63 protein-coding genes (1 of these 63 cut by a window edge) are annotated in these 57,671 nt (G+C 30.2%); 45 read left to right on the plus strand and 18 right to left on the minus strand.

Annotation, left to right across the window (positions count from 1 at the left end):
* The 4 genes from JYG23_RS13600 to JYG23_RS13615 form a co-directional block, all read left to right on the plus strand.
* Positions 1 to 430, plus strand: the 3' portion of a protein-coding gene (locus JYG23_RS13600; RefSeq protein WP_207236217.1) for a class I SAM-dependent methyltransferase. It extends 323 nt beyond the left edge of the window; the window shows 430 of its 753 coding nt (coding positions 324-753); its start codon lies off the left edge, out of view; the stop codon is at positions 428 to 430.
* Between the two features lie 247 nt (positions 431 to 677).
* Positions 678 to 2,597 carry an OPT/YSL family transporter gene (locus JYG23_RS13605; protein WP_207236218.1) on the plus strand — a complete coding sequence of 640 codons (1,920 nt, stop codon included), beginning with the start codon at positions 678 to 680 and terminating at the stop codon, positions 2,595 to 2,597.
* The gene (locus tag JYG23_RS13610; RefSeq protein ID WP_207236219.1) at positions 2,587 to 2,937 is read left to right on the plus strand and encodes a PqqD family peptide modification chaperone; all 351 of its coding nucleotides are present in this window, start codon (positions 2,587 to 2,589) and stop codon (positions 2,935 to 2,937) included. The genes JYG23_RS13605 and JYG23_RS13610 overlap by 11 nt, the downstream gene beginning before the upstream one ends.
* Positions 2,938 to 3,291: 354 nt before the next feature.
* On the plus strand, positions 3,292 to 3,765 hold the full coding sequence (locus JYG23_RS13615; RefSeq protein ID WP_207236220.1) for a hypothetical protein: 474 nt from the start codon (positions 3,292 to 3,294) through the stop codon (positions 3,763 to 3,765).
* A 167-nt stretch (positions 3,766 to 3,932) separates the two neighbouring features.
* Here JYG23_RS13615 and JYG23_RS13620 read toward each other — a convergent pair whose 3' ends face one another.
* Complete coding sequence (locus JYG23_RS13620; RefSeq protein ID WP_207236221.1) at positions 3,933 to 4,757, minus strand: DUF2812 domain-containing protein; 825 nt, start codon at positions 4,755 to 4,757, stop codon at positions 3,933 to 3,935.
* On the minus strand, positions 4,747 to 5,058 hold the full coding sequence (locus JYG23_RS13625; RefSeq protein ID WP_207236222.1) for a PadR family transcriptional regulator: 312 nt from the start codon (positions 5,056 to 5,058) through the stop codon (positions 4,747 to 4,749). The genes JYG23_RS13620 and JYG23_RS13625 overlap by 11 nt, the downstream gene beginning before the upstream one ends.
* 262 nt (positions 5,059 to 5,320) lie before the next feature.
* On the opposite strand from JYG23_RS13625, the gene JYG23_RS13630 reads away from it, so the two are divergent.
* Complete coding sequence (locus JYG23_RS13630) at positions 5,321 to 5,764, plus strand: GNAT family N-acetyltransferase (RefSeq protein ID WP_207236223.1); 444 nt, start codon at positions 5,321 to 5,323, stop codon at positions 5,762 to 5,764.
* A gap of 3 nt (positions 5,765 to 5,767) precedes the next feature.
* Here the strand turns inward: JYG23_RS13630 and JYG23_RS13635 are convergent, their stop codons facing one another.
* Positions 5,768 to 6,265 carry an N-acetyltransferase gene (locus tag JYG23_RS13635; protein WP_207236224.1) on the minus strand — a complete coding sequence of 166 codons (498 nt, stop codon included), beginning with the start codon at positions 6,263 to 6,265 and terminating at the stop codon, positions 5,768 to 5,770.
* A 268-nt stretch (positions 6,266 to 6,533) separates the two neighbouring features.
* Here JYG23_RS13635 and JYG23_RS13640 point away from each other — a divergent pair, with 268 nt between their 5' ends.
* The 3 genes from JYG23_RS13640 (at position 6,534) to JYG23_RS13650 (ending at position 9,649) form a co-directional block, all read left to right on the plus strand.
* A complete protein-coding gene (locus tag JYG23_RS13640; protein ID WP_207236225.1) occupies positions 6,534 to 6,896 on the plus strand; it encodes a BlaI/MecI/CopY family transcriptional regulator in 363 nt (120 codons plus the stop codon).
* Between the two features lie 3 nt (positions 6,897 to 6,899).
* Complete coding sequence (locus JYG23_RS13645; RefSeq protein ID WP_207236226.1) at positions 6,900 to 8,642, plus strand: M56 family metallopeptidase; 1,743 nt, start codon at positions 6,900 to 6,902, stop codon at positions 8,640 to 8,642.
* Positions 8,643 to 8,809: 167 nt separating this feature from the next.
* Positions 8,810 to 9,649, plus strand: coding sequence for a class I SAM-dependent methyltransferase (locus JYG23_RS13650; protein ID WP_207236227.1), 840 nt, complete (start codon positions 8,810 to 8,812; stop codon positions 9,647 to 9,649).
* 110 nt (positions 9,650 to 9,759) lie between these two features.
* On the opposite strand, the gene JYG23_RS13655 is transcribed toward JYG23_RS13650, so the two are convergent.
* From JYG23_RS13655 to JYG23_RS13665, 3 genes are all read right to left on the minus strand, one after another.
* Positions 9,760 to 10,686 (minus strand): CPBP family intramembrane glutamic endopeptidase, encoded by a 927-nt coding sequence (locus JYG23_RS13655; protein ID WP_207236228.1) that lies wholly within the window; start codon positions 10,684 to 10,686, stop codon positions 9,760 to 9,762.
* Between the two features lie 16 nt (positions 10,687 to 10,702).
* Positions 10,703 to 11,080, minus strand: coding sequence for a helix-turn-helix domain-containing protein (locus JYG23_RS13660; RefSeq protein ID WP_207236229.1), 378 nt, complete (start codon positions 11,078 to 11,080; stop codon positions 10,703 to 10,705).
* Between the two features lie 232 nt (positions 11,081 to 11,312).
* Positions 11,313 to 11,885 (minus strand): DDE-type integrase/transposase/recombinase, encoded by a 573-nt coding sequence (locus tag JYG23_RS13665; RefSeq protein ID WP_207236230.1) that lies wholly within the window; start codon positions 11,883 to 11,885, stop codon positions 11,313 to 11,315.
* Positions 11,886 to 12,258: 373 nt separating this feature from the next.
* Here JYG23_RS13665 and JYG23_RS13670 point away from each other — a divergent pair, with 373 nt between their 5' ends.
* The 15 genes from JYG23_RS13670 to JYG23_RS13740 all read left to right on the plus strand — a co-directional run bounded on the left by JYG23_RS13670 (position 12,259) and on the right by JYG23_RS13740 (position 29,323).
* A complete protein-coding gene (locus JYG23_RS13670; protein WP_207236231.1) occupies positions 12,259 to 12,837 on the plus strand; it encodes a hypothetical protein in 579 nt (192 codons plus the stop codon).
* 369 nt (positions 12,838 to 13,206) lie between these two features.
* A complete protein-coding gene (locus JYG23_RS13675; RefSeq protein ID WP_207236232.1) occupies positions 13,207 to 13,773 on the plus strand; it encodes a 2-phosphoglycerate kinase in 567 nt (188 codons plus the stop codon).
* Between the two features lie 145 nt (positions 13,774 to 13,918).
* The gene (locus JYG23_RS13680) at positions 13,919 to 14,500 is read left to right on the plus strand and encodes a DUF4489 domain-containing protein (protein WP_207236233.1); all 582 of its coding nucleotides are present in this window, start codon (positions 13,919 to 13,921) and stop codon (positions 14,498 to 14,500) included.
* Between the two features lie 967 nt (positions 14,501 to 15,467).
* On the plus strand, positions 15,468 to 16,163 hold the full coding sequence (locus tag JYG23_RS13685; protein WP_207236234.1) for a response regulator transcription factor: 696 nt from the start codon (positions 15,468 to 15,470) through the stop codon (positions 16,161 to 16,163).
* On the plus strand, positions 16,153 to 17,316 hold the full coding sequence (locus JYG23_RS13690) for a HAMP domain-containing sensor histidine kinase (protein ID WP_207236235.1): 1,164 nt from the start codon (positions 16,153 to 16,155) through the stop codon (positions 17,314 to 17,316). The genes JYG23_RS13685 and JYG23_RS13690 overlap by 11 nt, the downstream gene beginning before the upstream one ends.
* Before the next feature lie 76 nt (positions 17,317 to 17,392).
* Entirely contained in the window at positions 17,393 to 18,151 is a 759-nt protein-coding gene (locus JYG23_RS13695; protein ID WP_207236236.1) for an ABC transporter ATP-binding protein, read from the plus strand.
* Between the two features lie 8 nt (positions 18,152 to 18,159).
* A complete protein-coding gene (locus JYG23_RS13700; protein ID WP_207236237.1) occupies positions 18,160 to 20,526 on the plus strand; it encodes an ABC transporter permease in 2,367 nt (788 codons plus the stop codon).
* 208 nt (positions 20,527 to 20,734) lie between these two features.
* The gene (locus JYG23_RS13705) at positions 20,735 to 21,046 is read left to right on the plus strand and encodes a hypothetical protein (protein WP_207236238.1); all 312 of its coding nucleotides are present in this window, start codon (positions 20,735 to 20,737) and stop codon (positions 21,044 to 21,046) included.
* Between the two features lie 234 nt (positions 21,047 to 21,280).
* Complete coding sequence (locus tag JYG23_RS13710) at positions 21,281 to 21,874, plus strand: GNAT family N-acetyltransferase (RefSeq protein WP_207236239.1); 594 nt, start codon at positions 21,281 to 21,283, stop codon at positions 21,872 to 21,874.
* A 429-nt stretch (positions 21,875 to 22,303) separates the two neighbouring features.
* Positions 22,304 to 23,779: a YdiU family protein gene (locus tag JYG23_RS13715; protein ID WP_207236240.1), complete on the plus strand. Its 1,476-nt coding sequence runs from the start codon at positions 22,304 to 22,306 to the stop codon at positions 23,777 to 23,779.
* Positions 23,780 to 23,978: 199 nt separating this feature from the next.
* On the plus strand, positions 23,979 to 25,265 hold the full coding sequence (locus JYG23_RS13720; RefSeq protein WP_207236241.1) for a benzoate/H(+) symporter BenE family transporter: 1,287 nt from the start codon (positions 23,979 to 23,981) through the stop codon (positions 25,263 to 25,265).
* A gap of 54 nt (positions 25,266 to 25,319) precedes the next feature.
* The gene (locus tag JYG23_RS13725; RefSeq protein ID WP_207236242.1) at positions 25,320 to 26,678 is read left to right on the plus strand and encodes an FAD-dependent oxidoreductase; all 1,359 of its coding nucleotides are present in this window, start codon (positions 25,320 to 25,322) and stop codon (positions 26,676 to 26,678) included.
* Between the two features lie 197 nt (positions 26,679 to 26,875).
* Complete coding sequence (locus tag JYG23_RS13730; protein ID WP_207236243.1) at positions 26,876 to 27,568, plus strand: GntR family transcriptional regulator; 693 nt, start codon at positions 26,876 to 26,878, stop codon at positions 27,566 to 27,568.
* 24 nt (positions 27,569 to 27,592) lie between these two features.
* Entirely contained in the window at positions 27,593 to 28,411 is an 819-nt protein-coding gene (locus tag JYG23_RS13735; RefSeq protein ID WP_207236244.1) for an EFR1 family ferrodoxin, read from the plus strand.
* Between the two features lie 93 nt (positions 28,412 to 28,504).
* Positions 28,505 to 29,323, plus strand: a complete 819-nt coding sequence (locus JYG23_RS13740) for an EFR1 family ferrodoxin (RefSeq protein ID WP_207236245.1) — start codon at positions 28,505 to 28,507, stop codon at positions 29,321 to 29,323.
* Positions 29,324 to 29,419: 96 nt separating this feature from the next.
* On the opposite strand, the gene JYG23_RS13745 is transcribed toward JYG23_RS13740, so the two are convergent.
* From JYG23_RS13745 to JYG23_RS14950, 5 genes are all read right to left on the minus strand, one after another.
* Complete coding sequence (locus JYG23_RS13745; RefSeq protein ID WP_207236246.1) at positions 29,420 to 29,827, minus strand: hypothetical protein; 408 nt, start codon at positions 29,825 to 29,827, stop codon at positions 29,420 to 29,422.
* Positions 29,828 to 29,882: 55 nt separating this feature from the next.
* A complete protein-coding gene (locus tag JYG23_RS13750) occupies positions 29,883 to 30,560 on the minus strand; it encodes a hypothetical protein (protein ID WP_207236247.1) in 678 nt (225 codons plus the stop codon).
* Positions 30,561 to 30,638: 78 nt separating this feature from the next.
* Complete coding sequence (locus JYG23_RS13755; RefSeq protein ID WP_242631587.1) at positions 30,639 to 31,229, minus strand: TetR/AcrR family transcriptional regulator; 591 nt, start codon at positions 31,227 to 31,229, stop codon at positions 30,639 to 30,641.
* Between the two features lie 53 nt (positions 31,230 to 31,282).
* A complete protein-coding gene (locus JYG23_RS13760) occupies positions 31,283 to 31,864 on the minus strand; it encodes a hypothetical protein (RefSeq protein WP_207236248.1) in 582 nt (193 codons plus the stop codon).
* Between the two features lie 314 nt (positions 31,865 to 32,178).
* Positions 32,179 to 32,307, minus strand: a complete 129-nt coding sequence (locus JYG23_RS14950) for a class I SAM-dependent methyltransferase (protein ID WP_242631588.1) — start codon at positions 32,305 to 32,307, stop codon at positions 32,179 to 32,181.
* A gap of 199 nt (positions 32,308 to 32,506) precedes the next feature.
* Here JYG23_RS14950 and JYG23_RS13765 point away from each other — a divergent pair, with 199 nt between their 5' ends.
* Positions 32,507 to 34,237 (plus strand): methyl-accepting chemotaxis protein, encoded by a 1,731-nt coding sequence (locus tag JYG23_RS13765; RefSeq protein WP_207236249.1) that lies wholly within the window; start codon positions 32,507 to 32,509, stop codon positions 34,235 to 34,237.
* Between the two features lie 242 nt (positions 34,238 to 34,479).
* Here JYG23_RS13765 and JYG23_RS13770 read toward each other — a convergent pair whose 3' ends face one another.
* Together JYG23_RS13770 and JYG23_RS13775 are read right to left on the minus strand one after the other, a co-directional pair.
* Positions 34,480 to 35,130, minus strand: a complete 651-nt coding sequence (locus JYG23_RS13770; RefSeq protein WP_207236250.1) for a class I SAM-dependent methyltransferase — start codon at positions 35,128 to 35,130, stop codon at positions 34,480 to 34,482.
* Positions 35,131 to 35,317: 187 nt separating this feature from the next.
* A complete protein-coding gene (locus tag JYG23_RS13775) occupies positions 35,318 to 35,593 on the minus strand; it encodes a CD3324 family protein (RefSeq protein ID WP_207236251.1) in 276 nt (91 codons plus the stop codon).
* 244 nt (positions 35,594 to 35,837) lie between these two features.
* Between JYG23_RS13775 and JYG23_RS13780 the strand changes: the two genes are divergently transcribed.
* The 13 genes from JYG23_RS13780 to JYG23_RS13840 all read left to right on the plus strand — a co-directional run bounded on the left by JYG23_RS13780 (position 35,838) and on the right by JYG23_RS13840 (position 46,951).
* The gene (locus JYG23_RS13780; protein WP_207236252.1) at positions 35,838 to 36,167 is read left to right on the plus strand and encodes an ABC transporter ATP-binding protein; all 330 of its coding nucleotides are present in this window, start codon (positions 35,838 to 35,840) and stop codon (positions 36,165 to 36,167) included.
* A gap of 182 nt (positions 36,168 to 36,349) precedes the next feature.
* Positions 36,350 to 37,603 carry a coproporphyrinogen-III oxidase family protein gene (locus JYG23_RS13785; protein WP_207236253.1) on the plus strand — a complete coding sequence of 418 codons (1,254 nt, stop codon included), beginning with the start codon at positions 36,350 to 36,352 and terminating at the stop codon, positions 37,601 to 37,603.
* A gap of 109 nt (positions 37,604 to 37,712) precedes the next feature.
* Complete coding sequence (locus JYG23_RS13790) at positions 37,713 to 37,859, plus strand: STIV orfB116 family protein (RefSeq protein WP_207236254.1); 147 nt, start codon at positions 37,713 to 37,715, stop codon at positions 37,857 to 37,859.
* A gap of 14 nt (positions 37,860 to 37,873) precedes the next feature.
* Complete coding sequence (locus tag JYG23_RS13795) at positions 37,874 to 38,065, plus strand: YwbE family protein (protein WP_207236255.1); 192 nt, start codon at positions 37,874 to 37,876, stop codon at positions 38,063 to 38,065.
* Positions 38,066 to 38,326: 261 nt separating this feature from the next.
* Positions 38,327 to 38,896, plus strand: a complete 570-nt coding sequence (locus tag JYG23_RS13800; protein WP_207236256.1) for a DJ-1/PfpI family protein — start codon at positions 38,327 to 38,329, stop codon at positions 38,894 to 38,896.
* Between the two features lie 219 nt (positions 38,897 to 39,115).
* Positions 39,116 to 39,370 carry a TfoX/Sxy family protein gene (locus tag JYG23_RS13805; RefSeq protein ID WP_207236257.1) on the plus strand — a complete coding sequence of 85 codons (255 nt, stop codon included), beginning with the start codon at positions 39,116 to 39,118 and terminating at the stop codon, positions 39,368 to 39,370.
* Between the two features lie 154 nt (positions 39,371 to 39,524).
* On the plus strand, positions 39,525 to 40,085 hold the full coding sequence (locus tag JYG23_RS13810; RefSeq protein WP_207236258.1) for a PadR family transcriptional regulator: 561 nt from the start codon (positions 39,525 to 39,527) through the stop codon (positions 40,083 to 40,085).
* 1 nt (position 40,086) lies between these two features.
* Positions 40,087 to 41,493 (plus strand): flavodoxin family protein, encoded by a 1,407-nt coding sequence (locus JYG23_RS13815; RefSeq protein ID WP_207236259.1) that lies wholly within the window; start codon positions 40,087 to 40,089, stop codon positions 41,491 to 41,493.
* 333 nt (positions 41,494 to 41,826) lie between these two features.
* Positions 41,827 to 42,465, plus strand: coding sequence for an ABC transporter ATP-binding protein (locus JYG23_RS13820; RefSeq protein WP_242631589.1), 639 nt, complete (start codon positions 41,827 to 41,829; stop codon positions 42,463 to 42,465).
* Entirely contained in the window at positions 42,453 to 43,022 is a 570-nt protein-coding gene (locus JYG23_RS13825) for an FtsX-like permease family protein (RefSeq protein ID WP_207236261.1), read from the plus strand. The genes JYG23_RS13820 and JYG23_RS13825 overlap by 13 nt, the downstream gene beginning before the upstream one ends.
* A gap of 579 nt (positions 43,023 to 43,601) precedes the next feature.
* Complete coding sequence (locus JYG23_RS13830; protein WP_207236262.1) at positions 43,602 to 45,347, plus strand: methyl-accepting chemotaxis protein; 1,746 nt, start codon at positions 43,602 to 43,604, stop codon at positions 45,345 to 45,347.
* 207 nt (positions 45,348 to 45,554) lie between these two features.
* Complete coding sequence (locus tag JYG23_RS13835; protein WP_207236263.1) at positions 45,555 to 46,208, plus strand: pentapeptide repeat-containing protein; 654 nt, start codon at positions 45,555 to 45,557, stop codon at positions 46,206 to 46,208.
* Between the two features lie 98 nt (positions 46,209 to 46,306).
* On the plus strand, positions 46,307 to 46,951 hold the full coding sequence (locus JYG23_RS13840) for a hypothetical protein (RefSeq protein ID WP_207236264.1): 645 nt from the start codon (positions 46,307 to 46,309) through the stop codon (positions 46,949 to 46,951).
* A gap of 82 nt (positions 46,952 to 47,033) precedes the next feature.
* On the opposite strand, the gene JYG23_RS13845 is transcribed toward JYG23_RS13840, so the two are convergent.
* The gene (locus JYG23_RS13845) at positions 47,034 to 47,222 is read right to left on the minus strand and encodes a DUF5320 domain-containing protein (RefSeq protein WP_207236265.1); all 189 of its coding nucleotides are present in this window, start codon (positions 47,220 to 47,222) and stop codon (positions 47,034 to 47,036) included.
* Positions 47,223 to 47,479: 257 nt separating this feature from the next.
* Between JYG23_RS13845 and JYG23_RS13850 the strand changes: the two genes are divergently transcribed.
* Both JYG23_RS13850 and JYG23_RS13855 read left to right on the plus strand, forming a co-directional pair.
* The gene (locus JYG23_RS13850) at positions 47,480 to 48,148 is read left to right on the plus strand and encodes a cytochrome c biogenesis CcdA family protein (protein WP_207236266.1); all 669 of its coding nucleotides are present in this window, start codon (positions 47,480 to 47,482) and stop codon (positions 48,146 to 48,148) included.
* A 9-nt stretch (positions 48,149 to 48,157) separates the two neighbouring features.
* Positions 48,158 to 48,757 carry a TlpA disulfide reductase family protein gene (locus tag JYG23_RS13855; RefSeq protein ID WP_207236267.1) on the plus strand — a complete coding sequence of 200 codons (600 nt, stop codon included), beginning with the start codon at positions 48,158 to 48,160 and terminating at the stop codon, positions 48,755 to 48,757.
* A gap of 30 nt (positions 48,758 to 48,787) precedes the next feature.
* Here JYG23_RS13855 and trxA read toward each other — a convergent pair whose 3' ends face one another.
* The gene (gene trxA, locus JYG23_RS13860) at positions 48,788 to 49,096 is read right to left on the minus strand and encodes a thioredoxin (protein ID WP_207236268.1); all 309 of its coding nucleotides are present in this window, start codon (positions 49,094 to 49,096) and stop codon (positions 48,788 to 48,790) included.
* A 224-nt stretch (positions 49,097 to 49,320) separates the two neighbouring features.
* Between trxA and JYG23_RS13865 the strand changes: the two genes are divergently transcribed.
* From JYG23_RS13865 to JYG23_RS13885, 5 genes are all read left to right on the plus strand, one after another.
* Complete coding sequence (locus JYG23_RS13865) at positions 49,321 to 50,571, plus strand: DUF5666 domain-containing protein (RefSeq protein WP_207236269.1); 1,251 nt, start codon at positions 49,321 to 49,323, stop codon at positions 50,569 to 50,571.
* A 149-nt stretch (positions 50,572 to 50,720) separates the two neighbouring features.
* Positions 50,721 to 50,864: a hypothetical protein gene (locus JYG23_RS13870; protein ID WP_207236270.1), complete on the plus strand. Its 144-nt coding sequence runs from the start codon at positions 50,721 to 50,723 to the stop codon at positions 50,862 to 50,864.
* Positions 50,865 to 51,040: 176 nt separating this feature from the next.
* Entirely contained in the window at positions 51,041 to 51,664 is a 624-nt protein-coding gene (locus JYG23_RS13875) for a cyclase family protein (protein WP_371818605.1), read from the plus strand.
* Between the two features lie 127 nt (positions 51,665 to 51,791).
* Entirely contained in the window at positions 51,792 to 52,166 is a 375-nt protein-coding gene (locus tag JYG23_RS13880; RefSeq protein ID WP_207236271.1) for a hypothetical protein, read from the plus strand.
* Between the two features lie 14 nt (positions 52,167 to 52,180).
* Positions 52,181 to 53,797 carry a M28 family metallopeptidase gene (locus JYG23_RS13885; protein WP_207236272.1) on the plus strand — a complete coding sequence of 539 codons (1,617 nt, stop codon included), beginning with the start codon at positions 52,181 to 52,183 and terminating at the stop codon, positions 53,795 to 53,797.
* Positions 53,798 to 53,933: 136 nt separating this feature from the next.
* Here the strand turns inward: JYG23_RS13885 and JYG23_RS13890 are convergent, their stop codons facing one another.
* Together JYG23_RS13890 and JYG23_RS13895 are read right to left on the minus strand one after the other, a co-directional pair.
* Positions 53,934 to 54,734 carry an ABC transporter permease subunit gene (locus tag JYG23_RS13890; protein ID WP_207236273.1) on the minus strand — a complete coding sequence of 267 codons (801 nt, stop codon included), beginning with the start codon at positions 54,732 to 54,734 and terminating at the stop codon, positions 53,934 to 53,936.
* Positions 54,734 to 55,621: an ABC transporter ATP-binding protein gene (locus JYG23_RS13895; RefSeq protein WP_207236274.1), complete on the minus strand. Its 888-nt coding sequence runs from the start codon at positions 55,619 to 55,621 to the stop codon at positions 54,734 to 54,736. Before JYG23_RS13895 ends, JYG23_RS13890 begins: the two co-directional genes overlap by 1 nt.
* A 275-nt stretch (positions 55,622 to 55,896) precedes the next feature.
* On the opposite strand from JYG23_RS13895, the gene asnA reads away from it, so the two are divergent.
* The gene (asnA, locus tag JYG23_RS13900) at positions 55,897 to 56,904 is read left to right on the plus strand and encodes an aspartate--ammonia ligase (protein WP_207238042.1); all 1,008 of its coding nucleotides are present in this window, start codon (positions 55,897 to 55,899) and stop codon (positions 56,902 to 56,904) included.
* A gap of 21 nt (positions 56,905 to 56,925) precedes the next feature.
* Here asnA and uppS read toward each other — a convergent pair whose 3' ends face one another.
* Positions 56,926 to 57,570 carry a polyprenyl diphosphate synthase gene (gene uppS / locus JYG23_RS13905; RefSeq protein ID WP_207236275.1) on the minus strand — a complete coding sequence of 215 codons (645 nt, stop codon included), beginning with the start codon at positions 57,568 to 57,570 and terminating at the stop codon, positions 56,926 to 56,928.
* Positions 57,571 to 57,671 lie beyond the last annotated feature (101 nt).

Here is a 57,671-nt window from a genome sequence, read left to right on the forward strand (position 1 = left end):
TGGTAATGCTTTACCATATGTATCAAATGAAGAAGTAGCATTAACTCTAAAAAACATGGACAAACTTGTAAATACAGGTGGATATATTTATTTGGATGTAAGAAATTGGGATAAAATTTTAAAGAACCGTCCACGTTTCTATTTTTATAAGCCTAAATATATTGACGATACAAGAATGGATGTCATTCAATTTTGGGACTACAATTCTAATGGGAGTATTACTTTTAATATTGTATATTCCTTCGAGAAGGAACAAAAAGTTTATAAACGTGAGATATTTGAAGAAACCTATAATCCTATTAAGAAAAATTTCATTATAACCACTTTAAATGAAATGGGATATAGAATTGTTGCTAATAAAAACTTTCCTGCACAGCTTCCAACGCCTGTTGAGGATTATGATTGGTATTGTATTCTTGCACAAAAATAAGCATACCCTTTAGAAAACAGCTGAAAGCATCAAGATATAAAAATCTTGGTGCTTTTTTATATAGTAAAATTTAATATTGAAATAGAAATGTTTTAGTATTTTCAAAAGAAAACTTAGGATATGAGATATAAAAAATGCATAAAATCATCAGATTATATCAATAATATATATTAGGTTTGTCTAAACCAATGCTTGTATAACTCTACAAGCGACTAATATTTATAAAATATAAAAGGAGAGATGTCTTTTGGATAATAAATTATCTAAAGCTGCATATGGTAGTGTAGATGGCAAGGACTACGTCCCTTATGTTTCCAGTGGTTCTAAATCGGGTGGAAATGTTGCCGTATTAACAATTGGTATTGTTATGGCTGTGTTATTTGCAGCATCTACTGCCTATTCAGGTATGAAATCAGGACTTACAGTTGCAGCAGGTATACCTGGTTCGATAATAGGTTCAGCATTTATAGCTGTATTTGCTAAACAAAAAGGTATCCTTGGCAAAAACATACTTCAAGGTATGTCAAGTGGTGGAGAATCCGTTGCTAGCGGTATGATCTTTGTTTTACCAGCAGTTTTTTTAATAGGCTCAAAATTTTCTTTTTTAGAAGGCTTTGCAGTTGGTGTAGGTGGAGTTTTATTCGGCATAGGAATAGCCTCTCTTGTTTACAAATACTTAATAGTTGTAGAACACGGTAAGTTAATGTACCCTGAGTCAATGGCTATATCTGAAACTCTTGTTGCTTCACAAGGTGCTGGAGAATCAATGAAGTATATGGGAATTGGATTCGGAGTAGGTGGTGTTATAACTGTTATAACTGGTGCATTTCTAAACGTAGCTAATAACGTTATAAGCTATATAAATGAGTCCTTCTACAAGTGGAAATTTGAAATTGAAGTTAACCCGCTATTATTAGGTATAGGATTTATAGTTGGTTTAGAGGTATCTTTAACTATGTTTGCTGGATCTATATTTGCTAACTTTGGTATTATGCCATTAATTGGTTACTTTTCATCTCTTGCAAAAGAAGGCGAAGCTGTATGGAATAATCCTAATGTTGCTTTGAACGCTATGCAAGTTAATCACATAGCTGGTAGTTATGTAAAATATATTGGTGCTGGTATGATGCTTTCTGGTGGTTTAATAGGTGCTATAAAGCTTATACCTACTATCATATTGTCTGTAAAAGAAACTATTAATGCTAAGTCTACAAATAGTTCTGGGAATTCATCTTCTGCAAATTTAATATTAATTGGTGGTGTAATAGTAGGTTTTATTGCAGCTTTTCTGGTAACCGGTGGTAATATATTAATGGCAATAATTGTTTCTATTTTATCGTTTTTTTTATCATTACTATTTGTTATAGTTTCTGGTCGTTTAACTGGTACTATAGGAACTTCAAACCTGCCTGTATCTGGTATGACTATAGCTTCTTTAGTTATTGTAACATTATTATTCGTTGTAATGGGATGGACAAATCCTGAAAACAACAAATCGTTACTTTTATTTGGGACATTTATTGTTATTGCTATATCTATAGCGGGTGGTTACTGCCAATCACAAAAAGTTACTTTTGTTATAGGTGGGGACAAAAGTGAAATGGATAGATACTTTGTTATAGCGAGTATAATTGGTGTTGCAGTAGTTGTTGGTGTTATATTATTACTCTCTAGCCAACTTGCGATGACAGGAGATAACGTTCCATTTGCACTACCTCAAGCTAACTTGATTTCAACATTAACTGCTGGTATAATGTCAGGTCAATTACCTTGGCATATGATAATTGTTGGTGTTGTTATGGGAGTTGTTTTATTCTTTTTAAATCTTCCTATAATGACAGTTGCTATAGGATTCTATTTACCAATATCTACAACTTCTATAATATTAATAGGTGCATTAGTTCGTTTATTTATTGAAAGAAGTTCTAAAACTGAACAAGAAAAAGAAGTTAAAGTTGGTAATGGTATAAGTTTATCTTCTGGACTTGTAGCTGGTGGTTCTATAATAGGGCTTGTAGGTATTATTCTTCAAGTATTAGGCGTTATAAAAGGAAGTGGTCCAAGTGGATTTACTGCTTCTAATGGAATGGCATTTGTACTACTATTAGTTCTAATAATATCTACTATAATACCGCTACTAAATAGTAAGGTGAACAATGCTAAATAACAACGAAGAGATTTTAAATATAATATATAAAATCTCTGATAAATTAGAATATGAAGTAGATAAAGACAGTATTGTGACTATAATTAAAAAACAAGATTATAAGATACAAAAGTTATTTAGAAAACTTAAATTCAAAATCCCACAATATACAAAAATTTCTATGGACCAATATGGAAGTTACACATTTTTACAAATAGATGGCCAGAAAACTGTAAATGATATTGGAGAAAATTTAGTAGCAAAATATGGTGATGAAGTGTGCCCACTTTATCAAAGATTACTTTTATTTTTGAACCATATAGATGTTAATTGCCACTATATAGAGAAAATAAATTTTTAATTCAAAAGATGGCAGTGTATTGTAGTTGCCATTTTTATTTGTTAGATGAAATAAAATACTCCTTGGCTTAATGTTAAGGGGTATTTTTTGACTCTTTGTCAATAGTTGGAGTGAGAATTAAATAAATTCTTGTTCTAACAAGGTAAAGGGTTATTTAGTACCATAAAAGTGTAAGTGTAGAGCACATAATTAGTGTTTTAACATTTGCGCTTATTTTTTAATGTTTAAATATAAAAGTAAGTAATTTAGGTACACAAAAAAAGCTACATGATAATTGAAGTTAGAATATTTAGTTAAAGCAGAGAAGAAGGTAGAGTAGATTTTAATTTAAATTTTGGGAATTGTAGCATTGGTTTGATTCCTGATTTTGTTGGATACATCTATCTTATTAAGGGATTGGATGAAATGATAAACGAAAGTGAGCTGTTTAACAAGCCCCGACCTTTTGCCGTTGGTATGTGCATCTACACCAGTATTATGTATGTTGGTAGTCTGTTTGGTATCGTAGCACATCTTGGATGGATAGGTGTGATATTGGCTATCGTAAGCACAATTATTTCTCTTTATATTTCTTATATTGTTGTCAGCGGAGTGAGAGATATTGAAACTAAGCGTAACGCAGAACTGAACGGTGAGAAACTACAGTCTACATGGAATTCGATGGCAATTTTTCAGATTGCAACATATATTTCGTTGTTGATTCCCGTGTTGGGAGTTATTTGCGTAATTGTGTCTTTTATTATAGCAATTGTATTTCTAGTTGCATTCAATACCAATAAGAATCTTTATGAAGGTCTACCTCCTTGTAACGACTTTAAGCTTGATTAGAATGATTAATTTTGACAAAACATTTATATATAAAATATAGGTGCTTTTATTGCAATAACTTCTGAACAACTTGTTCAGAAGTTAAACTTGGCAATTCCACTTCAGTTCTCCTTTTCACTAATTCTTTAAGGCTTTTGAATCTTTTATACGTAGCGTTAAAATGTTTTTTATTTCTTCCCTTGTAGAGCTGCAAAAGCAGCGATTACGCATCCCATTACAACCCATGGTGCCGCCGCAACACAAAATTGCATAATAGCATGGTTTAATATGGCGAAAACACTAATTGATGTTATTAGAGCTAAAAGTAAAATGAAAATAATAAAATTCTGCTTTTTATTTTTTCCATTTAGTCTAGTTTTATTTTTTTCCGTAGCTTCCATTGATAAACGATTTACGGTATTGTTTTGGATTCTGTATTTAAATACTAACACTCTGCCTATCATATAAACCATAAATAGTAAAGCAATTAAATATAGAATCAACACAGCTGTGCCCGCAATACCAACAAAAGAATTCATTTTTTCCTTTATCACTGTATCCAATAAATGTGGAAACAAAAGAAGTATAAGTATAAGGCTTATTGATGACCATAAAGTAACTTTAGCCCATACCTTTTCTGCCAACTGTAGTTTAGATTCTAAATCAGTATATAATCGAGAATCTTTTTCTACATATTTTCTCCTAAAGTAGTACCAACCATTTGTGTTTTCATCTCCTACAACTTTTTCCCAACCTGCATCTTCATAAAGCAACAGTTTTTCTTCTAACTCGTCGCTTGAAATAGAATTTCCTAAGTTATCCAATATATAATCCAGTTGATAGGAAATGTTTTCTGGTTTACATTGCTCAAAGTGATAACTGGATTTTAAAAATCCAAATTCAACTCTTACAAATTTCCACCCTTGACTATGCATAGTTGTTAAAAATTCTGCTTCCTTTTCATATTGATCAAATCCAAAATGCTTTTTTACAATTTTACTTCTACTTTCCATCTATAATCTCCTTTCCGTTATGATAAAGTTCACAAATCCTTTGTATCTCGTATTCAAGTAATTCTTTACCAGTATTAGTAATCAGGTAATACTTCCTTTTTTCCTCTTTTTTTGTAATTTCAATCAACTCAGCTTTTTCCAATTTACCAAGTGTTCCATAGATCGTTCCAGCACCAAGGTTAATTCGTCCGTTCGTAATAGTAGAAACGAATTGCATAATTCCATATCCATGTCGTTCTTGCATTAAAGACAGTAAGATATAGTAGGCTGTTTCACTAAGTGGACTAAATGCATTCTTCATGTTTTATCCTCCTTTTTACTTTATATGTAATAACTTCTGTATATCACAGCAATATATATCGCGACGTGATATATGCATTATATCGCAATGCGATATATATGTCAATAATAAATTCCATTTTTTTACGTTGCAAGAATAGCAAGAAGTAAAGTAATACTGGATATGTAATATGCAATGTATTATAATAAATTAGAAGATAGAAATGTGAATGTGGTTCAAGACAAGTTTAGCAGAGAAAATTTATATTTTACGGAGGTAAAAATTGTTTTTTGATACAACAGATTTGAAGAATAAAGAGATCTATTTGAGTTTATATAAAACATCTGATGAAAACATCGAGAAAGGATATGTTCCTGCATATTATTTCAAAATTGTTAGAAGTGTTGATGATATCGAAGTAGGTCAGTGCGATTTGCGCATTGGTCATAATAATAACACAAAATATGGCGGAAATATAGGATATGAAATTCATAAATTTTTCAGGGGAAATTATTACGCTTCAAAAGCCTGTAAGTTGTTATCCCTGTTAGCAAAGAAGCATAAGATGAATGAAGTTATTATTACATGTTCACCGGACAATATTGCATCCCAAAAGACCTGTGAATACTGTGGTGCTGAATTAGTAGGTATTATTGATGTGCCAACTTGGCATGATATGTATAAAAACGGGCAAAAAAAGACCTGCCAATATAGGGTAAGATTATAAGCATCAAGACATGAAATCTTGGTGCTTTTTAGTAGATGTAAAATTATATACCATTATAGGATCATTGCCATCAAGCTCATCTATAAATTTAAATCCGAAATTTTGATATAAGTTTATAGCAACATTATTTTTCTTATTAACACTTAAGCAAATTAAATTGTTGCCAAATTCATTTTGTATAGCGTTTATCAATAATCCTAATGCGATTTTACCATAACCATGCCCTTGAAACTTTTCATCAATCATAAAACGATCTAACCATACGTGATTTTCAATATTTATTCCATACATAGCAAATCCAATTAATATTTTATTATTATAAATACCTACAGGGTGCCAATTTATATCATAAGAATGTATATATACTTCATCCATACATTGCGAAACAGTTTCAATAAAATCAGCTTGAGATTTTCCAACTTTTAATTTTAAAATTTCAGTTAAGTTGTTGTCTGTTACGTCAACAATATTAATATTAAGTTCATTATTTTTTTGACACATATTAAAGCCTCACTTAATTTTTAATTAATTTAATACTATATAAATTTTACTGCTTATACTGCCTAACTTTAAATTTTTAGGGTAAATAAGATTTCATGTATTAATGAAAATAGTATATCACAATGATATACGTTATTCCACTGTCAAGTTATGAACACAGTAGATGAAGAAGTAGGAGGAGTAGAAGAAAAAAATCTCTTGACAATCCAGTCTATAAAATGTAAACTATAGTTAGTCTAAAAAACGTAGACTGAAAGGAGCTAATAAAATGAGAGAATATAAGTTAACAGATGCAGAAAGTAAACTTGCAGATATAATTTGGCAAAAAGAACCTATTTCATCACCTGATTTGGTCAGACTTTGCGATGCAAAACTTGAATGGAAGAAATCAACTACCTATACAATGTTAAAAAAATTAGAAATAAAAGAACTTTTTAAAAATGATAAAGGGGTAGTGAAATCTTTGCTTTCAAAAGAAGATTTTTTTGCAGAGCAAACAGGGCAAATTGTTAAAAATGGATTTGATGGTTCATTTCCTAAATTCTTAGCTGCATTTGCCCGACGTAAAAAACTAAGTAATAAAGAAATTCTGGAAATCCAAAAGCTTATAGATGAGCATAAGGAGGTATAAGACATGAAATATTTATTTTTACAAATTATCCATATGAGTGTTATTTCTTGCTATGTCATTATCTTTGTAATGGCAGTCCGATTGCTGCTCAAAAAGTGTCCAAAGATTTTTTCTTATGCTTTGTGGGCAGTAGTATTGTTTAGGTTGGTATGTCCGTTTTCTTTTGAAAGTATATTTAGTTTAATACCAGTCAATACACAGGCAATAAAGCCAGATATTATTTATTCCCAAGGCTCACAAATTAATACTGGAATTAGTGTAATAGATAATGTTGTAAACCAGCCGTTACCAGTACCAATAGAAACGGGAGTAAGTGTTAATCGTATGAAGATATGGTTTGAAATAGGTGAGATTGTTTGGATAGTAGGAATTATTTTACTTATTTCATATAGCATATTTTCAATTGTTAAGTTATATAAGAAACTTAAATTTGCAAGGCATATTTCAGGAAACATTTATACAATGGAGGGAATTTCTTCACCATTTGTTTTTGGTATCATAACTCCTAAAATTTACCTGCCAATAAATCTTTCAAAGAGGGAACAGGAGTATATCTTGTTGCATGAACAAAAGCACATACAAAGGCTTGACCATATTATAAAACCATTAGCATTTTTAGTTTTGAGTTTACATTGGTTTAATCCTTTAGCTTGGATAGCATTTTTCTTAATGGGTGAAGATATGGAACTATCTTGCGATGAAAGTGTTATCAAACAGTTAGGTAATGGTATTAAGAAGGAATACTCAAGTTCACTACTTTCTTTATCCATTGGAAGAAGAATTGTTGGAGGATGTCCGCTTGCTTTTGGAGATAACAATACAAAAGGAAGGATAAAAAATGTATTAAACTATAAAAAGCCAGGATTTTGGGTAATTGTAATTACAGTAATTGCAGTTGTTATTATTGGGTTGGGACTTATGACAAATCCAAAAGATAAAGAAGTAGATTTATCTTTTTTAAATCCGGATAATTTCGCTAATGCAATTATTCAAAATAGAGATGGATCCGTAAAAATAGCTATTTATGATCAATGGGGACTTACTAAACTTTCTTCAGCAAAGGTTGCAGATTGGATAAACCAAACAGAGTGGAAAGAGAAAAAAGTATCCTCACCATATGAACTTTCTCCAACTTATGCCATACTAAATATTCATTCCAATGATGTTAAAAGTGAAATCCGATTATATGAGAGCGAACCTACTCTTGCAATGGTCGTATATGATGATAGTTGGAGATACTACACGATTAATGAGGGGGCTTATGATAATTTAAAATTTCAGTTAGCAGCAAGTTCATACTTTGAATCATTTGAAATAGGTGATAATTTCTATTTGATAAAAGATAGCGATGGGAAAATGAAGTTAGCAATAGATGTTAATGATATTATTACTAAAAATTTTAATGAGATGATGAGTGAACCACTGACATCCTCTAGTCCTTATGATTATGTTAAAGCGAATCAATCAATATTTAATGAAATTGTCTCTTGCGAAAATAGTGCATTAAGATATTGTTTTGATTTATTTGAACAAGGTGGGCAAACAGATTTAAAAGGTCATTTAATGATGTATGTTTGTCGAGCTATTCAACCTGAAGCAGAAGATGATATAGGTTATAGTACAGGTCAAATGTGGTATGATGCATTCAAACAAAGAGCATTTGAACTTAAAGAAATTTATACAATGGATGAAATTGAGGACAATTATCCAACATATTATTTTTTGCTTAATTTACTTACTGAATGATTTTGATACTGTTATTGAAATTAATGGAAAAATATGATATAATGTATATAAGGACATTGAATGTCTACGGAAGATATACCTACTTGGTATATCTTTATTTTATTTATCAAAGAAAAGCCTATCATTTTAAAGTGGTAGGCTCTTTTAATTTTGAGAGGAGTGTTTAAATGACTTTAGAAATGGTTAAAAGAAATAAAAGGTTAGAAGGGGTATTCAACAGAGTAGCAGCGAATTTTGATAGTGTTGGACCAAAGTATTTTACTTATTTCGGGAAAAAATTAGTTGAGTACGCAAAAGTCAATGAAGGAGCAACTTTACTCGATGTAGCATGTGGTAAAGGGTCTTCATTATTCCCAGCTATTCATAGTGTTGGGAAAAACGGGCAAGTCATAGGAATAGACTTTTCACAAGAAATGGTCAAAGAAACACAGTCACTTATTTGTGAACAGGATTTGTGTAATGCTAAACTTATACAAATGGATGCTGGAAAGTTAGATTTCCTTGACAATAGTTTTGATAATGTCATATGTGGATTATCAACATCGTTTTTTCCCAACTCTTTAAGGGCTATCGATGAAATGTATAGAGTATTGAAAGGTGGAGGTAGGCTTGGATTAAGTACATGGAAAAAGAGGGAGAAGAAAGGAGTGATAAATAAAGTTTATACCAAACTCTTTCTTCAAAATGAGCACAGAAACTTAAGTAATATTGCTTATAGACCAGATTTCGGATCAGTTGATGGAATTGAAAAAATTTTAAAGAATGTAGGATTAAAAAATATTGAGATATTTGTTGAAGAGAAAACTTTTTATTATAAGGATGAAGAAGAGTGGTGGCAAGAGCAATGGACAAATGCTACTCGTGGGTTATTTGAACATATAGAAAGTATTGGTACAGAAGCTCTTAACAAATTTAAAGAGGAAGCCTTTATTGAAATTATGAAATATAAGGATGAACGTGGCATACGATTTGATGCAGAGGTTTTATTTAGTTTTGGACATAAATAAAGCAAAAAAATTGTACACTTTTTAAAAGGGATGCTTGACTGTTATAATACAGCTAGGCATCCCTTTTATTATTAAGGTTAGTATGATGTTGAATTAAGCAAGGTGAATTATTAGTATGTAATTTTTTCAATATGAAGTTTTTTATATTTTACAATTAATAAACATGTAAATATAAGTAAAACAAAAGTTGTTATAACACTTGCTTCAATTCCGTATGAACCCCCATTAAGAATATTATTACTACCTGTGCTAAAATCAAATATTGCTGTTGGCTTTTCACCAGATCCGCTTAAATTCAATCCAAATATGTTAAACAAAAAGAAATTCCAAAAAGTGTGCATACCACAAGCTATCCATATGTTTTTTCCATTTATAATGAGTAGCGAAAATATGGTTGAAACTAAAAGTAAATTGATTATTCCTATTAAGCTAAAAATAAAATCCCCATTAAAAAGTGTAGAAAAATGAGGTGCTGCAAATGCTAATGAACTAACTAAAATTGCAATTGGAATTGAAACTTTTTTTGAAAGCGATGTCATCAGAAATCCTCTGCCTAATGTCTCTTCCATTGCTCCCTGAATAATAAACCCACCTAAAAATGCAAAAATAATTGGGAAATCAATATTTTGCAAAATACCGTTATATGTTATGTTTCCTGTTAGCATTATTAAACCAATAGATATAGATAACAACACAACGCCAATTAACATGCCTTCTAAGTACCCCGAAATTTTGTTATTAAATCCCATTGATCTTATCGAACGCTTTTCAATTAGTTTGCAATAAAGCATAGCAATTATCATAAATATTACATAGCCATAATATTTCATCAATGTCATTGTTTGAATATCTAACATTTCACCACGCAATACATTGTATCCCATAATTAAATGAAAAATAATAGCTAAACCTTCTGCTAAAATCATGGATACAAAAAAAATAAGTATAAATGCCAATATTTTCTTGATTACAAATAAAATAGTTGGTACATTTTCTTTTGCGTTAAACGGACTAATCATTTTTAATATTTCTTTCATTTTAATCTCCTCAGAATTATAATGATGGAAAACCGTTTGTTGCAAAATATATTATCATTACGATTATATCAACAAGCAATATTATACCAAATATTATGCCGACAACTTTTAATGCAAGAAAAATAATATCACGAGTGGTTTTTTTTGCTTTTGTAACTTTAATTTCAAATGTATCTTTTTCTTCTTTTGGCTCAGGCTTTTGACCTTTAATTAGTTCATCAATTGATACATTAAAGAACTCAGACAACAATATTAACTTTTCCATTTCAGGAGTTGTTTCATTAAGTTCCCATTTTGATATAGTTTGTCTTGAAACATTTAGTTGTCTACCGAGTTCATCTTGAGATATATTTTTCCCTTTTCGTAATCCTAATAAATTTTCTCCAAAACTCATCTTCTCACCTCGATTTTATTGTATCATTATATAATAATTACCTCTACCAATTGCACTTTGAACGTTGTCAATTAAACTTAACATTTGTGTTAAAACGGCTTTGCAATTGTATTTTCCTTGTATGGATTATATAAATTTTACCGATTATTCCACTCAAGACTATAATTTGGGTAACTGGGATTTTATGTATTAATGAAAATAGTATACCACAATGACACTCTTTGTTCCATTATCAAATTAAGCTATCTGACAAGTTTTTGTTGCCTAATTGTTGAACGATAGGCTGATTTAGTGAAAACTGAGGTATATTTAATTGAGGGTATGCACTGTGCCGCTTGCTCTGCTGCAGTGGAGAGAGTTGTGGTCTTTCATTATTGTAATAATAAATGTATTTTTCAATATAATCTTTTAGGTCAGAAAAATTATTCAAATATTTAATGTTTACTTCTTGCTTAAGAGTTCCAAAAAAAGATTCAATAGGAGCATTATCCCAGCAGTTAGCTTTTTTCGACATCGATTGAATAGCACCAAAACCTTTGAGTTTATTTTGGTATTTAGTGGTTGTATATTGGGAACCTTGATCGGAATGTATAATAACATTACGTTGTTTCCTAAAATAGGGATCATCTTTAAGATTGTCTATGGTTTTCAGCACGATATCCATGTCTAAATGTTTTCCTATTTCAAAAGAAATAATCTCATTAGTTTCAGCATCTTTTATTGCTGATAAGTAGGCTCTCTTCTTATGATTATTATAGAATAGATGTCTTCTTAGCAATTCTCTTAATAAGTTTGAATTTTCCACTCAGATTTAACATCTGTAAATAAGATTTTAAAAGAGATGGGCGATGAATTAATTTGTATTAGTAAGTAACGATAGAAGCTTACTAACATCTTGATATTTGTTAATATATGGTATATAATTTGATTGGAAACAAAATTTTTTAAAGAGGATCAAAAATAAATTATAGATGTTGCATAAGAAAAAGGAATATTATTATACAAAGTGGAGCAACAATCAAATAATTTAGCTAAGACCAGTTTAAATTTAGTAATACTCATAGTATTCATATTTTAATACTTAATAAAAGACTCATGGCTAAGAATGACTTAAATTTGTGTTTGTTTTAGCCATTATTGCTGGGATTGTTGCAACTTTCTTTAGTATTTGTATTTATATGATATGGAATAAATTTTTATTAGTTATTGAAAACAAACCACATAAAAATAAATATAAAATACTAATGGGGATATTTGGTTTTGCTGCTACCTTAGTAATTATAGTGTTTTTGTCGAAATATTTTATTCCTGAAAAAAGATTGGCTATACAATTCACTATTATGATTACTATGTTTTCGATGGTTATATATGTGTTAATATATTGTTTTCAAATGGATGTTGATAATAAAGGAATCCTAAAGAATATACTTATTATTATTTCTATATTATTGTTTTTGATAACACCAATATGTATGAAAATGGAGTATGATAATGCAAAAAACCAAAATGTATTTTCTATTATTGAAGAAAATTTTGATGAATGCAAACAGTTCTATGTTGTTATTAGTGAAGGTAAGGAAAAATATTCAGCTTACCTTTGTAAACTAAATAAAGATAATGAAGGCATATTAACTATAATAACGGATGTTCATAAATCTTTTGATATAAATGATACGAAAACCATAATTGTTGAATTTAATGAAATAAAAAGAGCGAAAACAAAACCTTTAACAGTAAAAGATCTTATAATTAAGTGAAATATACAATAATAATATAAAATATGCTAATCACGCAATTCTTTGAAAACAACTTGAATCACAAAAAATGGTAGTAATGGTACTTTGAAAGTTTGGATGTACTATTACTCTCCATTTTAAGTTGATTATATTGCTTTTGAAGTTCTATTAATTTAGATGTTCTAGAGTGAGGTTATTTTTTTCTTTAAAGAAGATTAAAATAGTACTTAAAATATTTAAGTATTTTAGGAAAGTGTATAAAAGAAACATTGGGACGAGAAAAGACACTATGAATGTTCCATCATATATCAATTATTCATGTATCATTTAAAGTATGTCCCTATTTATACCAAAACTTTCAATTATTTATATAATGAGAAGGAGGCAAAGATGGTAATTTTAATTGGTGGGGTTAGTTGTACTGGTAAAACAGTGATGGCGCAGAAATTGCTTGAAAAGTATAAGATACCGTATTTGTCAATAGACCATGTAAAAATGGGGTTGATTCGTGGAAATAAATATTGTGATTTTTCTGCAACTGACAGTGATGATGAGATTACAAAAAAGCTATGGCCACTTGTGAAGGGCATTATAATGACCAATATTGAGAATGGACAACACATCATTATTGAAGGATGCTATTTACCGCCAAAACATATTTTGGATTTTGAACCTGAATATTTAGAACAAATTATTCCACTATACATAGGTTTTTCAAAGAATTATCTTGAAAAGCATTTTATTTCAGGAATTATTGAGCATAGAAGTGAGATAGAACAAAAAGATTGTGATGATTATATGAATCGTGATAATTTTATTAAGCTCCATACACAGCTCAAAGAACTTTGTAGGATGAATAATGCGAAATTCTTTGAAATCAATGATGATTATGAAGGAGAAATGAACAACGTATACAAGTGGATTGATAAACAGGTAGAAGCAAAGCATATCCTTTAGCTTCGTAAAACAGAAACACAGGTTGTAGATATAATTTTAGCTATATATGTAATTTATTACTATATATTTAGAACATTATGGGATAAGCTTCATATTATAAAGTGAGAAGATAATTCTCATATACCATAAATAGAGGAGTATGATTATGCAAGATGGAAAATATGGCTGTAATTTTTGTATGAACGGCCCAAACCAATATAGAAACGAAGATTCATGTTGTTTTTCAAGGTGTCCAAAACATAAAAATATAATATTAGAATGTGGATGCAAACCACAGGATGCAATATTTGAAATAGATGATGGGTGTGTTGAAGACGATCAAAAATTTGTATTAAATCGTGTAACAGTTGATACTACTTGTCTATCTAAGCCTGTTGTAAAAATTGAGTTTTCTAGTATTATTTTCTTTGAAGCAGAAGATGACAGTGGCAGTGAACATGAAGTCGAAGTCGATTTGCTATTTAAGTTGATAAGAACTTGCAATGGAGTAGAAGAGTGTATTCAAAGTTGGAGATATTTAAAAGAATTTGAAATAGAGAATAGTATTGATGAGTTAGAAGTAGAAATTAGCGAACCTTTTACAGTGACTTACTGCGATAATCCATGTCCAGGTTGCTGTGAATATAAAATGAAAGTAAAAGGCAAAGATTTTGATGGAGACTTTGAGGCAATGAGAGTAATTAAGCCTGATTTAAGTGCTCTTGCCCAAGGTAAGTGTGACTATTGATTTTCAAATAAATCTTGAACTTTTTCAAACTGGCTCAACAACTAATAAAATTTAACTAGTACTCGGGGCTCACCAAAAGATGGCACATTACAGATTTTCTTTGTAATGTGCCATTTTAGTTTGCCTTGCATGGGCGTAATTTAATGCGTTTTAAGAGATGTTTTTTTTGCATAGTTGTTGAACTATAGGTTGATTTAGGGGTATAATAGTTGCAAGGCATTTAGTTATGAACAAAGAAGAATACAAGCCTTCATTAAGTTCACTTATAAACTTTCAGGTTCAAAAGGTGCTTTCATATAAGCTATTAGGTTTAGATAGAGAATACTGGACAGAAAAAGGTTAACCCTACTGCCAAGCCATGCTCGTTATAAAATCGCTATTTCTTGCAAAAACAAGTGTACGAATAAAGCAATGAATATTATAGAACGAATAGGCAGATACAGTTCGATGTTTTTGATGTTTCTTAACATTGGAATAGCTGAATTTTGTTTCCGTTTCAACGATGCATTTGCAATTTTGCTTGTGGGCATGGCTGCTTATAATATTCGGCATCTGCTTTTCTGTTGGACATATCTATGTTGCTATCAAAACAACTTCGCAAAATGAGCATACCCTTTAAACCAATTAGAAACTAAATAGAAAGCCAAGAGGCAAAGTTCTTCGTTCGGCTGTAAAGTTATATTATTCAGTTGATGTGTTTACTTTTTTTTGTTATCATGATACACTAAAACTAAATAATGGTAGTTAGAAATTTGTATCTGCAAAGTATTAGGATTAATTTAAGCTCTTATCTGAAAGAAATTAACCATTCATATTTTAGCAGAGAATTGGAATATAATATATTTTAGTGAAAAATTAAATTGATTTTTGGCATAAAAATGTTATAGCAAACTAAAAAGTTATCCGCTTGTGGTATAAGGCAAGACTGAAACGGAAAATTTCTGAGTTATAACGGAATGGAGAAACTATGTTACAGAAAAATATTCTTATAATTGATGATGATGAGGATTTATCTTCAGTTATAAGTGATATGCTTACTTACTATGGATATATGGTCACTTGTGCTGTAGACAGTGAGAATGCATTTTCACTTCTTTCTGATAATAAATATCATCTAATATTGCTTGATATAAATCTTCCTGATAGTACAGGATTTGAAGTATGTAGGGAACTTCGTCGTGTATCAACTGTCCCTGTTATATTTGCAAGTGCAAGAACAAATGAAGATGACAGGGTAAGGGGTTTTGATATAGGGGGAGATGATTATCTTCCTAAACCATATTCACTTAAAGAGCTTCTGTCGAGAATCAATGCACTTATTCGGCGTACATATGACTTTGCAGAAGAAGAAAAAATAATTAATTTTGGAAATATATCTATAAACATAATGGCAAGAACAGTTTCAAAACGTGGAAATAAAGTATCACTTTCGTTAAAGGAATTTGACTTGATTTCATATTTTGCGCAGCATATAAATACAGCAATTTCAAAAGAAAAGCTAATTTCTGAGGTGTGGGGAATGTTCAGTGAAGTTGAGCCATCAACTCTAACTGTTCATATGCGTTGGTTGAGAGAAAAGCTTGAGGAAAACCCAGCCAATCCGGAGTATTTAAAAACAGTCTGGGGATTAGGATATATGTTAGAGGTGCATAATGAAAAGTAAATTATTTAAGGCTACAGTGCTTTTCGAAATACTTGTTATTCTAATAACATTTTTATTTATCTATAATAAAAAGACTGAAAATTTATCAGATGTAAAAGCTGAACAGATAATAGCACTTAATGAAATAAATCAGCTGACACTGATTGCTGTTTCATCAGGTGATGTATTGGCAATCAGTGAAATAACTGATAAAATATCTTCTCTTCAGGATAATATACGACTAAAAACAAGTGGCAGACCACAAAAACAGAATTTCTCAATTCTGTTTTTGTCCGGAACTTGTATGATATTTATATTAATTATATTTATATACATATATTTACAGATAATACGTCCATTTGATAAAATGGAAAAATATATAGATAATATTGCAATGGGAAATTTTGATTTACCACTTGATTTTGAACGGTCAAACTATTTTGGCGCATTCACATGGGCTTTTGACAATATGAGAAAAGAAATAACAAAAGCACGTTCCTGTGAACATGAGGCAATTGAAAACAACAAGACCGTTATAGCAACTCTTTCGCATGATATCAAAACTCCTATATCTTCAATACGTGCTTATGCAGAAGGGCTTGAGATGAATTTTGGCGGTACTGCAGAAAAACGCGAGAAATATTTGAGTATAATCATGAAAAAATGTGACGAGGTTGCAAAGCTTACCAATGATCTCTTCATACATTCAATTTCTGATCTCAATAAGCTTAAAGTAAATATACAAAAGGTAGAAATATGTGAGCTGATACATGATACAGTAATTGATATCTCAGCAGAGCATGATGATGTTAATTTTGAAAATCCGCTTTTTAAAGTACAGGTAATGGCTGACAGGAAACGTTTTGTACAAGTAACTGAAAACCTTATTAACAATTCAAGAAAATATGCAAAAACAAGAATAGATGTATCTGTAAAGCAGAAAAAAGACAATGTATATATAGTTTTCCGTGACTATGGAAAAGGAATTTCTGATGAAGATATGCCTTTTGTATTTGATAAGTTCTATCGAGGCAGAAATTGTAAGGATGAGCAGGGCTCAGGTCTTGGATTATATATTGTCAGGTATATAATGCAGCAGATGAAAGGAGAAATATTATTACATAATTACTCTGAAGGACTTGAATCAACACTTGTTCTTCCCATAATAAAGTGATATATCTGTTCTTAAGGATTTCTTAATAATTAATCTGATAGAATTTAAGCAATACAAACGAAAGGACATTATGTATATGAAAAAAATAATTCTGTCAACAAGAAAACTATGTAAAAGTTATGCTCATAACGGAGAACAGAACCACATATTAAGTCAAGTGGATATTGATATCTATGATGGTGACTTTACAATAATTATGGGCGCTTCAGGATCAGGAAAATCTACTTTACTTTATTCTTTAAGCGGAATGGATAGAGTAACGGCAGGAGAAGTTGTCTATAAAGGAGAAAACATTGTTAAGTTCAGTGAAAATAAGCTTGCTGCTTTGAGACACAATGATTTTGGATTTGTTTTTCAGCAGATGCACCTTATAAGTAATCTTAGCATTTTTGAAAATATAGCAGTTCCCGGCTATCTTAATAAGAAGTCAGCAAATGAAGTGAATAAGCGGGCTGATATGCTTATTCAGAAAATGGGACTTTCAAAAATAAAGACTCATCTTCCGTCACAGACTTCAGGTGGAGAACAACAGAGGGCAGCAATATCAAGGGCTGTTATCAATTTGCCAGTGCTGCTCTTTGCTGATGAACCGACTGGTGCACTCAACAGAAAAAACACAATAGAAGTTTTAAATCTTCTTACGAACATGAATAAAGAGGGTCAGAGTATTCTTATGGTCACACATGATATGCGTGCAGCACTTCGTGCTACTAGAATACTTTATCTTGAAGATGGGAATATAAGTGGTGAACTTACTTTACCTCCATTTGATGATACTGAAGAAAAAAGCCGTGAAACACAGGTTAATGCATGGCTTTCTTCAATGGAATGGTAGGTGTAAGTATGGACATTTTTACTATTCTTAAAGCAAATATAAGATATAAAAAAGGCGCATTCAAAAGCATAATTTTTCTTATGCTCATTATCTCAATGGCACTTACATCAATCATAAGCCTTAATGATAATATCAGTTCAACGCTTGAAAAAGCATTTAATAAAATCGATACAGGCGATATAGTTTCATTTATAAGTGATAAAAATCTGACTGATGATATAAAAGCAAAGGTTACAAATTCACAAGATGTTGACTATGTAAAAGATATTGAATGTATTGCTGCTGATAATGCGACAGTAAATAACAAGTTAAGTACCAGTGCGATTTTTCTTGTTTCTGGACATGACAGTTTTAAGTATCCTGTTTTTAATAATAAGGAAACAGGATTTGTCAATAATCCTGAATCTCTTGAATCTGGAGAAATATATGTACCAATAAGTTATAAGACATTATATAATTGTAAAACAGGAAGTAAGATAACAATTGAATTGGCGGACAGTAAAATGAATCTTACAGTAAAAGGGTTTATTCAGGATGCATTTATAGGTGCATACGTAATGGGAATCAAACAGGCATTTATTTCTGCGGAAGACTATATTAAGTTTAGTAATTTATATTCTGAGAATATAACTAATCCAAATATCTCAATTATAAAATTTCATATATATAACATATATCAGTCTGATAACAGCAAACTTTCAACGGGTAAATTCAAGACAAATATAAATGCAATTTCAGGTATATGTAATAATTCAATATATACTATGTCAAGTAGAGAAGCTATGAAATATACTAAAATTTTTACTGATGTGGGAAGTAATATCCTGTATGTATTTATTATCCTGCTACTCTTTATTGTTATGATAATTATGGGACATAGTATCTCTACAGGAATAGAAATGGATTATGTCAATCTTGGAGTTTTGAAATCACAGGGATTTACAAAAGGTAAACTACGTAGTATTTTTGTTTTACAGTATTTTATTGCTGAATTAATCGGAGCTGTTTGGGGTACGATTATTGCGATACCTGTCACAAGACTGCTTGGAAACATTTTTCAGCCAATTACAGGAATACTTGCGGTGTCTGATATATCATTACTTAAATCTTTAAGTGCGATTATTGGTATTATGGTTCTAGAAATATTATTTGTATTTTTTAAAACGGCAAAGATATCGAAAATATCTCCTGTAAAAGCTATATCAGGTGGAAAAGACAGTGTTTATTTTGACAGCTGGATTAATATTCCGATTGGAAAGAAAGCATTGTCTTTAAGACTTGCATTAAGACAGTTTATGTCTAATAAACGTCAGCATTTATGTACAGTAGTTGTCGTAGCTATACTTGTATTCTTTATGATGTCGATGACTATTGTTACAAATTCAATAACGAGTAAAACTGCTATTGAAAGCCTTGGTGGAATTATATCCGATATTGACTGTAAATCAACTAAAAATATGACAATGGATAAGGCAGATGAAATAGAATTTGAAATAAATAAAATAACTCCTGTTGTAAATTCTGTTTATTCTAGAAATGATTATTATGCCTTGGATAATGCGCAATATTATGCAAGTGTTTATAATAAACCGGAAGCTTTTAAAAGTATATTGAAAGGTCGTATACCATTATATGATAATGAAATAGTTATTACCGAAATATTATCTGATGAAATCGAAAAGGGCATAGGTGATACCGTTACTGTATCTACTAAAAATAAAGAGAAAAAATATATAATTTCAGGTTTGTTCCAGTATATGAACGATGTCGGAAAATGCTTTGGAATGACGTTTGCTACTGCAGAAAGAATAACTCAAGAAAAGATTAGACCCGGATATTTTTATTATGTAATTAAAGATAAATCAAAAATACAGAAGGTCACAGATATGCTTAACGAAAAATTCAGTGATGTTTTATCTGCTACAGTGTATGACATCAAAAAAGATGCAAATGTAAAAACCATTCAGGATTCCCTTGATGCTATAACCAGTTTGATTTATATAATTTCAGTTGTAATTGTCCTTGTAATTGTAACAATGGTATGCGCAAAAACATTTCTGAAAGAAAAGATTGATATAGGAATATATAAGTCGATTGGTTTTACTGACAGGAATATCCGTTTTCATTTTACATTAAGATTTATAGTGGTTTCAGTAGTAGGCTCGGTATTTGGTATTATATTATCGTTACTGCTGACAAGTAAAATGATCAATAGCTTATTCAGAATTATTGGAATATCTAGTTTAGCAACTGAATATAGCTTGTTTACAATACTTGCACCAACTGTTCTTATATGTGTATGCTTTGTTGTATTTTCATATTTTTCTTCTAGAAAGGTAAAAAAGGTTTCAGTTAATGAACTTATTTTTGAATAATATAGAAGCAACTAAAATAATAAAAAATTGGCTGGTGTAGAAAACGTAAGTCGAATTCAGAATTTTAAAAAAGAAAAAACAAATAAAGTAATTAAGGAATTAAAGAATAATGGACTGTCAATAAGACAAATAGAAAGATTAACGAGGATTAGTATTGGTTTAATAAGAAGAATATAGCACAGAATAACCGTCTCCATGTGTTGTATACATGGAAAATATATCTGGAATGCTAAAGGCATTTGTTGATAGAACTTGCAGTTGGTTTCATAGAATGGAACTATTGTCAAGACTTGGAGTAGTTAATCATATTGAAGAATTAAAAGAGCAAGTTGATTTTCTTAGAAATATCTTAGTGGAAAATGACGGAATATTCAAAAATAAGCTAAGTCACTATTACTTTACAAAATGGGGCACCTATACTGGTTTAGCATTGGAAAAAGATTGGAGATCCAAAAAAAGACGTATGTGTGATTTAACATTTAGAAGCTTATTAATATTGTATAATTCAGAAATACATTAAGGAATATTATGTATGACACTGAGTTACAAAATGCAGAGAAAATAAACAAACAGAAATTAGTCAATACATACATACGGACACAAAAATAAGCCTAGAACTATGAACAAAGAGATTTTCATATAGCAACAAAAATTAGAAACAAAGCGATTTTTTGTTGCCACCAAAGATGAAATGAACATGAAGGAAATTTATATTAGCTGTATCGATAAGTCAATAAAAGGGAGTATATGTCAGATGAAATTAGTTGAGAATATTTCAAAAGAAGAATTAAAGAATATCTCAAAAATTGTAGGTGAAGCTTTTGTTAATAATGAACTATTTCATGAATTTGGGTCACTTGAAGAACGAAAAGCATTAGTGTTGAGATATATGGAGTCATATGTAAAATGTACATATAATATGAATGCACTTTATCAGAATGATGAGAGTAATTCTTATATAGGCTTAATTTATAGTGATAGGAAAGCAGTTTTACCACAAATAAAAATGATGTTTACATTAATTAGAATAATCCCGTTTCGTATAATGAAAAGGTTTTTAAAACATGTTAAAGAGATTGCCGATGGAAATAAAGAATATACTAAAAATACATATCTAGAAGTTTTAATGGTTTGCGTGGGAAAAGAGAATCAAGGACAAGGAAAGGCAAAAGAATTAGTGAATTTTGCAAAACAAATGGCAGATAAACGCAACGTTCCTTTGCTTTTTGACACAGATATGGAGGATTATGCTAAGATGTACCAACATCTCGGTTGTAAATTATACAATATAAAGTCTGCTTCAAATGGTGTTGCAAGATACAATTTGGTTTGGAAAGCTAATTTATAATAAGTTTTTTGTTGCTAGTAAAATGAGCAGAGACCTTATATGAAAAACTTAATATTGAAATCATGAAGCTAAGTTTTAGGTCAACTTAAAGTACCTTTATGCTTAGCTTCTTTTTATTACTAGATTACTAGGAACGTTCCAGCAGGAAACCAATTTTGTTTGTAGTAAAATTCTTTAAGGAGTTTTTCCTGAAAGGTAAATTTTATCTCTTGTTTCCTATTAATAAATTAGGAGAAAAGAGTTTTTTTGTTTTTGTCAGAATATTAGTGATAAAACTATGTATAAAAATATAGGCAAAATTGTACAAAATAATTTTAACATTAATATTTATGTGAAAACGGCATAATAAAGTTGCGAAAGCAAATACTAAAAGTATTGTGTTGATATAGAAGTATATAACAAAAAAACAGAAAAAGGAAAGAAGATACAATGACAGAGAGAAAAGCAAAAATAGAAACAGGATGGAATTTAGACAACAGTTATGCTCGTCTGCCTAAATCATTTTTTACAAGTCTTAATCCAACCCCTGTATGTTCACCAAAGTTGATTATTCTAAATCATTCGTTGGCAACATCTTTGGGATTGAATGTGCAGGCATTGCAAAGCAATGATGGTGTAGCGGTGTTTGCTGGTAACCAAATTCCCGAAGGTGCTTTGCCTCTTGCTCAGGCTTATTCGGGACATCAATTTGGACATTTTACTATGTTAGGGGACGGTCGGGCTCTACTGCTTGGTGAACAGATTATTCCACAAGGTAATAGGGTTGATATTCAGCTCAAGGGTTCAGGTAAAACGCCATACTCTCGCGGGGGCGATGGTCGAGCGTCTCTTGGTCCTATGTTACGCGAATATATCATCAGCGAAGCAATGCATGCATTGGGGATTGCTACCACCCGAAGCTTAGCTGTGGTCACAACTGGGGAGTCAATAATTCGTGAAACCTACTTGCCTGGTGCAATTTTGACAAGGGTGGCTACTAGTCATCTAAGAGTAGGAACTTTTGAATATGTTTCAAACTGGGGTACTTTGAAGGAACTAAAGGCTTTGGCTGATTATACATTGGAAAGACATTTTCCAGACGTTGATGTTGTTGAGAACCGTTATCTTTTCTTACTTAAGGAAGTGATTAAGCGTCAAGCATTGTTGATTGCCAAATGGCAACTTGTTGGCTTTATCCATGGTGTTATGAATACTGATAATATGACTATTAGTGGAGAAACCATTGATTATGGCCCTTGTGCTTTTATGGATGCTTATGACCCTAAAACGGTATTCAGTTCCATTGATACTTATGGACGTTATGCCTATGGCAATCAACCGCATATTGCCGCGTGGAATTTGGGTAGATTTGCTGAAAGCCTATTGCCTCTGTTGCATGTTAATAAGACACAGGCTATTAAATTGGCTCAGGATGAGATTTCGAGTTTTAATGAGTTGTATCACTGTAATTGGCTTACGGGAATGAGGGCAAAACTAGGAATATTTAACGAAGAGTTGCAGGATGAATCCATTATTCAAGGTCTACTCAATATAATGCAGAAGTATGGTGCGGACTATACCAATACCTTTCTAGCATTAACTTTTGATAAGCTAGAGGATATGTCCATGTTTGGTACTAAGGAATTTAGTCAGTGGAATGAGCTATGGCAGGCGAGATTAAGTAGGCAGCAGGAGTCAAAAGCTTCTTCGCATGAGTTGATGCGAAATAGCAATCCCGCGTTAATTCCTCGCAATCACCGAGTAGAAGAAGCACTAGAAGCGGCGGTGAAACATGGAGATTACAATGTGATGGAACGGTTTCTTGATGTTCTTTCGAACCCTTATGCGCATTCTTCTAAACAGGCTGATTACTCCACATTGCCTGCACCATCAAACAGTCCTTACCGAACTTTTTGTGGTACCTAATATTTAAAAAGTATGTCATAAAATTTTTAGAATCTTTCTATCATTGAAGATAATGGAAGGTTCTTTTTATTTTAAAAAAATTTATAAATATATTGTAAAAAAATATGAAACATGTTACTATAATATCAGTGATATATCACGGGTATATTTTTAATATACAAAAGATATTATTACAAATAATTAAATGAGAGGATAAAATATGAAGGAAAAAGAAAGTATTTTAAACGGTTTAAGAGATTTACCAAAGCACTTGAATTCAAAAACAATAAGTTCTGGTATAATTTCAGGAATTTTTGGTTGGTGTACAGCATTAATATTGTATGCAAATGGTAATGCTTGTGGATGGTCTGCTCAAGAAACAGTTTCATGGATTTTTGCTTGTTGGGTATTTGGTCCAATACTAGGTATTATTATTTCTTTAAAATATAAGAAACCGATTCCAGGTGCATGGTCAATATCAGGTGCTGCTATAGTTGTTTCTGGTGCTGCAGCAGGATATTCGCTACAGCAAATGTGTGCTGGTTTTTTAATTGCTGGTATTTTGGTATTTATATTAGGAATAATTGGACTTATTAATAAGGTCATGAAGTATTTGCCTATGCCAATTGTTATGGGGATGACAGCTGGTTGCTTATTTAAATTTGTTACAAATATTGTTAATTATTTTTATACATGGTCAACAGACATATCAAATCCTAATAATACAAAATATTTTATAATAGCAATACTAGCAGTGGTTACATGGTTAGTATTTTCAAAGCTTAAAGCTAAAATTAAAGTTATACCTCCTATTCTAGCTGCTTTAGTAGTAGTTATAATTTGTGTATTTACATTTGGATTGTATGATCCGAGTGCTTTAGCTGGATTGACTTTTTATGGACCTAAATTTATTGGTTTTTCGTTTGAAAACATTTTAGGAGTAATTGTATCAGTTTCGTTACCATTAACATTTTTAGTTATTGGGGCAGAAAATGCTCAAGCTATTGGTGTTTTAAAAAGCCAAGGTTATGTACCTCCGGTAAAAGCTATGACAGTATGGTCTGGTATTGGTGGAATGGTTACATCATTATTTGGAGGACATAATGCAAATATTGCTGGACCAATGACTGCAATAGTTGCATCTGATGAGTCAGGTAAAAATAAAGATGATAGATATGCTTCAGCAGTTGTTTGTGGATTGTTTTGCTCAATAATTGGTGTGTTTTCTAGTATTTTGGTTCCTTTCCTTAATACTATGCCAATTAAATTAATATATTTAATTGCTGGATTAGCAATGATTGGTGTAATTTTATCATCATTACAAAGCGCTTTTAAAGTTGGTAAATTCCAAATGTCTGCGTTCTTTGCATTTTTCGTTGCATTAGCACAAAAGTCATTCTTGGGAATTGGTTCAGCATTTTGGGCTTTATTAATCGGTGTAGTTGTTGCAGGTATATTAGAAACTAAAGATTTCAAAGATGTAATTAATGAAACTAAGGGTGTTTAAAAAATTACTAATTAAATTCATAAAAAATATTACTTATAAGAGGAAGGTGTAAAATTGAAAACATATAAGTCTATAATTACTTTTGATTCTAGTTGTGATTTACCTATTTATGATGAAGTAGACGTTTTAGTGTGTGGAGGAGGACCTGCTGGTGTTGCTGCAGCTGAAACTTCAGCTAGACATGGAAATAAAACATTATTGGTTGAAAGATTAGGTTTTTTAGGTGGCGCTGCAGTTGCTGGATATTCAGGCACAATTTGTGGTATGTATTATGGTTGTGATAATCCACTTGATGAAGAACCTAAACAATGTGTTTATGGATGGACAGATAAATTTTATCAAGAAATGAAAAAGTGTAACGCTGTAACCAAACCTCAACCATACGGGAAAACATTTTTAGTCCCTTTTGATCCTCAAATGTGGAAAGAAGTTGCTGAAAACATGGTAGTTGGTGCTGGAGCTAAAATACTTTATCACACAAATATAATAGGTGTAATAAAAGATGAAGATGTCTTTAAAGGCATTGTAATTGATACAAAAAGTGGAATGGCACAAATTAGAAGTAAAATTATAATTGATTCTACGGGTGATGCTGATATTATATATCGTGCTGGTTATGATTATACTATGGGAAATAACGGAAGTATTCAAAATCCTACTATGATATTTAGATTAGGTGGAGTGGACACTAAAAAGTTCTTTGATTATTGGGGTGAAGACCGTATTTCGCCAGACAAAGTCTCAGAAGCAATGAAAGAAGCAATTTCTAAGGGTGCGAATCTACCAAGATTAAAAGTTTGGGTTTATGATACAACAAGACCTAATGAATTGTTTATGAATGTAACTTTAATAACAGGAAGAGATGGACATGAGCTAAATGTATGTGACCCTGATGACCATACAGAAGCAGAGGAAGTTGCTAGAAAACAAGTTAGAGAGTATGCTGAATTTTTCAAACAATATATACCTGGATGTGAGAATTCATTTATTAATGATTTATCTTGCGAAATTGGAGTTCGCCAGACTAGAAGTATTGTTGGTATTGATAAAATAACAAATGATGATGTAGCTAAAGCAAAAAAACGTCCAGATGGTATAGTTAGATGTCCATGGCCAATTGAATTGCATAGTGGTGAAAAACCATATTTATTTTGGTTAATAAATGATTATTATGAAATTCCGTATGGTGCTTTAGTACCTGCCATAGGAGAAAATTTAATAGTAGCCGGTAGAAATTTATGCGCTGAACATCAAGCATTAGCTAGTTGTAGAGTAACAGCTCAATGTTTTGGATATGGTCATGCTGCTGGATTGGCTGCAGACAAAGCTATTAAAGATAATAAACGTTTACGTGATCTAAAAGGTGAATATATAAGAAAATTATTAAATGAAGAGAATGCTAAATTGGATTAATCGTTGTAAAATAATGCAGATGATTTGATATACTCCGTTTATTGTAGACAGTTAAAATAGAACTGTCTACAATAATGGAGTATTTTTATTTTAATGTATATATGTGTTGTTTAGAAGATTTTTACTAGATTGTATTATAATTTACAAAATAGATTTAAATATGATATAATATAATTAATAAAGATAGGGTGGGTTTTATGAAAAATAAAGTATTTGAGAAAAAAAGTTCAGATTTACTTGTAAATAATGCATATAAAAAAATGGAAGAAATGATAGTAACTGCTGAACTTAAACCAGGAGATATCGTATCAGAAAATGAATTAAGTGAATTTCTAGGAATTGGTAGAACACCAGTTAGAGAAGCATTGAAAAAATTAGAAGCTACGCATACGATTGAAATATTACCGCGAAAAGGAATTTTAATTAGATTAGTTTATGTAGATGAATTACTACAACAAATGGAACCAAGAAAGGCTTTGGAAATATTAGTAGTTCAACGTGCTGCTAAATATGCATTTCCAGAAGAGAGAAAGCGTCTGTTAGAATTAGCTACTGAATACAGAAAGATAACAGAAGAGTGGGCACCTGCAGTTGAAGCTTTAAGAATTGATGATGAGTTTAATCATTTAATATGTAAAGCTAGTAAAAATCCATTTATCGGAGAAATGTTATTGCCACAACATGCTTTAGCAAGAAGACAATATTATTTAAATTATTTTATTGATAAAGAATTGACAGCAAATGTTAATTTGTCTCATGTAAAATTGATGGAGGCAATTGCAGAAGGCGATGGAGAAAAGGCTGTAATAGAATTAGAAGAGCTTTTTGTAAATTTAAGAAAGTTTAACACTATAAGTCTTTCAACATGGTTGCCACTCAATGAAAATTAAAACTAGAGAGGAATTAATGTTATTATGAATAAAAAAATTAATACGATGTATTTTAGTGCAACAGATACAACTAAAAAAATAGTATCTGGAATAGCAAAGAAAATTTCAGAGAATAATCATAGCGATATAGCTATAAATAATATTGATTTTACAATACCGAAAGTTAGAGAAGAACAAGTGTCTTTTACAGAAAATGATGTTGTCATTATAGGAGTGCCAGTTTATGGAGGAAGAGTTCCCAATGTACTATTAGAATATTTAAATTCTATTAAAGGTAATGGTGCATTAGCAATTTCAGTAGTTGTTTATGGAAATAGAGATTTTGATGATGCTTTAGTAGAATTAAAAGATATTCTTGAATCAGATGGTTTTAAAGTTATTGCGGAAGGAGCGTTTATAGGTGAACACTCATTTTCTAATACTGTTGCCCAAAACAGACCTGATGAAAAAGATATGCTTGTAGTAAATGACTTTGCTAATCAAATATATACAAAAATAACAACTGAAGATAAAATCACAACTCCAGCTGTAAGAGGAAATAAGAGTTATATAAAACATTCTAAGCCTCAGAAAAAAGATGGTAAAAATGTTGATATAAAACAAGTTACTCCAAAAACAAACAGCAATTGTACTGATTGCAAACTTTGTGTAGATTTTTGCCCGATGGGTTCAATTGATTTTAATGATGTATCCAAAGTAAGTGGAATTTGTATTAAATGTGGTGCATGTATTAAAAAATGTCCTGTTAATGCAAAGTATTTTGATGATGAAAATTATTTAAAAAGCAAACATAAATTAGAAACTAATTATGTTTCTCGTAGAGAACCAGAAATATTTATATAGATACTTTTTATAATTGTAGTACATTTGATTTGACAGATATGTTATTTTAACAACCTAGTGCGAAATTAAACATTGAGAGGAATTAATGTTATTATGAATAAAAGAATTAATACGATGTATTTTAGTGCAACAGATACAACTAAAAAAATAGTATCTGGAATAGCAAAGAAAATTTCAGAGAATATACATAGCGATATAGATATAAATAATATTGATTTTACATTACCGAAAATTAGAAAAGAACCAGTGCTTTTTACAGAAAATGATGTTGTCATTATAGGAGTACCAGTTTATGCAGGAAGAGTTCCTAATGTATTATTAAAATATTTAAATTCTATTGAAGGTAATGGTGCATTAGCAATTTCAGTAGTTGTTTATGGAAACAGAAATTATGATGATGCTCTAATAGAATTAAAAGATATTCTTGAATTAGATGGCTTTAAAGTTATTGCAGGAGGGGCGTTTATAGGTGAACACTCGTTTTCTAAAACTCTTGCCAAAAATAGACCTGATGAAAAAGATATGTCTGTAGTAAATGACTTTCCTAATCAAATATATTCAAAATTAACAACTCAAGATAAAATTACAACTCCAGCTATAAAAGGAAATAAGCATTACATAAAATATTATAAACCTAAGAGTAAAGATGGTAAAGATGTTGATATTAGAAAAGTTACTCCAAAAACAAATAGCAATTGCACTGATTGTAAACTTTGTGTAGAACTTTGTCCTATGGGTTCAATTGATTTTAATGATGTATCCAAATTAAATGGAATTTGTATTAAATGTGGTGCATGTATTAAAAAATGCCCTAACAATGCAAAGTATTTTGATGATGAAAATTATTTAAGACATAAACACGAATTAGAGATTAATTTTGCTTCTCGTAGAGAACCAGAAATATTTATATAGATACTTTTTATGGGATAGGTATTATGAGTATATTTTTATTAAATAGTTGAAAAGCACCAAGACATAAAATCTTGGTGCTTTTTTGGTGATTCAAAATTATATATTATACTTCCACCAGAATATGACTCCAGCTAAAGCGAGTGCGAATCCAAGTCCTGTATAGAACACAGCTATAAATACAATTGGTACCAACCCTGAATATCGAAGCCATATCCCTCCACTCATCATAAAAATCATAATACAATAGGATTTTATATCAAAAAAATTCCAGAATGGTTTTTTTTCTTCTTGGTAACTCATAATTCTTTTGGTATGTTTGATAGCCATTTTGTAAAACATTGCTCCAAACAAGCAGAATACAATTGTGGATAGGCAACCATTCCAAAGGTTGATTGCCTTACTTTCAGCATAAGCAATCACGCCAAGCCTTGCCACATTGAATCCTGCAATTAGCCACACAGTTCCCGCAATGGCTAAAAGCACTTTTTTCTTTACCTGAAACATATGATGCTTCTCCTTTTTTGATGTTGCAAAATCTCAGTAATTTCTGTCATTTTAATCAATTCTTTCGTGATTGTTTCAATCTTTTCATTTCATTGTAGCCAATCAGAACACTCCAGACATAGGCGCAGGTTTTAGGAATCATCAACGCTCCGATTATAGGAATGGTGTTGGCAAACAGTACCACTGGAATGTAGAAGGCAAAGCTGAGAACAATCGTTAACCACATATATTGGAATGGCTTGTCAGTGGCTTTCTTGGTACTTTGATAAAACAGCATGATTACAATTATGCCCATGGCGGCAAAAGGAATATTACGGTAGATTCCCCAGGACAGCGGTGACTCAATGCTGATCCAAGCGTTTTGCGGCATCAGGCAAAGCACAATCCGAAGTATGGCTAGTGCATATACAGAGATGGTGAGACCTTGTTTGTCTTCCACCTTATAACGCAGACGCCACACATAATAAAGTAAGATGTAAAAGATGGTCATGGTAATGGAAGTGATGAATTTACCAATTCCCAGTGCAACCGTGTAGTTTTCTAGTCCAGTGGTGCAAAGTGCTAGAGCTCTGGGTATCAGATGAAAGGAATCTCCCAATCCAAGAATGACAGCCATAATACCGAATAGACGATATTGCGCATTACCTTTGCTTTTCTTTATCATTAGTATACCGATAGTGATTACGGTCGTCAGATAGACGACATCAAATATAGTTTCCATAATTGCTTGCATAAAAAATCTCCTTTTCTAATTGAACTTTGTTCATTTTAAATTTTATGAAAACCCGCCGTTTTGACGGGTAATTATATCTCAATAAATAGTGCGTTTAATTATTTCTGTCAGCATAGCGCAAGAGCTTTCTTGCTTCATAAGTAGCGAAAGCAAATTTGAAAATACAAAATCCACAAAGTCAGATTCTGTAAAATTCTTGGAAAACGCTGACGGTGTTACTTTGGCGTCACTCTGTAAAGCTTTAAGCAACCCTGTTTTCATGTGGATGAAGTACCCTTCCATCACCTGACGGGCTTTTCCTTTTTCAGTGCTAGCAAAGCTAATGGAATGAGCGGTAAAAAAATTTGGGTATTCTGCCACTCCAGATTGAACACTCTCAAAAATCCACGATACATAATCTGGAAAAGAAGCTACCTTCTTGCAGATTTTATCCATATGGAAAATATGCTGCCATACGTCCTGTATGGTGGCGACAATTAAATCCGCTTTAGAGGGAAAATAATTGTAGACTGAGCCGACTGAAACATTGCATTTTTTCGCTACGGTGCGCATATTGAGGGACTGCAAGCCATTTTCTGCTGCAAGCACTCTGCACACTGTGATGATTGCTTCTTTAGATGTAACAATTGTATTTATTATCTTCACCTCCTCATACTGAACATTGTTCATTGTAGCACACACTTTTTTATGTGTCAACGAAATTGTTCATTATTATCTTACGCCTAAACGATTTCGAAATTTAATACGCAAGGATATTTACCATCACTGTCTAGAGGAGAAGACACAACTTCTCTTAGCTTTAGCTTAATGTCAAGCATTTTTTGATAATGATATCTAAAATGTCCACAACAACAAAGACAATAAGTTTTTGAAACAGAATAATCACGCTTTAGTTTGTTAAAATTAGTACATGCACATGCATACTTTCCATTTTCCAAATATTCAACTGCAAGTATTGTAATTGTTCCATCACCGTTAAGAACAGGCTTGCCCATATAAGGAACATTCTTGACTTTCTCAAGCTTTTCTTTAAGTGGAATTCCACTGTTTTCTTTTGCGAAAGCTTTTGATGCTTTATCTCTTGAACCACTTTTACAACAGGCATTCCAGTCTAGAATTTCACGCTTTTTATCAAAATCAAGCTTTTCATCAAAAACATCCATAGCATGTTTGAAATAAGCGGCTCTAATTTTTTTAGGTGTACTGCTTACTATGTCGTCATATCCACTGTTTATTGAGTGAATTATACTATCACTAACCTCAAATTTTACAAGTGATTCTTTAAATTTTTCTGGACACGGCATATAATACTCTCCTTTCGTACAATATAAATTTTTCTTTTACCTCATTAAATTGCATACTTTTAAGCAATTGAGATTTTATGTATTATAAGAAATATTATACTATAAAAAGTAAATTTATTCAACTTCGAATTGTGAACAATAATGTTTTATATCTTTGCTATTAAACAAAATCAATTTTACTTGAAGTTTGTTGTGCTACCCATTATATAGGATATATCTTCTCTTACTTTTCAGCTATAATTATAGTGGTATTTTCCATTCTCCAAACTTTGTATACATTTTGAAAACCTGATTTTGTTAGCATATCAATTTGATTATCCACACGTATACGTTTGTTTTATTTTATCATCATGACTAAAATGATGCATAGTCTGAAAAGATATAACTGCATCATATTTTCCAATGCCAAACTCATAATCAAAATAGTTTGCATTTATAAGCATAAAAGGGGTATAGAAATATATTCTTTATTTGTAACAAAGGTATAAACTGAGACAAAATATAACACAAATTTACAAATTATGCAAGGCGTGATTGAAACGCATGAAAATATATGATATAATGGATATATTATTAACAAATATACATGGGTTGTGGTGCTTCGTAAACGACTAAAATAACTTGCTATAAGGAGAACAAAAAATGAAAAAATTAAAAAAATTTAAAAAATTGAGAAGTATTCAAGGAAAACTGATTATTTGTTTTGTTACATTGATTTTGGTTATTAATTTAGTTACTGGAGCAATGGAGTATAATGTTACAGCTAAACAGCAAATAGAAGATATCAGACGTGAGGTTTCAAGGTTGGCAGCGTCAGCTGCATTACTGATTAATGGTGACGATTATCAAAAACTGCAAACAGAAAACGCTGAATTAAGTAGAGAATGTATTATTTATACTAGGGATAAAATGCTAGCTTTTCTAAAAGCAACCGGATTAGAAGATGTTTATACCGCAATTGAAAAAAGTGATGATAAAATTTCTATTATTATAGATGCAGATGAAGAAGATTCGACTTCAATAGGATATGAATATGATTATTTGCCTGCTATGAAGACCGCATTTAGTGGAACTGCTTCTGCTGACGAAGACATGATAACAGATGAATATGGAACATTTCTTTCTGGATATGCTCCTGTTAAGAACAGTAAAGGAAAAGTAGTAGCAATTATAGGATTAGATATAGATTCAAGTTATATTTTACAACAAAGAGAACAATTGATTTTTAATATTTTAAGAAATATGTTTATTAGTATAATATTAGCCTTTATATTTTCGATTTTTTTATCAAGAAAAATTACAAAACCTATACGTTACCTAGTTGAGCGTTTTAAAGGGCTAAGTTCAGTTGGAGGGGATTTAACTCAAAAAATTCAAATAAAAACTGGAGATGAAATAGAAATCCTAGGAGATGAAGTTACAGAATTTATTGAAAAAATTAGAGATATCGTTGAACAGATAAAGGATAGTTCTCAAGGCGTTGCCAGTTCAGCTGATGGATTAAATATTTCTATTTGCCAAAATCATAAAGCTGTAGAAGGGGTGTCAACATCTATTCAGAACATTGCATTAGGGTCTAGTGAACAAGCAGAAAATGTAAATGATATTTCTTATAAAATTCAGAAAATTGCTACAGATATGAATGAAAACGGAAAAAAAATTGAGAATATTAACAGCTCAGTTGATGAAACGAGAATGCTTATTAATAATGGGCTTAAAGCGGTTAATGAGCAAAGCATAAAAACTGAAGAAAATATGCTTGCCTTTAAAAATGTAACAGAAGTCGTTGGAAAGCTTGCTAAAGAAGCAAAAGATGTAGAAACTATCCTTCTGACAATCACTAAAATATCACAGCAAACCAACTTGCTTGCCCTTAATGCGGCCATTGAGGCTGCTAGAGCTGGTGAGCATGGAAGCGGTTTTGCTGTTGTAGCTAATGAGGTAAAAACATTAGCAGAGGGCTCAGCTGAAGCGGCTAAAGAAATTGAAAAAATCCTTGAAAGAATAAATAATGAGACAAATGTAGCTGTCGAGTTGATAAATAATGCAGATTTTATTGCAAAGGAACAGAAAAAGGCTGTAGAAGGTACAAGCAAAACATTCACATCTATGACTAAAGAAATAGAAGGTATGATTGACAGTATTCAAACAATAAGCGTGTCTTTTGAAGAAATTGGAGGCAATACAAATAATATTGCTGAAAAGATACAAAATATATCCACAGCAACCCAAGAAAATGCAACAATTGCTGAGCAGGTATCTGCTAGCAGTGAAGAACAAAATGCAACCATGGATGAAATAGCACAGACTGCTGAGAGTCTAAACCAGCTAAGTCAAAAGCTCCAAGGTGTTATTTCTAAATTCAAAGTATAGAAAAAATCATTATTACTTTTAGAATTAGTTCAATGGAGATGTCAAAAAATACGGCAAGTCACTGAAAAATGACTTGTCGTATATTGTTATTATTAGCTTAGTGTATACTTATAACAAGTCCATTGCCATAGTAATTTCATCTTCATCACGTTCACCTGTATGATAAAATCCTGATTTAGTATACAGTATTTTTGCAATGTCATCTCCTTTACAGTTGCAAAGTAAAATTCGATTATACTTCCTTACTTTTCAGCTATAATTATAGTGGTATTTTCCATTCTCCAAACTTTGTATACATTTTGAAAACCTGATTTTGTTAGCATATCAATTTGATTATCCACAGTACATGGCGTATCATAATGGTAGAATTCACCGTCGGGTATATTTTGCTCTTTACGTATACGTTCGTTCTCTTTATAATAAAAATCTTCCTCTTCTTGGTCAATAACCATATAATCACACTCTATGTATTTAGCGCCTGGTTTTAGTGTATGACATATTTTTGAATATAGTTTTATCTTATCATCATGACTAAAATGATGCATAGTCTGAAAAGATATAACTTCATCATATTTTTCAATACCAAACTCATAATCAAAATAGCTTGCATTTATAAGCGTTAAGTCTTTGTCATGGTGTTTCTGTTTTAATTTATCAAGCATCGCCTTTGTCAAATCTATACCTGTTACCTTTATTGTGGGATTAATTTTAAATATTTCATCAAGCTCCAATCCTGTTCCACAACCTAAATCTAAAAGTCTAGTAACATTTCTTGATATTAGTTCTGCCATTTTCACATATCCTTGTTGGCAGCCTTCAACATTTTTTATCATGTGTTTATCGTAACCTTCTACACGAGCAGTAAAAAAGTCACTCATTTTTTCAATAAGCATATTATTCCTCCATTTATTGTATATACATAATCTTTATTTATATTTCGTTTATTTTACCATCGGTTTCACCACTTTTTTAAAAATTCTATATAAATAATACTACTTCGTATATTAATGTATCAACCTAAAACATTTTTATGAAACAAAAATGCGCCAATCATCTTTTGATTAATGGCGCAATTAACTATTAGTTTTTTCTTTTCATTATTAGAATAATTCTTTGTATGCTTTTAATTGACAAACAATACTTTTGTGAAAGAACTTTAGTAGATATACCAGATTTATATTTTTTGTAAATTTCTAAATTTCTAGAATAAGTTTCCTTTTTGCTATTAGTTGTTTCTCCCCAAAGTTTTCTGTTGCATTTCTTTTTAGGAATATAAATGTATTCACCCTCAACATATTTTTGAATTAAGTCTAATAATTCTTCTGGCAGTACTTCTACTGCTTTAATATAGCTCATTATGCTCCTCCTAATTTAAACTTTTTTAGGATTGAGCAAAGGCTAATTCATATTTTAATTATTAATTAAGATGCAATAGCCTTTGCTATGCATAAATAACATATCCAGTCATTAAACTATCCTCCTTTACTATATATTTACATCATACCGTAATTTTACAAAATACGCTAGTACGTATAGATTCTTTACAATAACATAAAATTTAAAAGAAAATCTAATTCAAGTTAACGTTAAAAGTGAAATTTTGCATTCTTTTAAGGTTAGCAATTTAATTAATTCTTTAATAAACAATGATGAAAATAAAGATAAATCAATTGTCTCTGAACTTTCAGGTGGAGAAAAGAAAAAAATACTTTTATCAATGATTTTTAGTACTGAGTCAGAGGTAATTATATTAGATGAACCATTTGCTGAACTTGACTCAGAGGCAAAAAATGTTTTAATACATTATATTAATTCATGTTCAAAAGATAGAATCATTATAATTATTACTCATGAAATACCAAAGGAACTTGATAATGAAGAAATTATAAAAATAAATATGAGTGATAATGATAATGTTGTTACTGTTTAATTCATGGAGGTGTTGAAATCCATATTCATGTGAAATATTATTAAAACTTTTCATTAAAGTATCAAAATTGAGTGACCAATGTGGATGTTTTCTGTAGCAAAGTATACTTTAGTTTTTAAAGGAAATATTAAAGTAATAATGTAAACGATAAATATATATTTGCGTTATGTATAGGAGTGAAAATGAGTATATTAACAACTGTTACAAGAATGTGGTTAACAAGGTCGGTAAAGCCATTTTTATTTACTAATGAATTTGATAATCAACTTCCATATATGGAAACAAACCAATTGGGGCTTTATGTGCATATACCATTTTGTAAAACAATTTGTACGTTTTGTCCATATTGTAAAGTTAAGTATGATGTTGATCTTGCTAATAGATATACAGATGCTTTAATAAAAGAAATACATCATGTTGGATCTGCAAATGAAGATAAAAAAATAGTAACAAGCTTATATTTTGGTGGTGGTTCACCGGCTTTAGTAGAAGATAGGTTGGGAGAAATCATTTCTGCTATAAACCAATATTTTACTATTGCAGAGGGAATAGGAATAGAACTTCATCCTAACAATGTAACAATAAAATTATTGGAAAAATTAAAACAAGTTGGTATTACAAAAATAAGTATTGGAATACAATCATTTCAAGATGAGTTTTTGAAAACCTTAGGAAGAGAGAAAATCGATTATCAGAGTATGATTTATGCAATTCAATCGGTACCATTTGAAACAGTGTCGATGGATTTTATTTTTGCTTTACCGGGGCAAACTTTTGAATTGTTAAAACGTGATATTAATACCGCTTTTCAAAATGGTGCGAATCATATAGCTATATATCCTTTTATTGATTTTGCTTTTACAGACAGCACAATATTAAAAATGAGTAACAAGGAAAAGAGAAAATTGCTAGATGATATTACGAATTATTTCAACGAAAAAGGATATGTTAGAGATTCTATTTGGACATTTTCAAGTTCAAAAGGTAAAAAATACTCATCTATGACACGAGATAATTTCTTGGGATTTGGTTGTTCTGCTACAACATTACTTGAAAAGCAATTTAAAATTAATACTTTTTCAATAGATGATTACATAAAGAGAATAAATAATAATAAATTGCCTACTTCTTTGACTATACGTTTTACAAAACGACAACGTATGATGTATTATCTATTTTGGACTGCTTATACGACAAGGATTAGTTCAGAAGACTTTGAAAAATTCTTTGGAGTTTCTCTTAAAAGTCAATATTGTTTTGAATTATGGGTTGCAAAATGTTTAGGTTATATAACAGAGCAAGATGGTTTATATGAGATGACTCTTAAAGGTGCATTTTATTATCATTATTATGAAAACTATTACACACTTTCATATATTGATAAAATGTGGGGTATTATGAAAAATGAAGCGTTCCCGCCAAGTATAAAATTTTGATTTAACAAATAAAAAGGGAAACACCTAAGAATATATAGGGGAATAACTGCTTCGTTGACAGGGGTAAACCATAATATATAGTTGCTTAACTAATAATACTTGTGTTATATTGTATAAGAGTTATATAAACCAAAATGGTTTCATATCAGCAATTGACCATGAAGCTACAGCTGAAATTATGTCAGATTTATTAGGATTAAGTGTTTTAATGAATAGAATTTTATTTAATAAACAAATAGGAAAGATTAATAAGTAAAGGGAAGGTTAATTATGAATGGAAATAATAGAGCAGATATAAAAATTGGTGCACAGGTGAAAATTGTATTAAAGGCAGATCAGGCAACTGGAAAACTTACAGAAGGTACGGTAGCAAAATTACTTACTAATAGTGCTCACCATCCGCATGGTATTAAAGTGAGGTTAACCGATGGCCAAGTAGGAAGAGTGCAGGAAATAATTTAGGAAAATAGAATTTATTTTATTAGATGAACCATTTTTTGAACTCGATAATGAGGCGAAAAATGGTTTAATACATTATATTAATTTATATTTAATGGATAGAACAATAATAATTGTTACTCATGAAATACCAAAAGAGCTTTATAGTGAAAAAATTATGGGAAAAATTGACTTAAAATATCAAATGTAGTAGAATAATAGAAAGTTACAATTAGTTGAGTGTAACTTTTATAAAATACTATATATAAATAAGGAGAGCTTAAAATGAGAAAAATATTATGTTTTATTTATAATAATATGGCAGATTTTGAAATTACTTTGAGCTGCGATATGTTAGGATGTCTAGAAGAAACAAAAATAATCAGCGTTGCTTATGAAAGAGGTACAGTAGGGGGATTGTCACAACTTAAGTATACTCCCGATATGACAGTAAGAGAAGCTATTAAACTTGACGATATAGATGGGCTAATTATACCCGGCGGATTTGAAAGAAATTGCAAAGAGGAATTGATAGAATTAATCCAAAAGGTGGACAGGGATAAAAAATTAATTTGTGCAATCTGTGCTGCACCAGAGTATTTAGCTAAAGCGGGGATACTAGATAATCATTTGTATACTACAACCTTAGACCATAGTTATTTTGTAGAAAATGGAATTGAAGATTGTTTTCCTCGTAAAAACTATCTAGAAGAAAAAGTTGTAATACATGAAAATATAATTACAGCTAAAGGAAAATCATTTATAGATTTTGGTGTAGAAATTTTAGATTATTTCAATGCGTTTGATAATGCTGATGAAAAAGAAATGTATGCAAGGTCTTATAAAGGAGAATAATTTAATTTAGAGTAGTGAAATACTTTAACCAAAATAAAAAGATGTAATAGTGGCTCTTTTTCAATAGTTGTGGTGATAATTTTAAAAAAACCTTGTCCTTGCAAGGCAAAGGGCATTTTAATGTTTAAATAATACCCTCCATCGTTGGAAAAATTCATCTTACAAAGGTTCCATGATATCAGAGCAAAAATTTATATAGTACTTATGGAGGATGAATATATGTATGAGTTATCTAAACTACCTAATATAGGTAAAACATTGGAAACACAATTAGTGCAAGTGGGTATTGAAACAACCCAACAGCTAAAACAAATCGGCAGTAAGCAAGCGTGGTTAAGTATAAAAGCGATTGACCCATCTGCTTGTTACAATCGTTTATGTGCTTTAGAGGGTGCAATTCAAGGTGTTAGATGGTATTACCTTAGTGATGATACCAAAAAAGAGTTAAAAGAATTTTACAATAATTTAAAATAAACAAGTAAAAAAATAGATAAAAAAAAGTATCAAGAAAAACTCTTGGTGCTTTTTCTTTTATAAAAAACTAAAAAGTACTTGCACTATACTATACATGTGTAGTATTATACAAGTAGAATATAAAATTTAAATATTTAGCAAAGGAGTGGAATATATGTCATTAAAACACGGAATACTTGGACTATTAACATACGGACCAATGACGGGATATGAACTCATGAAGGTATTTAATAAGTCTTTAAAATTCTTTTGGAGTGCACAAACAAGTCAGATTTATCGTGAATTGGATACTATAGAAAAAAAAGGTTGGGTGACTTCAGAACACATTATTCAGAAAGATAAACCCAATAAGAAAGTGTTCACCATATCAAATGAAGGTAAATCTGAACTTGTGAATTGGCTTAATGGACACTCAGCAAAAAAAATGATGAACTTGCGAGACAGCATGACTATGCGTATTTTCTTTGGCTCAATAGGGGATATGAAGGTGTTAAAAGGGGAGCTCATGGAATACAGATGTATCAATGAACATTTTCTGGAAAGCTTGAAAAATGTCGAAGAAGGTCTAGATAAAAGTGAACAATCCATTAGAGAATCTAGTGAAAAGCTTTACTGGATTATGGGAATTAAGCGAGGGTATATAACAGCTAAAGCTAACATTGAGTGGGCTGATGAGTGTTTGGAATTGTTGAATAAAATGAAAGGGGAACAATAATATGGAAAAGATTTTGATTTTGAACGGAAGTCCCAAAGGAAAGAATGGGAATACTGCTAAGTTGATTGATCAATTTATGAGAGGCTATCAAATGATAAAATCTAATAGTCACATCGACTATGTAGAACTATATAAAAAAAATATAAAAAACTGTATTGGATGTTTTAACTGTTGGTCAAAGACTCCCGGTAAGTGCATTCATCAAGATGATATGGATACTTTGCTACAGCAGTACGAGGATGCCGATCTGGTTATTTGGGCAACTCCATTATATCATTACGGAATGACCTCAATTCTAAAGACTTTTGTCGAAAGGACTCTTCCCGTAAATAAACCATACATAATTAAAAATGAGGGTAAATTTACCCATCCACAACGTTGCGAAATTTCAAGAAAAAAAAACATTCTCATTTCAAATTGCGGATTTCCTGAACACCATAATTTTGACGTCATGACGCAGTCTTTCAAAAAAATTACCAACGATTGTATTGATGAAAGCATCTTGTGTATAATGGGAGAACTTTTGTCAGTAGAACAACTTGATGGTCGTATACAGTGGTACATGGACGTACTGAAGAAGGCTGGCGAGGAATATGCTCAAAATGGACAATTTAATTTAGATACAAGGAACATTCTACATCAGCCTTTAGTGCCTGTAGAAGATTTTATTGAAATTGCTAATTTAAGTTGGGAAGCAGAAGGTGAAACACCACCTAGTCTAGACGAAGCTATGAATGAAAAAATATCAAGTAATACAAAACATAAAAAAGTAGAATCAAATATGGAGAATAAAATGGTTAAATATCTTCAAAATTCAAGTGTTCTAGGAATTAATGGTGAAAAATGGATGAGTATTTCATTCATTCCTTGGATGCTGTCATGGTTATTTATTGGAGGTAGCAACATTTTAGGTGTATGGGGTGCACTACTTTTAAGTGTAGTGATAGTCGCTATCAAGATGAAAAGTAGAGAGGTTACATATTTTGAAAAAATGAGTGTGCTTTACTTTAGTGTGCTAGGCTTATTGGAAATACTAGGAATTTCATTTAGTAGTACCGTAGGAACATTACTCAATTATTTCGCTATTGCTTTGATATGGGGTGTTTCTGTACTTGATCGTAAACCGCTAACAGCTGACTATTCAAAGCATCGTTTCAAAAAAGATATTGAGGGCGATATTATTTTCTTTAAAATATTCATTAAGACTAATGAGATACTTACATTATTTTGGAGTGGTATGTTTATTATTCAGGGGGGGTTATTCATTCTTTTGAAACAGCTTAATCTTGTGAAGCTTTCACCACTTATCTATATTTTGATTTTTGTGGCATTAAAATTCACACTGTGGTTTTCTTCTTGGTATCCTAGACATATTATCAGTGGGCATGTAGGAGCTAGTAACAAGTAATATTATAAATAATGAAGGATGATTAAAAAAGGATTTCCGTACGGTGGAGCAAAGAAATATCCAAAGCCAAACACGTGGGATAAGTTTTTAAAATAAGACTGAATTGGATTAAAATTACAAAATTATTGAGTAATGTATATTGAAATGTTACAATAATTCCAAGTATATACAAAAAAATGCTTTAAAAAAGCTTTTCAAAGTTCAAGAAGCATATTCATATAATTAGGAACGATACAATTTTCATGTTAAAAAATCACGTTGTGATAAAAAAAGAAGTTGTACAAAGAATTTTGTAGTAGTAAAGAAAAAACGCAGGTATTAAAGGGAATCGATTTGGAAATATATGCAGGTGATTTTACTACGATTATGGGACCTTCAGGTTCTGGAAAATCTACTTTGCTATATTGTATAAGTGGGATGGATAAGCTTACAGAAGGTGAAGTATTGTATAATAATGAATGTATAAGTAAATATTCTGAGAAAAAAATGGCATTGTTGAGAAGAGGTGATTTCGGGTTTGTTTTTCAACAAATACATTTAGTTAGTAATCTTACTCTGTTTGAAAATGTTGCTGTTCCAGGGTATCTTAATTCATCAAAAACGAATCTTCAAATTAATAAAAGAGCAGAAAAATTATTGACAAGTGTAAATTTGAAAGATCGAATGAAACATTTGCCGTCACAAGTATCAGGTGGTGAACAACAAAGAGCAGCAGTTGCAAGAGCGTTGATTAATGAACCTAAGTTATTGTTTGCTGATAAGCCAACGGGTGCATTAAACAGAAAAAATACAGAGGAAGTTTTGGAGCTCTTTTCAAAAATAAATGATGCTGGACAGAGCATTTTAATGGTAACACATGATGTAAGAATAGCTTCAAGAGCGACGGAAATTATAAAATTACAGGTTATTATCAAAGTGTTAATAAAGCAGGAATGCAGTTTTCAATGCTATTGTCGGGAATGTATAGGTTGAATTCAGAATTTGAAGTTACAATGTATGATTATACAGTTTCTAATTCTGATGAGGTCGAATTGATAGCTGAGGAAATTAGTGAAGAGTATGGTGAAAAAATAAAGGTAACAACACTTGGTGATATAATGAAGAGCGTAAAGACAATTTCTGATTTATCAGGAGTAATTGTTCTTATTGTATATATAATTTCAATTATTTTTGTATTGGTAGTTGCATATATGGTATGTAGCAAGGTGTTTTTTAGGGAAAGGAAAGATTTTGGAATTTACAAAGCGTTTGGATTTACATCTACAAATTTAAGAATGCAATTTGTTTTGAGATTTTTAATAGTAGCAGTTATTGGTTCTACAATAGGAACGATTTTAAGTGTGATTTTTAGCAAAAAGGTAATAGGTCTTGTGTTAAAAATGATGGGAATTACAAATTTTAATGCAAATTATTCTGTAATGGGAATTGTGGGACCTATTTTATTGTTGAGTCTTGGATTTGGTTTATCTTCATTAATAATTTCGAGAAAAATTAAAAAGGTAAATACAAGAATGCTTATAGTAGAATAATAATTGATATAGATTTGTTTTTTGATGAGACCACGGAAAAAGATTATCAATTTGCATTGCGACAAAAAAAGCGTAAACAAAAGAAGAGAGGGCATTAGTCTCTGTGCTTTTGTTTGAAACTTAATATTCAAAATTAGTAAGCGAAGCCTTTGGTTAAATCATGATTAATAGGCTTCGTTATTATTTTATTTAAGTAAAAATATTTGGTAAAATTAGTTGATTTTCCTTTTTTATATGCTATACTTAGTAAGGGTTGCTTAATTTTTTTAAATACATACATTTCTTCTTGAAATAGAAATATACTTATATGTTTATGAGATGAAGAATACAAAGAGAATAAAAGACGTGTCAATTAGAACTTATATTAACTTAGCAAAAATGAGCAGGATTTAAATCAGCAATATTAACTATTTTTTTAAATGATAAAAAATTACCTGGCAAATTGATAGAGTTTTAAGCATATTTTTTATAAACTTTGGTGTCTTACTAAATGACATTAAAGTTTTTTTCTTTTCTAAGGGCGACTGTGTTATTGTGAAAAATTTAAAAATAAATTCAAACTTTAATGGAGGTAACAAAATGTTTAAAAATATGAAAATAAGGAAAAAGATAATCTCTGGATTTACTTGTATGACTATTATTATAGTGATATTTTGTGGAATATTTGTTAGTAGCACATTGCGTACAAAACAAAGAAATGATATGAATACTCATACTTATAAAGTTATTCTTAATTATAAGTCACTACTTGAATCTCTCATCAATGCTGAAACTGGACAAAGAGGATATTTGATATCAGGAGAGAAAGAATTTCTCGAACCATTTGATGCAAACGTTGAAAAATGTAGAACTACATTAGTAGAACTGAAAGAACTTACATCGGGCAACCAGAAACAGCAGGAAAATTTAAATGTCATAGAGCAAAAATCAGAGGAATTTATAGAAATTTTGGAAAATAGCATTTCACTGCGCAAAAGCAGATATACCAATGCTGTTGTAGAAAATGAAAAAAAACAACTTGGTAAAGAAAGCATGGATGTTTTGCGTAACGTGATTGACAATGGACTTAAAATTGAACAGGATTTACTTGCTGTAAGAGAACAGAAATCTAAAAATTTATTTATTTTTTCTATTATAGCAACAGCTGTAGAAATGATAATTGCAATTGTTTTATCTATCATTATTGCAATTAAAATATCTGGAAGTATTAGTAAACCGATAAATAAATGTGTAGAAAGGCTTAATTTGCTTGCCCAAGGCGATTTAAAAACGCCAGTACCCAATATTCATACAAAAGATGAAACAGGTATGCTTGCCGATTCTACAAGATTAATTGTTAAAAACATCAATGGTATTATTGGTGGTATGACGGCTGCTTTAGGAGAAATGAGCAGCGGAAATTTAGCAATTGAAAATAATAATGCGAATGAGTACTATATAGGTGACTTTGCACCATTGAAAACGGCTATGTTTAAGATTCTCAATAGTTTGAATGATACTCTTTCACAGATTAATCAGGCATCTGAACAAATAGCAAGTGGTGCAGATCAAGTTTCTTCTGGTGCACAAGGGCTTTCACAAGGAGCAGCAGAACAAGCAAGTTCTATCGAGGAAGTGGCTGCAACTATTAACGAAATTTCTGTTCAAATTAATAAGAATGCACAAAATGCACAAGAAGGAAAAATTAATTCTGATGAAACAGCTACACTTGTTATGCAGAGCAATGAATTAATGCAACAGATGATTAACTCAATGGATGAAATTAGTAACACATCAAATGAAATTGGAAAGATTATAAAAAGCATTGATGATATAGCATTCCAAACAAATATTCTTGCACTTAATGCGGCTGTCGAAGCGGCTCGTGCAGGTAAAGCTGGTATGGGTTTTGCAGTTGTTGCTGATGAAGTTCGAAATCTCGCAGGAAAATCTGCTGAAAGTGCAAAAAATACAGCAGTACTTATTGAAAGTAGTATTAATGTAGTAGCAAATGGTGTAGAGATAGCACAGAAAACAGCACAGTCGTTAGAGCAAGTAGTTTTAAAATCAGGAAAAGTTATATCTGTGATTGATGAAATTGCACTTGCATCTGAGGGACAGGCAAATTCGATTATTCAAGTAACACAATCTATAGATCAAATTTCATCGGTTGTTCAGACAAACTCTGCTACTGCTGAAGAAAGTGCAGCAGCAAGTGAAGAATTAGATGGACAAGCTGATTTGCTTAAGAATTTAGTTAGTGTATTTAAGTTAAGAGAAGACAGTGCCGATGTGCTAACAACTGAGGCAGAAGATGAACATTTAGTTGAAAATTCTTTGAGTTAATAGTAAATTTAGGTGCGAAGTCTTAGGTCAATTTAGTGACTTAAAGGCTTCGCTTTTTTTATATACTAAGAAGTTCTACTCCTAGTATATGAAAAACTATATAATTTGCAAATAATATATTAATTTCATGCGTTTGACCATTGATAAATTATAGTGTAAAATTATATTAAAATACTTATTTAAGTACAAATAAAAAGGAAATTTAAAATGAAAATAAAAAGACCATTTTTAAGAGAAGATATAAAAGAATTAGATGAAGATTTTGTAATCTTTGTTAGAAAGGCGATAGAAGAAGATGAAGAAATTGAGAATATAATTATAAGAGAAGTTGAAATATCCGATATAGATTTATCTAATGTATATTTTAGTCAAATTAAATTCAAAAATTGTGAATTTGTAAATTGCATATTAGAAAAATCAAGTTTTATAAACTGTACATTTGATAATTGTGATTTTTCAAATTGTAATTTTGATAGCTCATATTTTAGTTCCTGTGAAATTTCATCGTCAAAATGTCTTGGTGTCAATTTAAATAATAGTACGATGAAAGAATTAACAGTAAAAGAATGTAATTTCAATTTTTCCATTATGGATAAAATTAATTTTAAATCCGTAATATTTTTAGACAGTACTCTTGATAGTGCTAATATGGCGGAAAGCATTTTGAAAAATGTAGAGTTTGATCATTCTACACTTACAGGTGCAAGTTTTTTTAAGACATTTCTAAAAGGCATTGATTTAAGAAGTTGTCAAATAGAGGGTATAGCTGTATCTGATGATTTTCATGAATTAAGAGGTGCAATCGTAGATTTATATCAAGCTTCAGAATTAGCTAGGCTTTTAGGTCTAGTAATTAAATAACGGAACTCTTGTTATTGTTTGACAAAAAAATTAATATGTACTAATATATACACATGTTTATGAAAAGGTATTTTAAAACAATTTAAGAGGGAGATAATATGAACGAAATTTTTAAAAGAACACTTGTTGTTCTAATGGTATTGGCTATGTCAGTAATGACAGCCTGTGGAACTTCAAATGCTTCTAAAGCTGAATTTGAAACAGGAAATTTTGATGGAATGGTATTTACTAATGAGTGGGCAAATATGAAATTTACTTTTCCAGAAGGTAGCGTTATTGCAACACAGGAAGAAATAGATGCAGTGATGAAGCAAGGAAATGCATCAATATATGGAAATGACGAAAAAGCACAGGAAACTGTGAAAAAAGCAGTTGATTTAAAGATTGTATATGATTTTATGGTAGCAAACCCATCTCAATTCCCAAGCTACCAGTTAATGTATGAAAATCTTGCATTAACAATAGGAGGTTCGAAATATACTGAAAAACAGTATTTAGAGGAATCAATGAAGCCGGTTCTTGCTAATGAAAATTTAGGTTACAAAATAGTAGATGAAGGAACAAAAAAATTGGCAGGTAAAGATTTTTATTATTATGATTTGTCAGCTTACAATGGTGCAGCTTTTCAGACTATGTACTGTCACAAATTAGATGACAGAATGATAATATTTACAGTTACATATGCGCCTGGTCAGGAGCAAACTGTGCAACAAGTAATAGATAGTATTACAGAAGCAAAATAGAATATTATAAAAATTTTTAAACAAAAGACAGTTCTGTGAATTACAGAACTGTCTTTTGTTTTGGCTGAGAATATTTATGTAGTTATTCTCCTAAGATTTCATTGATTTCATCTATACGTGACTGTAGAAAAAGTTTTTCGTTTTGTAATATAGTTTTACTATTCTTATTTGATATTGTAGTAGGATATAAGCCGCTATAGTTTAAATTTCTTCTACAAAAACCACCTATTGGACCTGTCCCGTATGGGCCTGTACCGTCTCCTCTTGGCATATTAACATCTCCTTTCCGTTTTGAATAGTTATTGACATATGTCAATAACTACCGTACTTATACGATAACACCATTAATGACATATGTCAATAACTTTTTTAAAGTTTTTTTATTAGTGAATTAGAGTAAAAATTAATGAGTATAATAAGAATGTAAGTGATATTATCACTTACACTTTTTTAATTCCTTGATATACTCACGCTATACACCAAATCAGCATATATATTTGAAATTTAAAACTTGAAAGGAGTTCTTTAATGCAATATTTTATAACATTTCTTGAAGGGATAATAACATTTGTTTCACCTTGCCTTCTTCCAATGCTACCAATATACATTTCATATTTTGCAGGAGGAAATTCAGAAATACATAAAACAAAAACATTAAAAAATGCATTAGGTTTTGTACTTGGTTTTACAATTATATTTACTATAATGGGCGCTTTTGCTGGAAGTATTGGTAGTTTTCTAAAACAATATCAAACAACAGTAGATATTGTTTCAGGAATAATAGTAATATTATTTGGTTTAAATTTTTTAGGAGTTATCAAATTATCATTATTTAAAGGTAGTAGAAACACTAAAAATATAAACGAGCTAGGCTTTTTTTCATCAATATTATTTGGAATGGTCTTTTCAATTGGCTGGACTCCATGTGTTGGAGCATTCTTGGGCTCAGCACTTATGTTAGCGTCACAGCAGGGATCTATAATTCGAGGTATTGGATTATTACTTAGCTATTCATTTGGCTTAGGCATACCATTTATAGTAAGTGCAGTATTGATAGATAAATTAAAAAGTACATTTAATTTTATTAAAAAGAATTATAAAATCATCAACATTATATCTGGAAGTCTTTTAATTTTAGTGGGCATAATGATGATGACAGGTTCAATGGGATATTTATTATCTATTTTAAGTTTTTAGGAGGGTATAATGAAAAATAAATTAAAGACAATTATTTATCTTGTAGTTTTAGTTGTATTTATAGGTGGAGCAACTATGTTATATAATAATTTGAAGGATAATCCAGTTAACGATATATCAATGGATAATAGTCAAGATAATGAGACTAAAGGCGAAGATTCTAATGATACAGAAGAAGAAAAAATTAAAGCACCTGATTTTACAGTTACGGATAAGGATGGTAATGAAGTAAAACTGTCGGATTATATTGGTAAACCAATTGTACTAAACTTTTGGGCTAGCTGGTGTCCACCATGCAAAGGTGAAATGCCACATTTTAATGAAGTATATTTAGACAAAGGTGAAGATGTTGTATTTTTTATGGTTGATATGGTTGATGGTGCAAGAGAAACACAGAAAAAAGGTAAACAATTTATTGAAGATATGAAATACGAATTTCCAGTATATTTTGATAATGGTCAGAGTGCCGCATATACATATGGCATAGTGTCAATTCCTACAACATTTTTTATTGACAAGGATGGGTATGTTGTAAATGGCGTAAAAGGGGCTGCTTCAAAGAATGTTCTTTTAAAAGGAATAGATATGATTACCAACCAGAGTGAATAGCAATAAAAAAAGAGAGTAATCTCTCTTTTTTTATGACATCATTTCTAAAATTGAATGCTTTGGTACTAAACCAACAGAACGATTAATTTCTTTTCCTTTTTCAACAAGAACAAGAGTAGGAATGCTCATTACAAAGAATTTTTTTGCTAATTCAGGATGTTCATCAATATTAATCTTACATACCTTTACATTATCTTGCTCACTGGCTATTTCGTCCACAGTTGGTGAAAGCATTTTGCATGGATTACACCAACTTGCCCAAAAATCTATTAATACTTGCTTTTTTGAATTTAAAATTTCTTGCTCAAAATTTTGTTTATTAATTGTTATCGTTTTCATAGTATATACCTCTTTTTAATTTATTAATATCATTATATTCACTGCAAAAAATAAATTCTGTGATAATATCACAGTAATACATAATAATACAATTTATATAATAAAATTAATTTTTAAAAAATAAAATAATTAAAAAATAAAATATTGGGAACAATTTTAATTATAAATAGTCTATAATATATATAGGATAAGTATGCTAAGTTATAAATAATTTGGAGGCGAAAATGAACAAAAAAATAATTAAAGCATTAGTAATAACTACTGCAGTATCAATGATAATATCTACCACAGCTGCATTTGCCGACAGTGGAAAGTCTGCAAAAAATTCTAAGACTGAGCAGAATATAAACCATAACAAAAACAGCTATTCAAACAAACATAATAACGGAATAGATGATGAAAAGGATGATGAAGAAATATTAGGCACAGTCATAAGAGTATATGGCAATAAGATTGAAGTTGAAACAGAAGGCGCAGAAATCATAACAGTAAAAATTACTAATAAAACAGAAATAGAAATAGAAAATGAAGATGATGAAGATAATGAAGAATCAACATTCAAGTGTTTGAAAGTTGGAATGATAGTTGATATTGAACTTAAAAATGATAAATCAAATCAACATCAATTAGATGCTGAAAAGGTAACTATATTAGGCATTGAATCAGATGATGAAGATGAAGATGACGAAGATGATGAAGATACAACTGAAAATGTTATAATAAACAATGCAAGTGTAGAAAAGATTTATAATAATAATGTATTGATAAATAATGATGGAACTCTTTTGATTCTTAATATAACTAATGAAACAAAATTCTTTAATCAGTTTAATCAAGAAATAACATTTGCTGGTATTAAAAAAGGTATGATTGTAAAGGTTGAGCATTCACCACAAATGACAAAAAGCATACCAGCTATAACGAATGCAGTAGAAATAACTGTTATTAAAGATCAAAAAGACAATGTGAAGATAAAAAGCGAAGTAGTAGAAGTAGATAAATATGATAAAACTATAACTATAGGCAATAAAGAAAAACTATATGAGCAGTTAGTTCTAAACATAAATGAAGATACTAAGTTGTTAGATAGATTTAATATGCCAATAAGCATTTACAATATTAAACCAGGAATGATAATTTTAGTTGAACATAGCAGTGCAATGACAAGAAGCATTCCGGCTCAGACCAATGCAGTTAGTATTAAAATAGTAAAATCAATACCAGATAGTATACTTTTGAGTACTAAAGTGTTAGATGTCCTTGAAGATAGAATATTAGTAGGTGAAAAGGAACACGAAAATACCTATAAATATCTTCTAATAAACTATAAAACAATAATTACCGATAAAAATGGCAAGATTATAGAATTATCAGACATAAAAGAAGGTATGAGTATCACAGTTGAACATTCTATGATATCAACTTTGAGTATACCACCACAAACACAAGCATACATTATTATAGTAAATAATTAAATTATTAGTTTATTAATAAAAGTACTAATTTCTGAAAATGAAATTAGTACTTTTTTATATACTAGGAAAGTTCTATTTCTAGTATATAAAAAATAACATATAATCATAAAAAATTAATAGACAATAATTCTTATGAAGAATATATAAAAATGAGAAGTGAAATGAGCGGAAAAAGTCCTGAAGAGTTTCGTCAAAAGTTATCATATAGTACATACAGATATTTCTATCCAGAAGTATTAGCAAGAGATATTCTGATAGCTCACGCAAAAGAAAACTTTATCAAGAGAGTGTAAATAAAAGAATAGCAAGAAGAAACGTATATTTTTGTACATATAAACGAGTACAAAAATATACGGTTTATTTTAATTAAAAATACAAAGTAAATGTTTACCTAAATATGATATAATACGATGAAATATGAAATAGTATAGTCAATAATTATTAGACTAAGAATTGTTAAGGAGTAATTATGAAAATTATAGATTTAAGCTATAAAATATCTAACAATATGCCGACTTTTCCTGGTGACGATTTGGTTGAAATTAAAGAAAATAAGACGTTGGAGAGGGACTATTATAATGCTATAAGTCTTAAAACTAATATGCATGTTGGCACTCATGTAGATATAGCTAGACATTTACTTGCAGATGATAGAACTATTGATGAAATACCAATTGATAAATTTATTGGTAAAGGTGTTCTTTTAGATGTTAGAGGAGAACAGATAATTAGCTTCAAAAAAGACTATGAAAAGTTGATAAAAGAAAATGACATTGTTCTTTTGTATACAGGATACGCAGATTTATATACTGAAACAAGTAAATATTATGAAAACTATCCAGTATTAGAGGATAAATTCGCTGATTTTTTAGTTTATAAAAATATAAAAATGATAGGAATAGATACTCCTTCCCCTGACAAAGAACCATTTAATATACATAAAAAACTTCTTAATAATGATATATTTATAATTGAAAATTTAACTAATTTAGAAAATTTAATTAATATTAATAGTTTCATGGTGTATGCAGTACCTCTAAAAATAACAGCGGAAGCAAGCATAGTAAGAGCATTTGCAATTAGTGATTTATAAAAAATATTTAAGTTATATTTTATTGACAAAGCAAATTATGAATGATAGTATTAATTAACAATAAATACAATGTATTTATATATTGCCAAAATAAGGAACAAAGGGAAATAATGAGGGGGGTAGTTTTATGAACAAAAAACTAACAAAAATTGTTGTACTAATATTTATTTTAATAGCTATAATTGTTGGGTGCAAAAATATTCAAACTAGTAATCAGCAATTAGAATTGAGCTCTATAAATGATTGTATTGAATATCTTACTTCAGATGAATGTGAAGGTAGATACCCTGGAACAAAAGGAAATATGAATGCGCAAAATTATATCATGGAAAAAATGCAAGACTGTGGACTAGAATCATTTGAAAATAATTATTTGTTTTCATACGAAAAACCTATAGTCTCTATTTCTGAAGAAGAAACCAAACTAGAAATTCTTAAAAAAATGAAATTATTAGTTTCGAATACGGAAAAGATTTCATTGAAGGAACTTGCTATAATGTAGATATATCTGCTCCTTTGTGTTTAGAAGCAGATAATAAAGATTGTATTCTTCTCCTTAAAGAACACCCTAACAGTAATAATGCAAACCCAAATGGCCAAGTTTATCTAGTTCTTGATGAAGATGTTAAGAGAAGTGCACCATTTCATCATAATATAGATAAAAAAATATTTCATATATCTAAGGATACTTATAGCAAATTATATGAAAATATTGGAGAAGAAGTACATATTAAAATAGACTCCAAAGAAAAAATTATTACACAAAATCATGTCGTATCTATGATTACAGGTCAAAGTCATGATGTTGCAGTTGTCATATCTGCACATTACGATCATGTAGGAAAAATTAATAATACAATATGGAGAGGAGCAATTGATAACGCTTCAGGTGTTTCCGCAATGCTGCAAATTGCAGAAGAATTAAGTACATATTATAAAACAACTAAACCACCTGTAGATATAATATTTTGTGCGTTCAATAGTGAAGAAAGTTCTAATGAAAACTATTCTATGGGGAGTAGCTATTTTTCCGAATATCTAAAAACGCGATATAATAATATATATAATATCAATTTTGACTGTGTTGGTGGTAATGTCGAAGATAATCTAATAACTTTTGATATAAATTCCAAGAGTAATACTAATGAAATAAAAAATATATTAGAAGTATTACAAGAATCATTTATTGCAAATAATTATGATACTGCAATAACGGAAAATTCTTTTGCAAGTGATCATTGGAAATTTGACGAGGGTATTAATATCTCAACAGGTACTGGTGATGGATTAATTCACACACCAAAAGATACAAAAGAATTATTGAATCCTAATTATATATATCAAATATCAGAGATAGTGTATGAGTATATTATAAATAGTATTAATATTTTTATAAAAACTAATGATGAGACGAACTATGATGATAGCAAAATATTCTCAATTATTGATTCTGAAGAAGAAAAATTACAGCCATACACCTTGAAATATATGGAGATTGAAGATAATGTGTATTGTATAATAAACAATGAAGTAGATACTACAATAGAAGATATTAAAAATATTTCAAAAGTGGATTTAAGTTCTATTTCTAAATATTTAGATGTAGAGGATGTTTCTGGTACTATTTCTTACTATTATGATTGGTATGACCCTAATAAACATGAATTAGACAAAATATATGATGTAAATACAGAATTCAATAATTTTGTAACAATTAGATTATTTGATAATTCATTTGGCGACCAAATAAATAATTCATATACTATAGAAATTGTTAATATTAAAGATAAAAACAGTGCAGTTGGCAGTAGTCTTTATAATATTTATTTGAATCAAGATTACATCTATGAGTTAGAGAAAGATGGAATAACTTATAAAATACAGGATACAGTTGTATCTTATGACGAAGAAGGAAATCCAAAAGAAAAGCAGATATTAATTTATGCAGAAAAATCATTTAATGAAAAAGTAGTTTTCATGACTTTCCAATGCCCAGATTTATTTAAAAGAAATGGGTTTGTTCATAAAGATATTGAAACATCATTGGATGAACTAAATAAAATTTTGGAACAAGAAAAATTCTATGAATTTGCTAATGAAACAATAGAAAATATTTGGGAACAAGTAAAATAATTATAGGCTACGCCCTATTCACGGTGGAACAGATGTACTTGGATAGTTTTAATGAGAGTAAGCTTAAAGAAATTCTAAATATAACAAAGGATATAGCCTTAAAAATTAGCTATATCCTTTAAGATACCAAAATTTTTTACAACGGTAAATCTTTTTTAGTGAAAATATAAGCACCTACGCTGTAAAGAACTATAGATATTGTCACAAGTATAAGAATTGGTAAAAGTATATCAGTTTTTCCTGCAGCAATTTCACTTGATGGTAATAATGTGAAAATTGTTGCATATTTTAAATTTTCTAAGTTTCCACCCATATTAGCAAGCATATTAACTAAGTATAATAATATTGGAATACCAGCACCAAATAAAAATGAGTTTTTACTTTCATTAAATATGCATGATGCTAAAAAAGATATTCCGGCAACTGCCAATTGTAATAAAAATAAACTTAAAGACATCAAAATGTAATTTTTTATGTTCAATTGACCTGGAAACATAATTTCACTTGTTACTATTGCAAGTATTGTTGAAAATAAAACTAGTAATAAAATATTGATAATCATAACCAATATTTGTGTGAATATTATTTTTTTTCTTGTATTTGGTGAAGCAAGTATACATGCCATTGAACCTGAATCAACATATCCTGCAACTAGCTTATTTGCAAGCATTATAGTAAAAATCATAGGAAATACTATAAGTATAAATCCAAACAAATATGAATCCAAAAACGATATAAGGTCGTTCCCGGCTGAAGTCATACCCATAGCGGACATCATACCGGGCATTGCTTCCTCAAATTGTTTTAGCATATCTCCAAGCTTAGGGTCAAACATGTAAACCATAATCGGAACATAAAGAGCTAGTATTGCCATAAATATCAACAAAATTTTGTAATTAGATTTTATTTCTTTTTTAAATAGTGGTAAACTAATCATTATTTGTCACCTCCGTAAAAATGTAAAAATAATTCTTCTAAAGTTTGTGTTTTAATTTCTAAATCTTTAATATTTAGCTCTGAAATATCTCTCAATAGTGGGGATATATTTCCTGTAACACTGATAGTAACAGTATTGTTTTGTATAGATGATATCTTATATTTTTTAGATTTGATTTTATTTACATCATCCTCTGAATTAAATGTTATTATATATGACTTAGCTTTTTTATCCTTTAAAGTAGCCATATCTTCAATTGCAATAATTTTGCCATCCTTTATAATTGCTGTCCTATCACATGTTTTTTCAATTTCTTCAAAATTATGTGATGAGATGAATATTGTTTTACCTTTTTTTTGTTCTTCCAACAATAAATCGATAAATCTATTTTGCATAAGTGGATCTAGTCCACTTGTAGGTTCGTCTAGAATTATTATATCGGGATTATTCATGAATGCACATATGATACCAATCTTTTGCTTCATACCTTTAGACATTCTTCTTAAAGAGCCCTTTGCATCTAATTCAAAAATCTCCGTTAATTCTTTAGCTCTTGACATATCCTTCATATTTTTCATTTCAGCAATAAAATTAATCATTTGAATTCCTGACATATTATTCATGAAAGCAATTTCACCCGGTAAATATCCAAGAGTATCTTGAATAAGGGCTGAATCATTCCAACAGTTTTTTTCATTTATAAAGCAGCTTCCTTTGTCTGGCTTTATAAATCCCATTAGGTGTCTAATTGTAGTAGTTTTACCTGCACCGTTAGGACCTAAAAAACCAAATATTTCGCCTTCGTTTACTGATAGATTTACATTAAAAACACCTTTGTTGTTTCCATAATCTTTGGTAAGATTGTTAGTCTTAATTATTTCCTTCATTTACATCCTCCTTGTAAAATAGTTTCATCAACTTTATTTGCAATTTCAATATTAGCTTTATTTTCCAAATGAGTATTAAAACATAATTATAAAATTATTGACCAATTTAGTCAATGGTTATTTTAAATAATTTATATAAATTTATAAGCTTATGTTACAATTATGCGTTCCTAAATAAGAAATAAAAATAATAATTTGTGAAATACTATATTGTGTGCAGTTAAGTATTATAATAAATTTTAAAAATTCAGTCTAGATGGAGGCATAATATGTCAATAGAAAAATTGTTAATACCAAAAGATTATTACAGTAGATTTTCGGTAATGGAAACAGAAATTGCAATTAAAAAAATAAAAGATTTTTTTGAAGAAGAATTAGCTAAAAATTTATCACTAACTAGAGTTTCGGCACCTTTAATGGTAAGAAAAAATACCGGATTAAATGATGATTTGAACGGCATAGAGAGAGCGGTAAATTTTGATATGAAAGAAACAAATTACGATGTTGAAATAGTTCAATCACTTGCAAAGTGGAAAAGAATGGCGCTTAAAAAATATAGATTTGATAAACACACAGGTCTTTACACAGATATGAATGCTATTAGAAGGGATGAGGACCTTGACAATATACATTCAATATATGTTGACCAATGGGACTGGGAGATAATTATTGCTAAAGAAGATAGAAATATAGATACACTGAAGGATACAGTAAGATTAATATATAAAACATTTTTGGATACAGAAAAAAGATTAGAAGAAATATATCCATTCCTAAAAAATGATTTACCAAAACAAATAGAGTTTATTACTTCACAGGAATTACTTGATATGTATCCGAATTTAACTGTAAAACAAAGAGAATATGAAATATCTAAAAAATACAAGGCAGTATTTATTATGCAGATAGGAGATAAGCTATTAGATGGAACTATACATGATGGTAGAGCTGCTGATTATGACGATTGGTCTTTGAATGGAGATATAATATTTTATTATGAAACATTAGATATTGCATTGGAATTATCATCAATGGGTATCAGAGTTGATAAAAATGCATTGATATATCAGTTAGAGCAAAGAAGTCAAATGAACAAAATGAATTTAAGTTTTCATATGCAAGTACTGGATGAAGACCTTCCTTATACAATTGGTGGAGGTATTGGTCAATCTCGCATATGTATGTATTTTCTTAAAAAGGCCCATGTAGGAGAAGTGCAAGCTTCAATATGGTCTGAAGAAATGATTGAAGCTTGCAATGAAAATGATATACATTTATTATAATATCTTATGCATTAATAAAAATTAACCACCTAATGTAACATCTTGTGTGTCGTACCATTTTAGTGCTTCGATAAATTGTTGCTTTGTAAATTCAGGCCACATTTTGTCTATAGTGTATATATCAGCATAAACAGCTTGAACCGGGAGTAGTCCTGAAAGTCTTTTTCTACCTCCCCATCGTATGATTAAATCGATCCTTGAAATATCTTTTGAATTAAGTAGACTCATGATTGTATTCCTATTGGTTGAATGAATATTCATGTTGCTTAAATCCCATTCCCAGCCATAATTAACTAAAAAGTTAACCTTGATTTCATCTTTACCTATTGAAACTCTGCTCTTAGTATATGGTAAAAGCTCTTTAGGAAACATATTTGACTCTGTATTGCCAACTACTAATAAATTTACATTTTCCTTTTGAATCATCCTTACTGCATCTATACATGCTGTTGTAAAAGCTTTTACTTCAATCGTAGGTCGTTTGCAATTATCTGTTGTAAATCCGTAATAGGTTAATTCTTTAACACCGTATTCTTTAGCAAGCCTAAGTACATCAACACCTGGATTGAGTCCATGGTCGTAGCCCATGTATTTATCTAAGCCTAATCGATTTGCCCATCTTCTATTTCCATCAGGAATTATAGCAATATGCTTTGGTATTCTCATTATTATTCACTCCCTTTATGTATAAGTATGACCAAATATAATTAATTTAACATAAATTAATGAAATATAAGATTAATATGTATGTAATTGTTTATGTGGCT

It is taken from the genome of Sedimentibacter sp. zth1 (genome assembly GCF_017352195.1).
In the GTDB taxonomy this organism is placed as follows: Bacteria; Bacillota; Clostridia; order Tissierellales; family Sedimentibacteraceae; genus UBA1535.

Coding starts and splice junctions, on each gene's coding strand:
- JYG23_RS13880 (WP_207236271.1), top strand. CDS start 51,792: ATGAACAAAAAACTAACAAAAATTGTTGTACTAATATTTATTTTAATA.
- JYG23_RS13715 (WP_207236240.1), top strand. CDS start 22,304: ATGACAGAGAGAAAAGCAAAAATAGAAACAGGATGGAATTTAGACAAC.
- JYG23_RS13840 (WP_207236264.1), top strand. CDS start 46,307: ATGAACGAAATTTTTAAAAGAACACTTGTTGTTCTAATGGTATTGGCT.
- JYG23_RS13645 (WP_207236226.1), top strand. CDS start 6,900: ATGAAATATTTATTTTTACAAATTATCCATATGAGTGTTATTTCTTGC.
- JYG23_RS13800 (WP_207236256.1), top strand. CDS start 38,327: ATGAGAAAAATATTATGTTTTATTTATAATAATATGGCAGATTTTGAA.
- trxA (WP_207236268.1), bottom strand. CDS start 49,096: ATGAAAACGATAACAATTAATAAACAAAATTTTGAGCAAGAAATTTTA.
- JYG23_RS13795 (WP_207236255.1), top strand. CDS start 37,874: ATGAATGGAAATAATAGAGCAGATATAAAAATTGGTGCACAGGTGAAA.
- JYG23_RS13745 (WP_207236246.1), bottom strand. CDS start 29,827: ATGTTTCAGGTAAAGAAAAAAGTGCTTTTAGCCATTGCGGGAACTGTG.
- JYG23_RS13735 (WP_207236244.1), top strand. CDS start 27,593: ATGAATAAAAAAATTAATACGATGTATTTTAGTGCAACAGATACAACT.
- JYG23_RS13875 (WP_371818605.1), top strand. CDS start 51,041: ATGAAAATTATAGATTTAAGCTATAAAATATCTAACAATATGCCGACT.
- JYG23_RS13870 (WP_207236270.1), top strand. CDS start 50,721: ATGAGAAGTGAAATGAGCGGAAAAAGTCCTGAAGAGTTTCGTCAAAAG.
- JYG23_RS13845 (WP_207236265.1), bottom strand. CDS start 47,222: ATGCCAAGAGGAGACGGTACAGGCCCATACGGGACAGGTCCAATAGGT.
- JYG23_RS13750 (WP_207236247.1), bottom strand. CDS start 30,560: ATGCAAGCAATTATGGAAACTATATTTGATGTCGTCTATCTGACGACC.
- JYG23_RS13770 (WP_207236250.1), bottom strand. CDS start 35,130: ATGCTTATTGAAAAAATGAGTGACTTTTTTACTGCTCGTGTAGAAGGT.
- JYG23_RS13625 (WP_207236222.1), bottom strand. CDS start 5,058: ATGAAGAATGCATTTAGTCCACTTAGTGAAACAGCCTACTATATCTTA.
- JYG23_RS13865 (WP_207236269.1), top strand. CDS start 49,321: ATGAACAAAAAAATAATTAAAGCATTAGTAATAACTACTGCAGTATCA.
- JYG23_RS13855 (WP_207236267.1), top strand. CDS start 48,158: ATGAAAAATAAATTAAAGACAATTATTTATCTTGTAGTTTTAGTTGTA.
- uppS (WP_207236275.1), bottom strand. CDS start 57,570: ATGAGAATACCAAAGCATATTGCTATAATTCCTGATGGAAATAGAAGA.
- JYG23_RS13850 (WP_207236266.1), top strand. CDS start 47,480: ATGCAATATTTTATAACATTTCTTGAAGGGATAATAACATTTGTTTCA.
- JYG23_RS13810 (WP_207236258.1), top strand. CDS start 39,525: ATGTCATTAAAACACGGAATACTTGGACTATTAACATACGGACCAATG.
- JYG23_RS13680 (WP_207236233.1), top strand. CDS start 13,919: ATGCAAGATGGAAAATATGGCTGTAATTTTTGTATGAACGGCCCAAAC.
- JYG23_RS13620 (WP_207236221.1), bottom strand. CDS start 4,757: ATGGAAAGTAGAAGTAAAATTGTAAAAAAGCATTTTGGATTTGATCAA.
- JYG23_RS13610 (WP_207236219.1), top strand. CDS start 2,587: ATGCTAAATAACAACGAAGAGATTTTAAATATAATATATAAAATCTCT.
- JYG23_RS13760 (WP_207236248.1), bottom strand. CDS start 31,864: ATGCCGTGTCCAGAAAAATTTAAAGAATCACTTGTAAAATTTGAGGTT.
- JYG23_RS13685 (WP_207236234.1), top strand. CDS start 15,468: ATGTTACAGAAAAATATTCTTATAATTGATGATGATGAGGATTTATCT.
- JYG23_RS13890 (WP_207236273.1), bottom strand. CDS start 54,734: ATGATTAGTTTACCACTATTTAAAAAAGAAATAAAATCTAATTACAAA.
- JYG23_RS13785 (WP_207236253.1), top strand. CDS start 36,350: ATGAGTATATTAACAACTGTTACAAGAATGTGGTTAACAAGGTCGGTA.
- JYG23_RS13670 (WP_207236231.1), top strand. CDS start 12,259: ATGATATGGAATAAATTTTTATTAGTTATTGAAAACAAACCACATAAA.
- JYG23_RS13655 (WP_207236228.1), bottom strand. CDS start 10,686: ATGAAAGAAATATTAAAAATGATTAGTCCGTTTAACGCAAAAGAAAAT.
- JYG23_RS13640 (WP_207236225.1), top strand. CDS start 6,534: ATGAGAGAATATAAGTTAACAGATGCAGAAAGTAAACTTGCAGATATA.
- JYG23_RS13730 (WP_207236243.1), top strand. CDS start 26,876: ATGAAAAATAAAGTATTTGAGAAAAAAAGTTCAGATTTACTTGTAAAT.
- JYG23_RS13775 (WP_207236251.1), bottom strand. CDS start 35,593: ATGAGCTATATTAAAGCAGTAGAAGTACTGCCAGAAGAATTATTAGAC.
- JYG23_RS13660 (WP_207236229.1), bottom strand. CDS start 11,080: ATGAGTTTTGGAGAAAATTTATTAGGATTACGAAAAGGGAAAAATATA.
- JYG23_RS13805 (WP_207236257.1), top strand. CDS start 39,116: ATGTATGAGTTATCTAAACTACCTAATATAGGTAAAACATTGGAAACA.
- JYG23_RS13690 (WP_207236235.1), top strand. CDS start 16,153: ATGAAAAGTAAATTATTTAAGGCTACAGTGCTTTTCGAAATACTTGTT.
- JYG23_RS14950 (WP_242631588.1), bottom strand. CDS start 32,307: ATGCTTATAAATGCAAACTATTTTGATTATGAGTTTGGCATTGGAAAA.
- JYG23_RS13740 (WP_207236245.1), top strand. CDS start 28,505: ATGAATAAAAGAATTAATACGATGTATTTTAGTGCAACAGATACAACT.
- JYG23_RS13825 (WP_207236261.1), top strand. CDS start 42,453: ATGTATAGGTTGAATTCAGAATTTGAAGTTACAATGTATGATTATACA.
- JYG23_RS13830 (WP_207236262.1), top strand. CDS start 43,602: ATGTTTAAAAATATGAAAATAAGGAAAAAGATAATCTCTGGATTTACT.
- JYG23_RS13835 (WP_207236263.1), top strand. CDS start 45,555: ATGAAAATAAAAAGACCATTTTTAAGAGAAGATATAAAAGAATTAGAT.
- JYG23_RS13705 (WP_207236238.1), top strand. CDS start 20,735: ATGGAAAATATATCTGGAATGCTAAAGGCATTTGTTGATAGAACTTGC.
- JYG23_RS13765 (WP_207236249.1), top strand. CDS start 32,507: ATGAAAAAATTAAAAAAATTTAAAAAATTGAGAAGTATTCAAGGAAAA.
- JYG23_RS13700 (WP_207236237.1), top strand. CDS start 18,160: ATGGACATTTTTACTATTCTTAAAGCAAATATAAGATATAAAAAAGGC.
- JYG23_RS13710 (WP_207236239.1), top strand. CDS start 21,281: ATGAAATTAGTTGAGAATATTTCAAAAGAAGAATTAAAGAATATCTCA.
- JYG23_RS13675 (WP_207236232.1), top strand. CDS start 13,207: ATGGTAATTTTAATTGGTGGGGTTAGTTGTACTGGTAAAACAGTGATG.
- JYG23_RS13755 (WP_242631587.1), bottom strand. CDS start 31,229: ATGAACAATGTTCAGTATGAGGAGGTGAAGATAATAAATACAATTGTT.
- JYG23_RS13815 (WP_207236259.1), top strand. CDS start 40,087: ATGGAAAAGATTTTGATTTTGAACGGAAGTCCCAAAGGAAAGAATGGG.
- JYG23_RS13650 (WP_207236227.1), top strand. CDS start 8,810: ATGACTTTAGAAATGGTTAAAAGAAATAAAAGGTTAGAAGGGGTATTC.
- JYG23_RS13720 (WP_207236241.1), top strand. CDS start 23,979: ATGAAGGAAAAAGAAAGTATTTTAAACGGTTTAAGAGATTTACCAAAG.
- JYG23_RS13895 (WP_207236274.1), bottom strand. CDS start 55,621: ATGAAGGAAATAATTAAGACTAACAATCTTACCAAAGATTATGGAAAC.
- JYG23_RS13695 (WP_207236236.1), top strand. CDS start 17,393: ATGAAAAAAATAATTCTGTCAACAAGAAAACTATGTAAAAGTTATGCT.
- JYG23_RS13635 (WP_207236224.1), bottom strand. CDS start 6,265: ATGTGTCAAAAAAATAATGAACTTAATATTAATATTGTTGACGTAACA.